This is a genomic window from Microcystis aeruginosa LEGE 91341 (genome assembly GCF_015206885.1).
GTDB lineage: Bacteria > Cyanobacteriota > Cyanobacteriia > Cyanobacteriales > Microcystaceae > Microcystis > Microcystis aeruginosa_H.
On record NZ_JADEXY010000019.1, the window covers coordinates 1 to 40,997 of the forward strand.

The 40,997-nt window shown below is 42.2% G+C and carries 40 protein-coding genes and 1 pseudogene; 30 read left to right on the plus strand and 11 right to left on the minus strand.

Annotated features, from left to right (window positions below; all coding sequences use genetic code 11):
• Positions 1-142: 142 nt before the first annotated feature.
• On the minus strand, positions 143-1,081 hold the full coding sequence (locus IQ234_RS04880) for an SGNH/GDSL hydrolase family protein (protein ID WP_193956245.1): 939 nt from the start codon (positions 1,079-1,081) through the stop codon (positions 143-145).
• A gap of 82 nt (positions 1,082-1,163) precedes the next feature.
• On the opposite strand from IQ234_RS04880, the gene IQ234_RS21535 reads away from it, so the two are divergent.
• From IQ234_RS21535 to IQ234_RS04945, 14 genes are all read left to right on the plus strand, one after another.
• Positions 1,164-1,298, plus strand: coding sequence for a hypothetical protein (locus IQ234_RS21535; RefSeq protein WP_002736350.1), 135 nt, complete (start codon positions 1,164-1,166; stop codon positions 1,296-1,298).
• Between the two features lie 166 nt (positions 1,299-1,464).
• Positions 1,465-3,456 carry a DICT sensory domain-containing protein gene (locus tag IQ234_RS04885; RefSeq protein ID WP_193956246.1) on the plus strand — a complete coding sequence of 664 codons (1,992 nt, stop codon included), beginning with the start codon at positions 1,465-1,467 and terminating at the stop codon, positions 3,454-3,456.
• Between the two features lie 162 nt (positions 3,457-3,618).
• Positions 3,619-4,824 (plus strand): argininosuccinate synthase, encoded by a 1,206-nt coding sequence (locus tag IQ234_RS04890; protein ID WP_046663067.1) that lies wholly within the window; start codon positions 3,619-3,621, stop codon positions 4,822-4,824.
• A 186-nt stretch (positions 4,825-5,010) separates the two neighbouring features.
• The gene (locus tag IQ234_RS04895) at positions 5,011-5,292 is read left to right on the plus strand and encodes an element excision factor XisH family protein (RefSeq protein ID WP_416209670.1); all 282 of its coding nucleotides are present in this window, start codon (positions 5,011-5,013) and stop codon (positions 5,290-5,292) included.
• Positions 5,280-5,621, plus strand: coding sequence for a XisI protein (locus IQ234_RS04900; RefSeq protein WP_193956247.1), 342 nt, complete (start codon positions 5,280-5,282; stop codon positions 5,619-5,621). Before IQ234_RS04895 ends, IQ234_RS04900 begins: the two co-directional genes overlap by 13 nt.
• A 310-nt stretch (positions 5,622-5,931) precedes the next feature.
• A complete protein-coding gene (locus IQ234_RS04905) occupies positions 5,932-6,318 on the plus strand; it encodes a hypothetical protein (RefSeq protein WP_193956248.1) in 387 nt (128 codons plus the stop codon).
• Between the two features lie 471 nt (positions 6,319-6,789).
• Positions 6,790-7,494 carry a PEP-CTERM sorting domain-containing protein gene (locus IQ234_RS04910; protein WP_193956249.1) on the plus strand — a complete coding sequence of 235 codons (705 nt, stop codon included), beginning with the start codon at positions 6,790-6,792 and terminating at the stop codon, positions 7,492-7,494.
• Between the two features lie 85 nt (positions 7,495-7,579).
• A complete protein-coding gene (locus tag IQ234_RS04915) occupies positions 7,580-7,801 on the plus strand; it encodes a DUF433 domain-containing protein (RefSeq protein ID WP_002786910.1) in 222 nt (73 codons plus the stop codon).
• Entirely contained in the window at positions 7,801-8,133 is a 333-nt protein-coding gene (locus IQ234_RS04920) for a DUF5615 family PIN-like protein (protein WP_002786907.1), read from the plus strand. Before IQ234_RS04915 ends, IQ234_RS04920 begins: the two co-directional genes overlap by 1 nt.
• Positions 8,134-8,427: 294 nt before the next feature.
• Positions 8,428-9,237: an ATP-dependent sacrificial sulfur transferase LarE gene (gene larE, locus IQ234_RS04925; RefSeq protein ID WP_193956273.1), complete on the plus strand. Its 810-nt coding sequence runs from the start codon at positions 8,428-8,430 to the stop codon at positions 9,235-9,237.
• A 238-nt stretch (positions 9,238-9,475) separates the two neighbouring features.
• Positions 9,476-10,486: a permease gene (locus IQ234_RS04930; protein ID WP_193956250.1), complete on the plus strand. Its 1,011-nt coding sequence runs from the start codon at positions 9,476-9,478 to the stop codon at positions 10,484-10,486.
• A 24-nt stretch (positions 10,487-10,510) separates the two neighbouring features.
• The gene (locus tag IQ234_RS04935) at positions 10,511-11,302 is read left to right on the plus strand and encodes a TIGR03943 family putative permease subunit (RefSeq protein WP_193956251.1); all 792 of its coding nucleotides are present in this window, start codon (positions 10,511-10,513) and stop codon (positions 11,300-11,302) included.
• A 39-nt stretch (positions 11,303-11,341) separates the two neighbouring features.
• Positions 11,342-12,820 (plus strand): Ig-like domain-containing protein, encoded by a 1,479-nt coding sequence (locus tag IQ234_RS04940; RefSeq protein ID WP_193956252.1) that lies wholly within the window; start codon positions 11,342-11,344, stop codon positions 12,818-12,820.
• Between the two features lie 30 nt (positions 12,821-12,850).
• Entirely contained in the window at positions 12,851-14,227 is a 1,377-nt protein-coding gene (locus IQ234_RS04945; RefSeq protein WP_193956253.1) for an aldehyde dehydrogenase, read from the plus strand.
• A gap of 11 nt (positions 14,228-14,238) precedes the next feature.
• Here the strand turns inward: IQ234_RS04945 and IQ234_RS04950 are convergent, their stop codons facing one another.
• Positions 14,239-15,648 (minus strand): isochorismate synthase, encoded by a 1,410-nt coding sequence (locus IQ234_RS04950; protein ID WP_193956254.1) that lies wholly within the window; start codon positions 15,646-15,648, stop codon positions 14,239-14,241.
• A 236-nt stretch (positions 15,649-15,884) separates the two neighbouring features.
• Positions 15,885-16,289, minus strand: coding sequence for an NIL domain-containing protein (locus tag IQ234_RS04955; RefSeq protein WP_002739790.1), 405 nt, complete (start codon positions 16,287-16,289; stop codon positions 15,885-15,887).
• 36 nt (positions 16,290-16,325) lie between these two features.
• On the opposite strand from IQ234_RS04955, the gene IQ234_RS04960 reads away from it, so the two are divergent.
• From IQ234_RS04960 to IQ234_RS04970, 3 genes are all read left to right on the plus strand, one after another.
• Positions 16,326-16,877 (plus strand): thioredoxin family protein, encoded by a 552-nt coding sequence (locus IQ234_RS04960; RefSeq protein WP_193956255.1) that lies wholly within the window; start codon positions 16,326-16,328, stop codon positions 16,875-16,877.
• 103 nt (positions 16,878-16,980) lie between these two features.
• Positions 16,981-17,334, plus strand: coding sequence for a hypothetical protein (locus IQ234_RS04965; protein WP_002772182.1), 354 nt, complete (start codon positions 16,981-16,983; stop codon positions 17,332-17,334).
• The gene (locus IQ234_RS04970; RefSeq protein WP_193956256.1) at positions 17,303-19,219 is read left to right on the plus strand and encodes a hypothetical protein; all 1,917 of its coding nucleotides are present in this window, start codon (positions 17,303-17,305) and stop codon (positions 19,217-19,219) included. The genes IQ234_RS04965 and IQ234_RS04970 overlap by 32 nt, the downstream gene beginning before the upstream one ends.
• A gap of 160 nt (positions 19,220-19,379) precedes the next feature.
• On the opposite strand, the gene ftsH is transcribed toward IQ234_RS04970, so the two are convergent.
• Positions 19,380-21,344 carry an ATP-dependent zinc metalloprotease FtsH gene (ftsH, locus tag IQ234_RS04975; protein WP_193956257.1) on the minus strand — a complete coding sequence of 655 codons (1,965 nt, stop codon included), beginning with the start codon at positions 21,342-21,344 and terminating at the stop codon, positions 19,380-19,382.
• A gap of 132 nt (positions 21,345-21,476) precedes the next feature.
• Here ftsH and ccsB point away from each other — a divergent pair, with 132 nt between their 5' ends.
• The 5 genes from ccsB to IQ234_RS05000 all read left to right on the plus strand — a co-directional run bounded on the left by ccsB (position 21,477) and on the right by IQ234_RS05000 (position 27,084).
• Positions 21,477-22,463, plus strand: coding sequence for a c-type cytochrome biogenesis protein CcsB (gene ccsB, locus IQ234_RS04980; protein WP_193956258.1), 987 nt, complete (start codon positions 21,477-21,479; stop codon positions 22,461-22,463).
• Positions 22,464-22,591: 128 nt separating this feature from the next.
• On the plus strand, positions 22,592-23,485 hold the full coding sequence (locus IQ234_RS04985; protein ID WP_193956259.1) for an aspartoacylase: 894 nt from the start codon (positions 22,592-22,594) through the stop codon (positions 23,483-23,485).
• 158 nt (positions 23,486-23,643) lie between these two features.
• Positions 23,644-24,966, plus strand: coding sequence for a serine/threonine protein kinase (locus IQ234_RS04990; RefSeq protein WP_193956260.1), 1,323 nt, complete (start codon positions 23,644-23,646; stop codon positions 24,964-24,966).
• 242 nt (positions 24,967-25,208) lie between these two features.
• The gene (locus IQ234_RS04995) at positions 25,209-26,453 is read left to right on the plus strand and encodes an ATP-binding protein (RefSeq protein ID WP_193956261.1); all 1,245 of its coding nucleotides are present in this window, start codon (positions 25,209-25,211) and stop codon (positions 26,451-26,453) included.
• 46 nt (positions 26,454-26,499) lie between these two features.
• Complete coding sequence (locus tag IQ234_RS05000; RefSeq protein WP_193956262.1) at positions 26,500-27,084, plus strand: Uma2 family endonuclease; 585 nt, start codon at positions 26,500-26,502, stop codon at positions 27,082-27,084.
• A gap of 13 nt (positions 27,085-27,097) precedes the next feature.
• Here IQ234_RS05000 and IQ234_RS05005 read toward each other — a convergent pair whose 3' ends face one another.
• A complete protein-coding gene (locus IQ234_RS05005) occupies positions 27,098-28,585 on the minus strand; it encodes a DUF3084 domain-containing protein (protein WP_193956263.1) in 1,488 nt (495 codons plus the stop codon).
• A 7-nt stretch (positions 28,586-28,592) separates the two neighbouring features.
• A complete protein-coding gene (ntcA, locus tag IQ234_RS05010) occupies positions 28,593-29,270 on the minus strand; it encodes a global nitrogen regulator NtcA (RefSeq protein WP_002793163.1) in 678 nt (225 codons plus the stop codon).
• 214 nt (positions 29,271-29,484) lie between these two features.
• Here ntcA and fabI point away from each other — a divergent pair, with 214 nt between their 5' ends.
• Entirely contained in the window at positions 29,485-30,261 is a 777-nt protein-coding gene (fabI, locus tag IQ234_RS05015; protein WP_002760333.1) for an enoyl-ACP reductase FabI, read from the plus strand.
• 178 nt (positions 30,262-30,439) lie between these two features.
• Here the strand turns inward: fabI and IQ234_RS20980 are convergent.
• Positions 30,440-30,721 (minus strand): annotated as a pseudogene (locus IQ234_RS20980) (transposase family protein); the annotation flags it as partial.
• A gap of 2 nt (positions 30,722-30,723) precedes the next feature.
• Positions 30,724-31,017: a helix-turn-helix domain-containing protein gene (locus IQ234_RS20985; protein ID WP_228008378.1), complete on the minus strand. Its 294-nt coding sequence runs from the start codon at positions 31,015-31,017 to the stop codon at positions 30,724-30,726.
• A gap of 584 nt (positions 31,018-31,601) precedes the next feature.
• Here IQ234_RS20985 and IQ234_RS05025 point away from each other — a divergent pair.
• Both IQ234_RS05025 and murJ read left to right on the plus strand, forming a co-directional pair.
• Positions 31,602-32,138, plus strand: coding sequence for a hypothetical protein (locus tag IQ234_RS05025; protein WP_193956264.1), 537 nt, complete (start codon positions 31,602-31,604; stop codon positions 32,136-32,138).
• Positions 32,083-33,810, plus strand: a complete 1,728-nt coding sequence (gene murJ / locus IQ234_RS05030) for a murein biosynthesis integral membrane protein MurJ (protein WP_193956265.1) — start codon at positions 32,083-32,085, stop codon at positions 33,808-33,810. Before IQ234_RS05025 ends, murJ begins: the two co-directional genes overlap by 56 nt.
• Before the next feature lie 41 nt (positions 33,811-33,851).
• Here the strand turns inward: murJ and IQ234_RS05035 are convergent, their stop codons facing one another.
• Genes IQ234_RS05035 through IQ234_RS05045 form a run of 3 tightly spaced genes read right to left on the minus strand, consistent with a single transcriptional unit; the run spans position 33,852 to position 37,755 of the window.
• Entirely contained in the window at positions 33,852-34,502 is a 651-nt protein-coding gene (locus tag IQ234_RS05035) for a hypothetical protein (protein ID WP_193956266.1), read from the minus strand.
• A 41-nt stretch (positions 34,503-34,543) separates the two neighbouring features.
• Positions 34,544-35,824, minus strand: coding sequence for a histidine--tRNA ligase (hisS, locus tag IQ234_RS05040; RefSeq protein ID WP_193956267.1), 1,281 nt, complete (start codon positions 35,822-35,824; stop codon positions 34,544-34,546).
• Positions 35,825-35,844: 20 nt separating this feature from the next.
• The gene (locus tag IQ234_RS05045; protein ID WP_193956268.1) at positions 35,845-37,755 is read right to left on the minus strand and encodes a heavy metal translocating P-type ATPase; all 1,911 of its coding nucleotides are present in this window, start codon (positions 37,753-37,755) and stop codon (positions 35,845-35,847) included.
• Between the two features lie 6 nt (positions 37,756-37,761).
• On the opposite strand from IQ234_RS05045, the gene IQ234_RS05050 reads away from it, so the two are divergent.
• The 5 genes from IQ234_RS05050 to IQ234_RS05065 all read left to right on the plus strand — a co-directional run bounded on the left by IQ234_RS05050 (position 37,762) and on the right by IQ234_RS05065 (position 40,835).
• Positions 37,762-38,070 carry a hypothetical protein gene (locus IQ234_RS05050; RefSeq protein ID WP_193956269.1) on the plus strand — a complete coding sequence of 103 codons (309 nt, stop codon included), beginning with the start codon at positions 37,762-37,764 and terminating at the stop codon, positions 38,068-38,070.
• Between the two features lie 29 nt (positions 38,071-38,099).
• A complete protein-coding gene (locus IQ234_RS21540) occupies positions 38,100-38,225 on the plus strand; it encodes a hypothetical protein (protein ID WP_265578464.1) in 126 nt (41 codons plus the stop codon).
• Between the two features lie 9 nt (positions 38,226-38,234).
• Complete coding sequence (locus IQ234_RS05055) at positions 38,235-39,035, plus strand: Rpn family recombination-promoting nuclease/putative transposase (RefSeq protein ID WP_193956270.1); 801 nt, start codon at positions 38,235-38,237, stop codon at positions 39,033-39,035.
• A gap of 136 nt (positions 39,036-39,171) precedes the next feature.
• Complete coding sequence (locus IQ234_RS05060) at positions 39,172-40,056, plus strand: Rpn family recombination-promoting nuclease/putative transposase (protein ID WP_193956271.1); 885 nt, start codon at positions 39,172-39,174, stop codon at positions 40,054-40,056.
• A 116-nt stretch (positions 40,057-40,172) separates the two neighbouring features.
• Entirely contained in the window at positions 40,173-40,835 is a 663-nt protein-coding gene (locus tag IQ234_RS05065) for a tetratricopeptide repeat protein (protein ID WP_416209669.1), read from the plus strand.
• Positions 40,836-40,997 lie beyond the last annotated feature (162 nt).

The following is a 40,997-nucleotide window of genomic DNA, read 5'->3' on the forward strand; positions in this document are numbered from 1 at the left end:
GGGTGATGGGGAAGTGGGGTGATCGGGAAGTGGAGCATTTGGCTGAAATTTCCCTAAACCCCTAAACCCCTAAATCCCTATCACCCTGACTCCTAAATCCTGAATTATGTCCCCAGCAACAAACTTTTTCAGTAAATCCTAATTAAAAAACCTTTTTGATTGCCTCGGTCAGTTTTTGACTGATTAACTCGTTACCGTCTCGACTGAGATGAATATTATCGATATAGAGGGAATCAGGATTAGGATGAGCTTGAAAAATGGGCAGAAAATCTAGATAAAAAATCTGCTGGTTGCTGGTGAAATCCGCTAGTCTTTGACGGGCTTTTAATTCATAATCTCGCCCCTGTTTTTGAGCTTCGCGAATGAGGGGGGTAATAGCGATAATTAAACGGGCTTGATTAGTCTGAGCAAGGGCTTGAATTTGGGCAAGAGCGGTTAAATTATTGCCCACTCGATCGCCTCCTTCTTGCACTGGTGGTAGGGGAGGATAACGCTTAAAATATCGATCGTAAAATTCGATTAAAGCTAAAGCTGGCCGACGAGCGGGATAATTAATTTCTCGTCCCACCACCGCCGAACTAGGAGCTAAAGCGAACAGATCATCGGTGTTCATTAATAACACAATCACCTGAGATTGAAAGGTGCCGAAACGTCGCAGATAGGCCGATTGATTGCGCGGTCCCCACGAATTAGCCGAAGCATTGAGAACTTCCACTGAACCCGTCAGATTCTGGCCTAAATTTTTGGTGATTAAAGCAGCAATGGTCTCTTTTTGATCTGTCCACCAGGAGCCATTAGCGATCGAATCACCGATTAACATTATTCTCGTCGTCTCTGGAGGCCGTTGGGGTGTAATCGGATCGCTGCGCATCGAATACTGATTAACGGCGATAAAATTGGAAAATCGGCGCGTTTGTTGATTAGGAGCCAAAAGATAGCCAATTTCGGCATCAGCTTTGTAAATAAGCGGATTACCGAACCCGAAGACAATTCTTAAAATAGCCTCAAGGAGAAGGCCAAGAGCGAAAAGAACGCCTAGAATGATTAAAGACAGCCGAATGATACCAATTTCTAATAACACGGATAGATGAGAGTTCGCTAATTTATGATCCTAAAGTGTCTCATACTTTCCACATCCATCTCATGAAAAGGAGTTAAGAGCAATGTCAGACTTAAATCGTGGCATCATGAAATTCGAGGGAGCCGATAAACCGGCAGTAGTGGCGATATCGTCGATTATCGTTATCGGTAGTATTATTGCTCTGATTCTTTGGGCAATGAAAGTCGCCTACATCTAGTTAACTAGAATAATTTCCCTCACTTTTTGCCATCACTCGGTTTAAATTTCTGGCCATCACGATCTCACCTCTTGTCCCCTTGAGCCTGTAGGATAGGGTCAAGGGAGAAATTGCTAGTTCCCTCTATTGCGCTTGCTAGTCACACTCGACTCGAAACAGATCATCGATGAGCAGATCAACTTCTGTTTTAACAGAACTGTTGCAGTTACTCCCCCAATGGCGATCGCAGATGTACTTCAAAGCATCCCTGACCGCGTTATCCCACGCCATGGAGGATCAGGTTTTAGCGGAAGACGATCAACCATTAGTGATTGCCAGTTTTCAGCGTGAGCGCTTTTATCGTCAAGAGGCCCATCGCTACCGACGCATTGCCCACAAAAGTGGGCAAGTTTACGTTTTGTCCGCCCCAGAAACCGATTTTAAGCATAGTTCCGACGTTTACGAGACGATCGCTTTTCAACCGGACGACAGTTTAGCCCAAGAATGGCATCTAGTGGTTATCAGTCGCCATTATGCTAGTTGTTTAATCTGTCGGGAACGAACCCATCTGGTAGCCGAAGGGGAAAATAGGGCAGCTATGGATAATAATCGCCGTTTTGAGGGGATTTGGACGAGCGATCGCCATGTGAGTCAACAGGCGGCCCAAATTCTTTTAAATCATATTCTCGATTATCGTCCCGAACTGGCGGACAAAATTAGGCGCGCTCAAGAAGAATACCTGATCTGTGAACTGACGGACAGGGATCATCAAGAGGAACCGGATCCCTTTGTCCAGCGATTGGTCACTTATTTGCAAGCGGGACAGTATAAACTGCTGAAAGCCAATCGTTCCCTGGCATCGAAAGAACATAAGGAAAGACTGATCAACTCGGTGACAGCGGCGATCCGTCGTTCCCTCGATCCGGAAGATATCCTCCAGGTGGCAGTGCGGAAATTGGGCGAGGGATTAGGGGTCTGTCGCTGCGTGGTCTATCGTTGTAAGGAAGCCGACATTAACGCCACCATCGAACACGAATTTTTAAACTCCGGCATTAGTTCCATCAAAGGACAAAAATGGCCCCTGAAAAATAATCCTCTGTTTCAGGAAGTGCTGGAATTGAGAGAATCCCTGAAAATCGAAGACGCTATTCACGATCCCCGTCTCCCCGGGGATTCCATTCAAAATCTGGTGCGGGAATGTTCCATCTATTCTTGGTTATTAGTGCCGATTTTTTACCAAAGTCGTCTCTTGGGAATGTTGGAACTGCATCACTGTGGACCCTATACCACCACTTGGAAAAGCGAGGATGTCGCCCTGGTGGACGCGGTGGCCACTCAAATCGGAGTCGCCCTCATTCAAGCCGAAGCCTACGCTAATTTACAGGATTTAAATGAACAATTAGCCGCTCTCGATCGCACTCGTTCTAATTTAGTCGCCATTACCGGCCATGAATTACGCACCCCCCTGTCCACCATTCAAGTCTGTCTAGAAAGTTTGGCCTCGGAACCGGATATGCCGGCGGAAATGCGCCAAATTATGCTTGATACTGCCCTGAAAGATGCGGAACGAATGCGTAAATTAATCCAAGATTTTTTAACTCTTTCTAGGTTAGAAAGTGGCCGGGTTAATTGGAATCCTGAAGCTTTATCCTTATCGGAATGTGTGGAATTAGCCATCAGTCATGTTCACGCCCGCAATCTCGACAACGACACCCCAAAAATTAGCAATCTTGTCCCCCCTAATCTGCCCTTTGTTTTAGCCGATGGCGAGTGGTTAGTGGAATTACTCTCCAAACTTCTCGATAATGCCTGTAAGTTTACCGGACGGGAGGGAAATGTCTCGATCGAAGTCGCTTCGGGAAAACCAAAAACTCTAGAAGTAACTATTTCTGACACCGGACGCGGGATCGAACCCAATCGTTTAGAACAGGTTTTTGATCGCTTTTACCAAGAGGAAGGAGCCCTGCGACGCAGTGCCGGGGGAACCGGTTTAGGACTGGCTATCTGTCGTCAGATCGTTAATGGTTGGGGCGGCGAAATTTGGGCAGAATCCCTAGGCAAAAATCACGGCAGTCAGTTTCATTTTACTATTCCAATATTTAAAGATAAAACTAACGATAATCCCCAAAATACCGCTCCGAAAAAATCCTCCCGTCGTCCTGCTAGTAAACGTAAATAGGGGATGGTTGCCCGTTTAGTTTTGGCTCTTTACTCGTGACTTCCTATTCCTTTTCTTCATCAAAAACTAAACAAAAAAGCATTAAAAAAGAAGCATCCAATCCCCAGCATATATAATAAACTTAAAAGAGTAATCAATTAGTCGTTTTTAGGTGAAAAAATTATGGGACGTGCCAAGAGAGTGGTTTTAGCTTATTCCGGAGGAGTCGATACTTCCGTCTGTATTCCCTATCTCAAACAAGAATGGGGAGTAGAAGAAGTGATTACCCTAGCCGCCGATTTAGGACAGGGAGACGAATTAGGACCGATTCAAGAAAAGGCTCTGCGCTGCGGAGCGATCGAATCCTTAGTGGTCAATGCTCAGGAAGAATTCGTCAAAGAATACGCTTTTCCCTCAATTCAAGCTAATGCTCTCTACGAAAATCGTTATCCCCTTTCTACCGCCCTGGCTCGTCCTTTAATCGCTAAATTATTAGTAGAGGCCGCCGAGAAATACGGGGCCGATGCCGTCGCTCACGGTTGCACCGGCAAAGGGAATGATCAAGTGCGTTTTGATGTGGGCATTATGGCCCTTAATCCTAGTTTAAAAGTTCTCGCTCCCGCCAGGGAATGGGGCATGAGTCGGGAAGAAACCATCGCCTACGGGGAAAAATTCGGGATCGAGTCTCCTGTGAAAAAATCCTCGCCTTTTAGTATCGATCGTAACCTGTTGGGGCGCAGCATTGAAGCAGGTCCCTTGGAAGATCCGATGACGGAACCCCCGGAAGAAATCTATTTAATGACCAAAGCGATCGCCGATACTCCCAACGAGCCGGAATACGTCGATATCGGTTTTAATCAGGGGATTCCTGTCAGTTTAAACGGAGAAAATCTCGATTCTGTCACGCTAATTAGTCAATTAAATGACCTAGTGGGTAAACACGGTGTTGGTCGGTTAGATATGATCGAAAACCGGGTAGTGGGAATTAAATCCCGAGAAATTTACGAGGCCCCGGCTTTATTAGTTTTAATTGATGCTCACCGGGATTTAGAAAGTTTGACTTTAACTGGAGATGTTACCCAATATAAACGGGGAATTGAAGAGACCTACGGACAGTTGATTTATAAAGGATTGTGGTACAGTCCCTTAAAGGAAGCGATCGATGCTTTTATCCTCAAAACCCAAGAACAGGTAACGGGATCGGTGCGAGTGAAACTGTTTAAAGGTAACGCTAAAGTGGTCGGTCGTCAGTCAGTCAATTCTATCTATTCTCCCGATTTAGCTACCTACGGGGCCGAGGATCAATTTGATCATAAAGCTGCTGAAGGTTTCATCTATGTTTGGGGATTACCCAGCAAAGTTTGGGCCGAAAAAACTAGAGGGAAGTAATCAACAATCCTCCCCTAAGTAAGTGGGTGTTAATTCAGATTCCCCCAGCGATCAACACCCCCCTTATCAAGGGGGGAAGGGGGGATCAGTACCCCCCTTATCAAGGGGGGAAGGGGGGATCAGTACCCTTATAAAATTAAATATAAAGATGCTGAATTATTTGCTGATTTAGCAGCAGAAAAACCTCTGGCTGCTGAAAGAAATGGACGTAAAATTGTTGTAGAAATCAAAAGCTTTTTAAGTCCCTCACCTATGAGAGATTTTGAAATAGCGTTAGGACAGTATATTTTATATCGAAATTTAATCAGTCTTACCGAACCAGAATATCAAATTTATCTAGCCATTAAAGACAGCATTTATGAAAATTTTTTCCAACGAGAATCAATTCAGGCTATTGTGAAAATAAATCAATTACTTTTGCTGGTTGTTGAGATGGAAAAGGAGAAAATTTTACAATGGATAGACTAAAAAAATATCGCAATGCCATTAAAAAAGTATTAACAGAATATCACGAATGGGTTTCTGGTTCTGCTAATTTAGATCAAGAAAGTTGTCTGGTTTTTGACGAGATACATGATCAGTATTTTTGGCTTTTTATGGGTTGGGAAGGCAAGAAAAAAATCAGGAATATTCAAGTCCATATTAGGATTAAACATGAGAAGATTTATATTGAGGAGGATTGGACAGAGGAAGGTATCGCTACGGAATTATTAAGGGAGGGTATTTCTAAAGAAGATATAGTTTTAGCTTTTTACGATCTGGAAACTCGTAAGTTAACTGGGTTTGCTGTGAGTTAAGTTATCGGTAAATCTTGCCTGGAAATCTGAGGTTGATAAAAGAAGCTTAAAGGAGCTATTTTGTTACTTTTGAACCAGTTTATCCCTATGGGTAACAAAAATTTGAGTTATAAGTAGTTGGACAAAAGTAAAGTTAACTGTGGGGTAAGGAGTCAGGAGTCAGGAGTCAGTACCGATGAAAAAATTTTCACCACCAGAGATGAAAGAGGTTTCAAGAATTGCGGCAATTTACATTTCTTAAGATAGACAACAGAATTTATGTCCGACTACTTAATTATAATATCTCTATAAACCAGCATAAAAAAAGCTTATGGCTATTTCAATTACTTTAACTTTACCTGATGAGATTTTTACTCTAGCTCAATCCTTAGCCCATTCAATTAACCGTGATCTTAATGATATATTAGTAGAAGCGATCGCTTTTTCTATTAGTCCCAATTATCAAGGCGAAAAAATCTCATCCCTAAATTCATTATCAGATGAAGAAATTATCAAATTAACTCAATTACAAATGGCATCAGAACAGGATCAAAGATTAAGCGAGTTGCTCAATCAACAACAAGAGAGGGATTTATCAACCTTTGAAAATACGGAACTTTGGTCATTAATGCAAATTTATCAAATCAACTTGTTAAAGAAGTCTCAAGGATTAAATGAAGCGGTTAAAAGAGGATTAATTTCACCCTTAGAAGCATGAATCCTAACCCTATTCCGGACTATATTAAAGATAAAATTCGCCAACAAGCTAATACTAAATCTGGTTATTAAAAACTGATTATTTATTCCCCCTTTTGCATGAGTGCCTCTCCTTTATAAGTAGCCTATACTCAACGGATTTAGTATAATTGCTGATTGTCGGTATTCCTGCAAATGTGAGATGCAACAGGTCAATTTATTGCGGGGGAACCTAGGAGCGAAGGTGATAATTTCGGTCAAAGAAATAAGTAGAGGTAGAACCTCGCTTATCTGCGTTGCAAGCTATAACCTTACAACGAGTCAAAAATATTTATATAACCTAAAACTATCTTAAATATAAAAAACCATAATAAATGATGATTAAATAACCCTTGACTTCCCCCCCCCTTGTGATAGCTTCGGTTGTAGGATATTGGCGCAAAACTAGCGTTAAATATGATCATAATTCTGTCCTATTACTGTCATCAAATCCATGAAAAAATTACTGACAATTTTAACCCCTTTGACTCTGATGGGGTTAGCCGGGGTTGCTCCTGCTCAAGCGGCAATAGTAGCTGGTTGGAATTCATTTAATGCCGCTACTGCAACCTATCCCAAAGCGGCGGATACTATAGGTGCGAATATAACCAGCACGGGGTTAAACACTGCTGGGATAGATCGCCAGGTTCAGTCAGATTTCGTCTTGGGTTCTAATGTTAGTACATCGCCGGGTCGGTGGAATGGAAATAGTACTGTTAATACCAGCCAATACGTCGAATTTGCCGTACAACCTGGTGCAGGTTTTCAAGTCGATTTTACTGACTTGCAACTCAATGCGCAGCATGATGAGACGCAGCTAGATTTAGTCTTGCGCTCTAGTGTTGATGGGTTCACCAATAATTTAGGGACAACAGTTAGCCTAACAAATAGCTTTAATACCTACAGCTTTGACCTAAGCAGTTTAGCACCCCAAACCGGCCCGGTGCAGTTCCGTCTCTATGGACTGAATGCTAATTCATCTGTTGTCTTCTTCCTTGGTGCAAACTCTGCTAATGTTGCCGGGGGTGGGTTTGTGGCTCTTAATGGGGATATCACTCCTACTGGTGGCGGTCCTGTATCAACCCCGGAACCTAGTGGTATAGTGAGTGTAATCGCTGTTGGTGCGTTGGGTGCCGCTTCCCTTCGTCGTCGGGGATAAATTATCCTTGGCAGGGGCAACTACAGAGGGATTGCCCCGATATCCTATCATCAATTTTAGATTTGATCACCAGTTAGTCAACATTATGTCATACAAAGATATTATTACCATAGAACCGGGAAAAAGGAGCGGAAAACCTTGTATTAGAGGAATGAGAATTACTGTTTATGATGTTCTCTCCTATCTGGCTTCGGGAATGACTTATGAAGAAATTTTAGAAGATTTTCCTTACTTAACCAAGACGGATATTTTAGCCTGTTTGAGTTATGCCGCCGAGCGTGAACGTCAAACCATTTTAGTTAACTAATGAAGTTACTTTTTGATCACAATTTATCACCTCGCTTAGTTAGTCTATTAGTTGATATTTATCCCGATTCAAATCATCTTTACTTGCTGGGATTAGACCAAGAATCTGATTATTATGTCTGGGAAATCGCTAAAATACAAGACTATATTATTGTCACTAAAGATTCGGATTTTAATGAATTACTAATTCTCAAAGGTTTTCCGCCTAAAGTAATTTGGATTCGTTTGGGAAATTGCTCTACTAAAACTATAGAATCATTGTTAAGAGATAACTACGAAGCTATTTTATCTTTTGAGGGAGATCAAAATCTTGGTATCATCGCTTTATCCTAATCCTTTGAGATTCGGAGCAAGTGTTCGCTTGTTTACATGGCTCTTCTCGACCTTGTGTGATAAGTTTAAATTATATAAGAGTGATCGATCTTTGTGTCCTTTGTGTCTTTGTGGTTCGTTTCACTCGGTCTTGCGTAGCGAGCGCGTTGCGACCGCCCGCAGGACTGTATCTTAGAATACATTTTACCCACCAAACCCAAGAGAGCCCAAATTCTTGGGACAAGTGACTGAAGCTACTTGTCTATACCCAATATAAAAAACGGTCTCCCTAAACCAGTTGCCAAAATCGCCGCCATGGACAGTCAATTACTTGATAAACTCGGACAATTACAAAACCTCTTACAAACCAGTGAAAAGGCTCTGATTGCCTATTCTGGGGGCGTGGATAGTACCCTAGTGGCCAAAGTGGCCTATGATCTGCTAGGGAGTCAAGCATTGGCAATTACGGCGGTTTCCCCTTCCCTACTGCCGGAAGAATTGCAAGAAGCGATCGCTCAGGCCGATTATATCGGTATTCGGCATGAATTGGTGGAAACCGAGGAAATGAATAACCCCAATTACACCAGTAATCCCGTTAATCGCTGTTATTTCTGCAAAAGTGAGCTACACGACACCCTTAAACCCCTTGCTCTCGCTCGTGGTTATTCCTACGTCATCGATGGCGTTAATGCGGATGATTTAAGGGATTATCGTCCCGGAATCCAAGCAGCTAGGGAGCGCGGCGCTCGTTCACCTTTGGCAGAAATTGGTATCACAAAAAGCGAAGTTCGTCAACTATCTCGTTACTTAAATTTACCTTGGTGGGATAAACCGGCGCAACCCTGTTTAAGTTCCCGTTTTCCCTACGGGGAGGAAATTAGCCTGGAGAAATTGCAAAGGGTCGGACGGGCGGAGATTTATCTGCGAAAATTAGGTTATCGTCAATTACGGGTGCGATCGAGCGGCGATACGGCACGGATTGAATTACCGGTAGCAGAAATTCCCGACTTTATTAATCGGACAAATTTAAGCGAATTAGTCGCTGATCTGCAAAAATTAGGCTTTATCTATGTCACCCTCGATCTAGAAGGTTATCAAAGCGGCAAGCTTAATCGAGTCCTCTAGGAGGGAGGTGATGGTAGAGTGGGAATTATGAATTAGGAAGTGGGGAAGTGGGGGAATTTCAACTAAAACCCTAACACCCCAAAACCCCAAAACCTAAAACCTGTCCCCTGACAACACAGAAGTCACTCGATCGGATATATTAAAAAAATGTTAAAAAGCCGGGGAGCGGACTGATGAACCTTTTTCTAGGGTTCCTAAGTCTTTACCCTTAAACCTCTAATTGCCAAGGCGAGGATAGATGAGTCAACTACAAAATGCCTTTACCCTATTCCTGAGCCTGTTGGTGGAAGCGATGCCTTTCTTACTGCTAGGGGTGATTCTCTCTAGTATTCTTTTAATATTTGTCGATGAACGTCGCCTAGTTGCCTTGATGCCTCGCAATGCTGTTTTAGGAGCATTTGTGGGGGGATGTATTGGTTTTTTGTTTCCCGTCTGCGAGTGTGGCAATGTGCCGGTGGCGCGACGTTTACTTGTGCAAGGAATGCCGAATGCAGTAGCGGTTAGTTTTCTCTTAGCAGCGCCGACAATTAACCCGATTGTTATCTGGTCCACTTGGGTAGCTTTTCGCGATCAACCGGAAATTGTTTTCTATCGAGTTATCTTTTCTTTGTTCATCGCTACGGTTATCGGTATTATCTTTAGTATCCAAAAAGATCCGCGACCGCTCCTACAAACCTCTTTGGCAAAAAGTCTCAATTGGCAACCGCAAACACCAGAAAAAGAATCTATCCCACTACTACTACAATCCGGTTCTTTTCTGATCGGTAATTCTGGGCAAACTTTGCGCTTAGACGAAAGTTTTGCCGCTACTGCTGTCCTCCCGGCAGTGCAAGCTATCCCGATGAAAAGGCGCTGGTTAACTTTTCTGGAAAACGTGGTGATGGAATTACAGGAATTAGGAGGAGTGTTAATCTTAGGAAGTGCTATAGCGGCCGGTTTACAGGTGTTTGTTCCCCGGGAATTTATTCTTAATTTGGGTCAGGATCCGATTACTTCGATCTTGGCAATGATGCTGTTAGCGGTAATTGTTTCGATTTGTTCCACAGTTGATTCTTTTTTTGCTCTTTCCTTTGCCTCTAGTTTTACCAGTAGTTCCCTGCTGGCTTTTCTAGTGTTTGGTCCAATGATTGACCTGAAAGGCATTGGTTTAATGTTGTCTATTTTTAAACCGAGAATGTTAATTTATCTCTTTGCTTTAGCAGCGCAAATGACTTTTTTACTCACCTTGGCTCACAGTTATTTATTTTAGGTCAGTCCCTAGATAGTTTTTCCCATGAATTCATCACGTCTGAAAATAATCGCCCCCCAATTTATCGATATTATTGCCCTCATCGGTTGGGGTTCGTTACTATTTAAATACTGGATAACTGGACAATTAAATTTACTTATCCATCCTAATTATTTTATCCTGGTTCTCATCACCAGTATTGCTTTATTTGCCCTAGGATTAGTCAAGCTTTGGACATTATTAAAACAGTGGCAAAAAAAGATTAATTTAGATAGTAATGATAATCGATCGCATATTACTATTCTTCCCCAACATTTTGGCTCAAGTTTATTAGTAATAACTGCCCTTTTAGGCCTATTTATCGCTCCGCAGCCCCTCAGTAGTCAAATCGCATTACAGAGGGGAATTAGTGAATCTTTACCCCTAACTCGCGTGCAAACTCAATCCTTTGGTACTACCGTTAAACCGGAGGAAAAAAGTTTAATTGAATGGGTAAGAACTTTGAATGCTTATCCTGAACCTGATGCTTACACAGGACAACCGGTAAAAGTCACAGGTTTTGTGGTACAATTACCCCAACTACCCGATAATTACTTATTAATTAGTCGCTTTATTCTTACCTGTTGTGCCGTGGATGCTTATCCCGTCGGTTTACCGGTGAAACTATCAGGAAGTCGCGGTCAATATTCCAATGATACTTGGTTAGAAATCACCGGAGAAATGGCCACGGAATCTTTACCCGTAGAGGTGGGAAAATCAACCACCAGAAGACAATTAGTAATTAAGGCCAAATCCGTGAAACCTATACCCACTCCTGCGGATCCCTACGGATATTAACAGTTATCAGTTATCAGTTGTTTCTAACCATCTACTATAATGATCAAGACCTTACAACTACAACCGATTGATAAATTAGCAATAACATTAATTCTATCGCTAACCTTAGTAATTGGTGGCTTAATTTGGTTGGGTAATAGCTGTGGTAATCAATGTCTTTTACAAACCGGACCAAGGGTCAAGGAATTTAGCTGGGAAAATCGAGAAATTGGCGCGGAAGATCAAGCATTTATTATCACTTTTGATCGCCCCATGGATCATGCTAGTGTAGAAAAAAATCTAGTTATCGATCCTGCGCTGCCGGGGAAGTTTAGTTGGGCCGGAAGACGATTAGCTTATACTCTCACTTCTCCCATTCCCTACGGAGAAAAATATCATCTGCAAATTGAAGGTGCGCGGGAACAATTTCGCAGCGGTAATCGATTAGGACAAACCCTAGCAATCTTTGAAAGAGAATTTAAAAGTCGGGATCGTGCTTTTGCCTATATTGGCACTAATGGGGAAGAACAGGGAAGATTAATTTTTTATAACTTGACCGAGGAGAAGAAAACCCTCTTAACCCCGGCAAATTTGACCGTTATGGCTTTTGAATTTTACCCTGATGGTAAAAAAATACTCTTTTCGGCCGTGGCGAAAAATCAGGGGATAGAGGGAATTCGTGAACTGCAGCTTTACCAAGTTGATTTTGGCAAATCTTCCCCAAAAATTGAGTTAGTGCTAGACAATAAAGATTATCAAAATAATCATTTTGATTTAGCTAAAGATGGGGAAACCATTGTCGTGCAGAGAATTGAGCGCCGCAATCCGATTAACTTCGATTTATGGGCAGTTAAATCGGGGGAAAAACCAAAACAATTAAACATCCAAGGTGGAGAATTTTTGATTGCACCTGATAGTAAAACTTTGGCTGTCACCCAGGGGGAAGGAATCGCCCTTTTGCCTTTAAAAACCGAAACAAAACCCCTAGATTTTTTACCAAAATTTGGGCGAATTTTGAATTTTTCTGCTGATGGTACGGCTGCGGCAATGGTAAATTTTAATACTGATAATGCTAAAATGCGTTATATTCGATCGCTTTTTTATGTCAATAATCAAGGATTACAAAAACGCTTACTCAATCTACAAGGTTCGATTATAGATTGTCAATTTAATGCCACTGGTAGTGATTTATATTGTTTGTTAACTGAGTTAGTTACTAACAGTCAAGAGTACAAAGAAAAACCCTATTTTGCTAAAATAGATGTGAAGACTGGTCAGGTGACTCCCTTACTGGAATTAGCCGATTATCGTGATATTCACATTAGTTTATCTCCCGATAGTTTAGCGATTATTTTTGATCAACTTCGCACCAGTTATGATACTAATCCGACTAATCCCTTGACTACCGATTCAGGAGAAACAATTATCGGTGGTCGTTTGTGGATGTTAATTCCTCCCCTACAAGATGGAGTGAAAGCAAGTAAATCTGATTTAATTGAATTACCTCTAGCGGGAATTCGTCCCCAGTGGATGCCATAGAATTTTATTATTAACTTGGGAATTATTTCGATGCTGTTAAACTCAGAAAAATTAGCCAAATTGCGTCAGTATTTTGTTAGTGGTGCCACTCGTTCCTATCAATTCCGTCGTCAGCAGTTAGAGAAGTTAAAAGAGGCAATCATTAAATATGAAGCAGAGATATATGAAGCTTTATATAGTGATTTAAAGAAAAGTCCCGAAGATTGTTGGATTACTGAAAATGGGTTCCTTTTGGGGGAAATTAATAACGCTTTAAAAAATTTGCGCTCATGGATGCAACCCAAAACTGTTAAAACTAATCTCTTAAATTTTCCTTCCTCCAGTCAAATTATTCGGGAACCTTTGGGGGTGGTTTTAATTATTGGTGCGTGGAATTATCCCCTCCAATTGTTATTAGTGCCTTTAGTTGGTGCTATTGCTGCCGGTAACTGTGCGGTATTAAAACCGAGTGAATTTGCCTCAGCGACGGAAAAATTAGTAATTAAAATAATTCAAGAAATATTCCCCGAAGAATATGTGTTAATTGTACCCGGAGATGGTGCGGAAGTAATTCCGAATATGTCAGACAGTTTTACCTTTGATCATATATTTTTTACTGGCAGTACCAGGGTAGGAAAAATTATTTATCAACTGGCAGCAGAAAAGTTAATTCCTGTTACTCTAGAATTGGGGGGAAAAAGTCCCTGTGTTATCGAAGCTGATGCTAATATTTCCGTGGCAACCCGTCGCATTGCCGTGACAAAATTCTCTAATTGTGGTCAAATGTGTATCGCAGCTGATTATGTTTTGGTACATCAATCCCAGCAGGAGAATTTGATCAGAGAATTAGCTAATACTATTGTTAATTTTTTCGGTGAAGATGCCAGATTAAGTGCTGATTATGGTAAGATAATTAACGAAAAACAATTTGACCGCCTGATTGACTTGCTCAAAGATGGTGAGATTGTTTTTGGCGGCAAAACCGATCGAGAAAATTTATATATTCAACCAACTTTATTAACTAATGTTTCCCTCGATGCTCCTATTATGCAAGGGGAAATATTCGGTCCAATTTTACCGATCATTGCCTTTAGCACTTTTGAGGAAGCTTTAGCAATTATTGCTAAAAACCCTAACCCTCTAGCTTTTTATCTGTTTACTACTAAGGCAAATACCGAAAAGAAATGGTTAGAATCAGTCCAGTTTGGGGGAGGTTGTATTAACAACAATAGTTTTCATTTTACTAATCCTAGTTTACCCTTTGGTGGTCGGGGAAATAGCGGTATCGGTAGCTACCATGGTCGTTTTTCTTTTGAGAATTTTAGTCACCAAAAAGCGATTATGAAAACACCTCTTTGGTTCAATCCCGCTTTAAAATATCCGCCTTTTAAGGGGAAGTTAGGCTTATTTAAGTTATTGGTTCGCTAAAAAGCTATAGTTTAAGTTAAAGCTTTTAAGAGAGCTTGAAATTTCAGCTGAATTTCTGCTAGTTCTTTTTCCGGATCGGAACCGGCAACAATACCCGCACCAGCGTATAATCGCGCTCGATCGCCTTTAATTAATGCCGAACGAATACCAACAATAAACTCACTATTATTTTGACAATCAATCCAACCCAAAGGAGCGGCATAAAGAGAGCGATCAAAGGTTTCATAATGACGAATTTGTGCTAAAGCGATCTCGGTGGGAACCCCAGCAACAGCAGGAGTGGGGTGTAGTTGGGCAACAATTTCGAGGGGATGGATGGGGGGTTTGAGTTTGGCATGAATAGGAGTCCAGAGATGTTGAATATTGGAGAGTTTTAACAATCTAGAGGGAGAATTTTGCGGATTTAAGCCAATTTGTCGCAGTTTTTGGTTAATAAAGTCACTAACAGCCCGATGTTCCCGTTGTTCTTTTTCACTAGCGAGGAGTTTATTGGCAAAGAGAGCATCTTCGATCGCATTTTCTCCCCGGGGGGCAGATCCCGCTAAAGCATCGGTGATTAATTGCCCCTGATGGACGGTTAACAAGCGTTCGGGACTAGCGCCAATAAAATGATCTCCCCGTCCATTGCCGAGGCAAAAAGTGTAGCAATCGGGATGACGCTGACGCAAATTATCGAGACAGTTTATCAGATGAAAAGGACGGGGAGAAATCACGTCAAGAGCGTGAGCGAGGACAATTTTGCTAAAATTTTGAGCCTGGATAGATTGGAGTGCATGGGCAACAGCCGCTTGAAAATTATAGGTAGGATGAATATAATAACTACAGGGATCCTGGTGGGGATTCTGTCGGCAATTGCTGGAGTTATTTTGGATGATTTTGAGGTTATTAATAGTTTCTTCGAGAGAGTTTTCTATTTCTTTTTCGCCGGTGATTAAGAGATTGGTCAGGAAAAAATATTCCGACTTTTTTTTGATAATTTGAAACTTAGGCAGGGTTAGGGTAGCTGAGGGAAAGGGGGTAGCTGTTGCCGAGTCAAAAAAAGTGAAACTGCAAAAGATGCGAGGGGTAATCTCGCTATAGTTATCAATTTTAATAATTCTTTGTTGACAGTTTTCGATAAATTTTTGAGCTTTTAAAAAACGTTGTTTACCGTGGAAATTGGCAGTAAAGGCGATGCCGTAGCCGAGAAGAGCGGTTTCTCGTTCGGGATTTTCCCAATAACAATGGGTGGGATAGCTAGGGGCAATCCGAGAGAGAATTTCTAGGGGATCAAGGGGGGAAATTTTTTGACAAAAACTGACGATCGACCGATTTCCCTTTTCTGCGGCTAACAGTTGCGGGTTGAGGATAAAGTCATAGAGGCCGCGAAGATCAGCAATCGGACTATCAGGATAGGAAAGGCGAGGAACGGCAGAAGTCATGTCAAGTTTTTTGTATTTTTTGCAAAAAAAACCATGATTAATGGTATGTAATCCCCACAGGTGTGGCCAGAGTCAACGATCTCTTTTTAACTATGGTATCGGAGAAAGGGTCTTTAGGCAGAAAGGGAGCGGGATATTTGTGACGATTAACCGCTTTGGCAACAAATCAAGGCTTAAAATCTCCAGAGATGGCTATTATTTAAATGGGTAAAAGAATTAATTTAATAACTTCTATTTTACAAGTTTGTGGAAATTGCCACCACGGGACAAGTGGGAATACATTGTTCACAAACCACACAACGGGAACGCAAAAACTTAAGACGAAAACTCTCCGGATCAAGGGTTAAAGCTTCCGTGGGACAAACCCCCGTACATAAGCCACAATCGACGCATTTTTCTTCATCAATGACGATTTCACGACTAACTTGGGAAACACCAATATTTTGTAATTGTAACCATTCGATCGCCGCTTCTAACTCATCGATATCTCCCGATAATTCTAATACTAATGTTCCCACTTGATTGGGAGCAACTTGGGCGCGGATAATATTAGCGGCGACGTTAAAATCCTTCGCCAGTCGATAAGTAACGGGCATATGGACGGCTTTTTTGGGAAAAGTGAGAGTAACGCGTTTTTTCATTAGGATAGGATAGGAATAATTTTTGAGAGACTATCCATGACAGCCACCACACCCACCAACAAAACCAGAAATCTGCTGCTGGCAGTAACGGCAGTTATCCTTAGTGTAGCGATTTTCTTGGGGTTTCAAACCACCGCTAGTTCTGTATCTTTGGAAGCGCAAGCGGAAAAAGCGACACCTTTCGATCTTGCCCTCAGCAATGGCAAACCCACCCTGACAGAATTTTATGCTAATTGGTGTACCAGTTGTCAGGCGATGGCCCCTGAAATTGCCGAAATTAAAAAACAATACGGTAATGCCATTAATTTTGTCATGCTCAACGTTGATAATAATAAATGGTTGCCAGAAATTCTCCGTTATCGTGTGGATGGGATTCCCCATTTTGTCTTTTTAAATAACCAAGGACAACCGGTTGCACAAGCGATCGGAGAACAACCAAAATCAATTTTAACTGCTAATTTAGAAGCACTTTTAACTAATTCCACCCTACCCTATGCTACCACTACGGGAGAGACTTCTGATTTTAATATCCTTGTGGGTGCTAGTCAAACCGATCCCCGCAGTCACGGCAGTCAAGTTAAGCACTAATCAGTAATCAGTTATCAGTTATCAGTGGAAAGCTTAGGGCTGAAAGCTATCATTCAAGAGTCAACTATCAACTAAGTACATTTCATTGACTGAATTTTTAACTATGGCAATTATTGTTCAACATTTGACCACGGGTAACGAATATATATTCTTAGGAGTTAGTGGGGGTGAAAGTAAGAACATTTTACCCACCAAAATGTTAGGAGATTTCTTCGCAACGGAGGCTCCAGATAAATCGCGATCGGTGACGGTTTGTGATGATCAAGGCCGGATACTTTGGTTTCCCGTCACAGAAATAATTGTGGTGGAGGTAGATGGTCAAAAACCCGAAGAATTATTACCAGAAATTATCGCTCCTGAACCAGTTCCTTTACAATTAGATAAAGAGAATCAACCTCAGTCCCCAGAAAATCAAGGAAACATCGATGAATTTGCCGAAGATGACGATTGGATATAGAATTAAATATCTAATTTTAGCGGGAATAATTGCCCTATTTACTATTGGCTTTAATTCCCTCTATTCTGTTTCTCAAAACTCGATCGCTTCCTTCCCTATTGCCGAAGTTAAAACCCAATATCTTAACGATTGGACACCAGAATTAGAGGTAGAATTTCAACAAAGGGCAAAGCAAGTTATTAACCATTTTGCTAGGGCAGAAAGTTATGGCAATTTGTGGGGAGAAAACGAGAAAAAATCCTATCCTATGGCCATGTTTGATTTCTTGGCAGGAAACCAGCAAAAAGCCCTAGATTTCCTGCAGCAGGATGACCCACAAACACAAGAACAGTCCCACACCGATTATATAGATTATTATTTTTCTTTTACCCTGAAAGGACAAATTAGAAAGTATTTTCTGCTCGGAAAATATCTCGATCCTGTTTATCGTCAGAGAATGTATAATGCGGCGAAAATTTGGACAGAAACTGACCCTTTACAACGACCCCATCCTATTCATGGTAAGGGCAAAGGAACGGGTAATGATTGGAGTATAGAAAGACGGGGTTTATGGGTAGATAATCGCAATACTGATAACCTGCGGGCGATGCGCGAAACATCGGTTTATCTGATGGCCGAAGAAACAGGAAATGAAGCAACTCGTCAACTCTATAAAAGCAAAATTAAGCGCTACGTTTCAGCTTTATATAACATCGGTATGGGAGAATGGGATTCAGAAGTTTATCACGGTCATACCTTTGCTCCCTATCTCAATCTCTACGATTTCGCTCAAGATACGGAAGTTAAACAATGGGCAAAAATGGCCTTAGATTGGTTATCCATGGCCGCTAGTGTTAAATATTATCGCGGTGGTTGGGGTGGTCCTGTAAAACGCGATTATGGTGATGGCCATGGCGTAATGCGATCGCACGCAGGACGCACTTTTTGGTTATATTTTGGTGATACTCCCGTCGCCAATAATCGTCCGGAATTGGACTCTCTTTATCTAATTACCAGTCGTTATCGTCCTCCTTTAGCAGTGATGGAATTAGCCCGAAAAAACTTTAATAAACCGGTAGAAATTCTCGCCAGTAAACCCCTGTATGAAAACTGGAAACCGGGCAATAATCAAAGTCCGGGTTATTGGGAAACTCAATTTATTGGGGCTAGTTATCAAATGGGTAGTCTGGCGGGAACTTTCCCCGATGGTGATGTGGCCCCGTTTAAATTAATGGCTTTTAATCAACACAAAGGTGTGGATTTTTTTGTGGCTAACACTGGCAAAAATGGCGTAAAACCGGGCAAAAATCCTGGGGATGAAATCGGACAATATCGCAATCTTTTAATCTGGTTACGACCGGCAGATCAGGCTTTTTTCTGGCAATTACCGAAAACTGCTAAGGTAGAAAAAGATGATAATATCTGGTTTATTCAATTAGAAAAAACTTGGTTAGCCCTAAGATTAATTAATCTTTCTTCTCCTGAAATGATCGAGATTCCTAATTCCCCTTATCCCGATGATCATACCTACCAAGCTTTACCCACAGGTAACAATTATGCCGGTTTTGCTCTGGAAGTGGGAGAGGCGGCAACCCAGGGCAGTTATGAGAATTTTAAGAGCATATTGAAGCAAAAAAGTCAAGTAAATTTAACTCAAATTAACCAAGGCAGCCTCTTATTTAAAGGCAGTCAGGGACAGAGTTTACAATTTACCTATAATCAAATCAATCTACTGCCGATGTTAATTCGTAACGGTCAAAAGCACGATTGGTCAAAAAATTTCGCTCTTTATAACAGTTTAAGTCGAGATAACTCTCCCGTTTCTTTGGGATGGAAAAAGGGCAAATTAACCGTCAAAGCAGGGAAATATCAGTTTTCCAATGCTTTGATTCTGTCTTCTCCTTAAGTTAGATATTCTCGACTATTTATTCAGCAGACCCTAGTTATGAGGAGAGGCAAAAGGCGCTCATGCAAAAGGCAGCTTTGTTCTCCCCACTTCCCCACTTCCCCACTTCCCCACTTCCCCACGAAAAACTTTTTCAGCAGACCCTATTTATGAGGATTGATCAGACCATTTGCGCTTGATTTAATACCTCTTGCAATTCTTCTCCTTCGATTACTTCCGTGGTCAAAAGATTAGTGGCAATCGACTCTAATAAATTGCGGTTGTGACTGAGAATTGCTAGGGCTTTTTGGTAACTAGCGTCGATAATTTGTTTAACTTCTTCATCGATCGCTTTGGCCGTATTTTCCCCGATCGAACGCCGGGGACTACCCTGATTATTACCTAAAAAATTAGCCTGTCCCGTTTTATCGTAGGCTAGGGGACCCAAGGATTTACTCATACCATAAATTGTCACCATTCTTTCCGCAATATCCGTCGCCCTTTGTAAATCATCGGAAGCGCCATTAGTGACACTGCCAAAAATTAATTCTTCGGCTGCCCGACCGCCCAATAACATAGTAATTTGTTCTTTAAATTCGGTTTCTGTCATCAAAAAACGGTCTTCCGTGGGAATTTTCAGGGTATAACCCAAAGCAGATAAACCCCGGGGAACGATGGAAATTTTCTCGACGCGACCACCTCCCGGCATGACAGCGCCAACTAAAGCATGGCCGACTTCGTGATAAGCGACGATTTTCTTTTCTTTTTCCGATAAAACCCGACTTTTCTTTTCTAAGCCAGCGATGACTCTTTCTATCGCCTCTTTAAAGTCGATTTGACTGACTTTTTCCCGATTATTACGGGCAGCCAAGAGAGCAGCCTCATTGACGAGGTTGGCTAAATCGGCACCGGCAAAACCGGGGGTTTGGGTGGCGATCGCTTTGAGGTTAACATCTTCACCCATCTGGACTCTTTGGGCGTATATTTCCAAAATTGCCAATCTTCCCGCTAAATCGGGACGATCCACCAAAACTTGACGATCAAAGCGCCCCGGACGTAATAAAGCGGCATCAAGAGTCTCTGGGCGATTGGTGGCAGCTAAAACGATGACGACAGCTTCTTTAGGGCTAAAACCGTCCATTTCTGTCAAAAGTTGGTTTAAAGTCTGCTCGCGCTCATCATTACTGCCGCTAGTTCCCGATCCCGAACTTCTCGATTTACCGATCGCGTCCAATTCATCAATAAAAATGATGCTAGGGGCATTTTTCTTCGCTTGGGCAAACAGATCCCGCACCCGGGCTGCCCCAGTTCCGACAAATAATTCCACAAATTCCGAGGCCGAAATGCTAAAAAAAGTCACTCCCGCTTCCCCCGCGACTGCTTTTGCTAAGAGAGTTTTCCCCGTCCCCGGCGGTCCGACTAAGAGAACACCTTTAGGAATACGCGCCCCGATTTTATTAAAGCGCTCGGCATCCTTGAGAAATTCGACAATTTCCTTTAACTCGGTTTTTGCTTCCTCGGCCCCGGCCACATCACTGAAGGTAATCGGATATTTTTCGCCGTCTCCGTAAACTTTAGCGAGATTTTTGTTAAAAAGCAGCGATTTACGCGTGTCATCGTTGCGATAGAACAGAAACTGCATGGCGGCGACTAAAATTAAGGGAGGAACCACCCAAGCGAGGAGAGTGCTGATCCAACTGTTTTCGGCCACAGGAATCGCCTCGAAGATTACGCCTTTTTGCTGTAATAGTTGGGGTAATTGGGGGTTATCGACTGGAATCGTGGCAAAAACTCGTCTGGGGGCTAGATTACTGCTCGGTTTGCCCGCCAGAGAACTAGAATCACCATGAAGGGGATTACTTGATTCTGGGGGATTAACGCGGGGATTACCCGGAATAGGCAGGGATTCTAAAGGATTTTTTAATTGATAAAAGATAACTTGATTGCCAATTCTGACCCTACTGATGTCGCCCCGTTCCACTTTACTGATAAATTCGCTGTAGGGTTCGAGGGGAATATTGGACAATTCTGAGGGACGAGGGATAAGAAAATAGCCTAAAGCGGCAACACCAGAACAAATGATCAGGATTTTGCCTAACCGAGGCAAACGCGACCAGGAAAATTTATTATCTTCTTGATTAGCCATAATTTTTAGGGTGGGTGAGAGTGAAAATGCAAAGTTTATACTAACAATTCCCTGTCTCGATCGCCTTACCGATGGGATAGGATAGAGGATGGAATACTTGGTAGCGAGCGAGCGACAAACGAGAGAAATCCCATGAATTTAGTTAGCTTAGAGAACTTTCTCGATAACACTTCTTTTTTAGTCCTGTTTTTAACTATGCTGGTTTATTGGGCTGGGGCAGCCTTTCCTAGCATACCTTTGTTGTCTGGCTTAGGCAGCACGGGAGTGGCCATCGCTAACCTCTGTATCGCCGCTTTATTGGGGGCGCGTTGGTTAGAAGCGGGTTATTTCCCCATTAGCAATCTTTACGAATCTTTATTCTTTCTCGCTTGGGGTGTAACTGCGGTTCATTTAATTGCTGAGTACACTAGCCGCAGTCGCCTGGTGGGGGTGGTGACGACTCCTGTAGCCATGGGGATTACCGCTTTTGCCACTTTGTCTTTACCCGGGGAAATGCAAACTTCGGCGCCCTTGGTTCCGGCTTTAAAATCGAATTGGTTGATGATGCACGTTAGCGTCATGATGTTAAGTTATGCTGCTTTGATGGTGGGTTCCCTAATGGCGATCGCTTTTCTGATCGTCACGAGAGGTCAAAATATCGAGTTAAAAGGCAGTTCCGTGGGTACGGGCGCCTATCGTCTCCAAAATAAGTTATCTACCACTCTTTCCGCGCCAGTTTTCATGGAAACGGCTAACGGTGGCACAACCGCCCTTTTAACTCCCACCCTAACAGCGATGGCGACTCTTTCGCCCCAACGTCTTAGCTTGGCGGAAACCCTCGATAATATCAGTTATCGGGTCATTGGCCTCGGTTTTCCCCTTCTCACTATCGGTATCATCGCCGGAGCGGTTTGGGCCAATGAAGCTTGGGGTTCCTATTGGAGTTGGGATCCGAAAGAAACTTGGGCGCTAATCACTTGGCTAGTGTTTGCCGCTTATCTCCATGCCCGCATTACCCGGGGATGGCAGGGAAGAAAACCAGCTATTCTAGCAGCGAGTGGTTTTGTTGTGGTTTGGGTATGTTATTTAGGGGTGAATCTTTTAGGTAAAGGTCTTCATTCCTACGGCTGGTTTTTCTAAATCAGTTATAGGGGTGGGTTGTCAAACCTGCCCCTCTAGACTACCCTTTTTTAAGGCTTATAATTGTTATTTAATTACGGCAATTTTGCCCTAGATAAATAATTACAACTTCTCAAAACTTATAAAAAATGATCGATCAGAAAACTACTATTAAAAATCTGGCTTTAATTGCCGGTGTGCATGGCAATGAACTAACTCCCGCTTATTTGGTTAAATACCTACAAAAGTCACCTAATCTTATTGCTCGCAGCAGTTTTCAATCCCACAGTCTCATCGCTAATCCCTTAGCCCTAAAGCAACGGGTTAGATATATCGATACGGATTTAAATCGTTGTTTTAACCAAAAAGATTTAGTAAATCCCGATTGTCAGCAATACGAACAAAAACGAGCAAAAAAAATAGTCAAAGAAATCCGAGAAAAATCCATTGATTTATTAATCGATATTCACAGCACCACATCTAACATGATGCTGGCAATTATTTATTCTAATCCCCATCCTTGGCTATTAAAACTCTTTACCTATCTGACTAAAATTAATCCTGATGTGCGCTTAATTTATCATCCCGTCAGCGAGGAAGAAAATCATTTTCTGAAAGGAATTTGTCCCCTAGCTTTTACCCTCGAAATCGGTCCAATTAACCATGGTCTCATCTGTCCCTATCTTTTTCGTCAAACCGAAACACTCATTTATCAAATCCTAGACTATATCGAACAGGAAAATTATCTCGCTGCCCATCTCGATACTTTCAGCGAATCTCTAACAGTTTACCAACGTTTAGGCTCGATCGATTATCCTAGGGATGAACAGGGTGAAATTAAAGCCATGTTACATCCTCAGATTCTCCAACGAGATTATCAGGCAATTCAACCCAATCAACCGATTTTTCTAGGATTTGATGGTCAGGAAATTATCTATCGTGGTGAATCTGAATTATATCCTATCTTTGTCGGAGAATCTTCCTATAAAGAAAAAGGAATCGCCCTTTGTTGGACAGCAAAAAAACAAATCGATATTAATTAGGGTTTGCGACAAAAAGTTTGTTGCTGGGGTTAGGAGTCAGTTATCAGTTATCAGTTATCAGTTCACTGAGAAAACTCCCCACACCCCACATCCCACACCCCACACCCTGTCCCCAGGAAAAACTTTTTCAGCAGACCCTAAATAAGGGAAAAGCCACTATGACCTTTACTTCTCATTCTCTTTTAGCTGAACGTTACCAACTACAACAACGCCTGGGAAATACCGCTATCGGTCGTCAAACTTGGTTAGCTACCGATGTATTATCCCAAGAATCGGTAATTATTAAACTCCTCGCTTTTAGTCCCCAGATGGAGTGGGAAGAATTAAAATTATTTGAACGGGAGGCCGCCGTTTTAGCTTCTCTCTATCATCCCCGTATTCCCCGCTATCGCGATTATTTTTCCCTCGATAAAAATCAAGGTGACGGGATTCCTTGGTTTGTACTTGTACAAGATTATATACCGGGAGAATCCTTAAGCGATCACTTAGAAAGGGGGCAACGTTTCACCGCTACGGTAATTCGGAATATTGCCCAAGAAGTTCTCGAAATTCTCATTTATTTGCATGAATTATCGCCCCCAGTATTACATCGAGATATTAAACCTAGTAATTTAATTATTAACTCGGAAAATAACGTTTATTTAGTAGATTTTGGCGCAGTCCAGTCCAGGGGTGCAGTGACGGGAGTTACTTTTACTGTGGTGGGAACGAGTGGTTATGCACCCCTAGAACAATTTTGGGGCCGGGCGGTTCCCAGTTCTGATTTATATGCTTTAGGTATGACTTTAATTCATTTATTGACGGGAATTGTGCCGATAGAACTGCCCCATCGCGAGTCTAAAATTCAATTTCGCCAACTGGTGACAATCGATGATGATTTAATCGATTGGTTAGAAACTATGACCGATATGGCAGTAGAAAAGCGGTTTAAAAGTGCCAGAGAAGCCCTGAAATTTCTCCAACATCCCTCCTATCGTCAAGCCTCAAGTTTAATCGATCCTAAGAAATTACCAAAGCCTCCCCACAGTTCCATCCGCATCGCTAAACATAGGGATAATTTAGAGATTAATTTACCCCCAAAAATTAAGCTACCTTCTGATGGGCCTACTCTCTGGTCTTTGGCGATTGTCCTTACTGTCAGTATCTTTATCTCGCGAATTCTTACCTTTATTATAGCTCTAATTGGTTTTATTTGTTTGCGGGAGATGCAATTAATTCTTACCCCTCAAGAAGTTTTAATTAAATATAAACTCTTCAATTTTATCTACAAAAAATTCGCTTTTAGAACTCAAGATTTATGGGGTATTTTTCTTCATAGTAATGTCATAGAAGGTAACTATCAGATTCGTCTGCGGACGGCTAAAAATTATTATCTTATCGGCCAGAATCTCCGCGAGGATGAATGTCTCTGGTTAGGACAGGAAATCCAAGATTGGTTAAATTTTATCAAATATAACGTTTCTCATCAAGAGGAAGTGTAACCTGACAGGGTATTATCAACCGTCTCCCCAAAACGAAAACCTTGTACCTCATCTCAAGAAATCTTGGGAATTAGTCGGTAGGCATTTTCCCTTTTTTAACCTTAATCTTGCAGAGATTACCCTATCTTGATAAAATAATAACTGATTTACATTCCCTTAGCTACAGGACGGCAATTATTAAATCGAATTAGGAATCACAAAAAATCAGCCATGAAATGTTAGTTATTAGTGGAGAATAAAAAATGATATCTGAAATTTACCAAAAAGTCAGCTTGTTAGTTTTGTATCAAGGGGTTTTTAATAATGCTATTGGCCAGGCATTTATTACCCTATTATCTACGGATAATATCGCCGATTTTCTTAAAGCATATGGTCAATGGTTTCAAGCTTTAGCATCTAAAAATATTAGTTGGAATGATTTTCTAGTCGAACAAATTTTATTAGATGACAATCCCTTTAGTCAACAGGTACAGAAAAAAAGTGTTTGGGAGTTACCCGAATCTTTAATTAATGGCGTGAAACAGGATTTATCTATCCTCCAATCTCTCTATAATTCTAGCATTTATAGCCTCAGCAATTCGACAATTTTTGAGCGAATTAAATTTCTCAGTTTCCCTGCTTGGGAAGTGGACAATAAATTAGAAAGTTTTCTACATTCGGGTTTAGATTGGACGGAATTAGTGGAAGATCTAGCCGATTATTATCGCGAATGTGGTACAGGAATTTTTGCCCGTTATCAAGCTTTAAGGTGGCAAGAAGGCCGATTACAAGGGATTACTCATCCCGATCCCGTGCAGATTCAAGAAATAGTCGGTTATGAAATGCCCAAGGAAACCTTGATTAAAAACACTGAGTTTTTATTAGCAGGTTATCCCGCTTTAAATGTCCTACTCTATGGCAGTCGTGGTTCGGGAAAATCCTCTCTAGTCAAGGGATTATTGCAAAAATACCATAGTCAAGGATTGCGATTAATTGAAGTGGCAAAATCCCAATTAAAAGACCTACCATTAATTATTGAAATTCTGCGAGATTTACCGCAGAAATTTATTATCTTTGTCGATGATTTATCCTTTGAAGAAGACGATGAAGCTTTTAAATCTTTAAAGGTTGTTTTAGAGGGAAGTGTCACCGCTAGACCGAAAAATGTCGTAGTTTATGCCACTTCTAATCGCCGACATTTAGTCAGAGAATTTTTCGCCGATCGACCACAACCAAAAGATGGGGATGAAGTGCATAATTGGGACACAGTACAAGAAAAATTATCCTTTAGTGATCGCTTTGGTTTAACCCTAACTTTTGAACCAGCTAATCAAGAAAAGTATTTGAAAATAGTGCGTCATTTAGCCAGTGTAGCTAAATTAAAAATTAGCTTAGAAGACCTAGAATTTCGTGCCAAACAATGGGCAACCCAAAATAATGGGCGATCGGGAAGAACTGCTAGACAATTTGTTGATTTTCTTCAAGGGGAATTAGAATTAAATAGGTAGCATTAATTGTGTTATGATTAAATAAAAGAATATCTAATCTAGAAAAATGTTGACTTCATCTCCTCCCAAAACCCTCAGCTTAGAAGCATATCGCAACCAAGAAACTAGAGCGGAAACTAAACACGAATATCACGACGGGGAAATTATCGAGATGACAGGGGGAAGCATCAATCATAATAGTATTCTCATTAATCTGATTGTTTTGCTAAAATTAGCTTTAAGAGGAACTAATTGTCGTCTTCAATCTAGCGATCTACGTCTATGGATACCCCAGTATAATCGCGGTTTATACCCAGATTTAATGATCATTGCTGGGGAACCATTATTTAGTGATAATCGCAACGATGAAATTTTAAATCCCTGTGTAATTATCGAAGTTTTATCCCCTTCCACCTCTAGTTATGATCGGGGTGATAAATTTCGTTATTATCGTTCTATACCCCAATTAAACCAATATCTTCTCGTCAGTCAATCGGAGATACTAATAGAATCCTATAGCAAAACCTCAGAAAATAATTGGTTACTGCAAGAATATACCCCAGCAAGGGGAATTATATCCCTAGATTCTTTAGGAATTAGCTTAAATCTTGTCGATATTTACGAAGGAGTTGGTTTTAGTCTCAACTCCTAACTTTAGCTATCTTTTAAGAAGACGTACTAAAAATGATTTTACCATCTTTTACCGCCACTAAACGCAAAGTTAAAGGTCCAGATGTATTGGTTTTACTAGCAGCAACTGCCTCAAGTGTCTCGATAGCATTACCAGACTTTTTCACTTGACCAATAAAGTTAACTACCGTAGTTAATAAACCATCTTCCACTTGAATTGATCCTAAAACTCCCGCACTTCTAGCGCGAAATTGAGCCGAAGCTAAAAGTAAATCTAAGCGCTTTTGTAGGTCCTCTTCTGTCATATTTTGGGGATCAATGGAAACGGCAGCGATTACCTGTTTCTCCTCAAAAACTCTTTGATTGGGAACCACATCAGCAAAGACACGAATCTCGGTTTCTCCTAAGACATAATTACCTGCGGAAAGGATTCTCACCACATATTCTTTACCGTCCTGTAATTGTTGACTTAACTGTTCTACCTGTGCTTTTGTGATCTTAATTAAACGCTGGTCAAAATTAGGCTGATTTGGTTGGGTGGCACGGATAGCATTCATATTTGCTTCCCGCAATAACTTATCGATAACGGTGACAATAGCTTGGGGATCAACAATACGAAAAGCTCCAAAAGATAACACCTGTCCCCGGAAAATAGCGATTTGTTTTTCCCGCAATTCTTGATAGGTTTGATAGTATTGTTCTAAAACTTCTACTTCCCGCTTAAGAAAAGCCATTTGGGTTTCTAAATCCTTTAATTTTCCCTCGCGCTGTTCCAAAGCAAAATTTTTATCCACAATCGATCGATCGAGTTCTCCAATACGTTGATCCCGGCGATCAATTTCTAGCTGTAGGGTTTTTTGTTGAGTTTCCAACTGTTGAAGTCGCGCTTGTCTGGTTGTTAATAACTTTTGTTGATTAGCTAACTCTTTATCTCTAACTTGAAGGGTGGTTTGTAGTTGATTTATCTGACTAGAAAGAATTGATTTTTGTTGGGACAATTGATCCCGTTGACTGATTAACTGCGCTTTTTGATTAGTTAAAATAACTCGTTCATTATTTAAATTAGCCACTTCCTTGCGAAACTTTTCCAACTGTCCCGAAACTAATCGCAAACGTTGACGAGAAGCTTGATAATTTTTATTAAGAACCTCTAGACGTTTCTGCACAGCTATCTGTTCACTTTTAGCCGTTTTTAAAGCCTTTTCCACCTGATTTTTTTGTTCGGTGGTTTCTCTTACCTGACTTTCCAAATCCTTAATAGCAGCACGACGTTCATTTAAAAGGCGATCCAGTTCAAAAACCCCTTGACGCAGGGATTTACTAGAAGCAAACAAGACAATTAAAGTCGAGCCGGCGATAAAAATTCCCGTTACAATCGTCATCAAAGTGGCGGTTTGTTTCGGACGCAGATTAAATAAACGCATCCTTTTCTTACCGATACGGCTACCTATGCGATCGCCAATCGCTGCTATCAGACCACCTAAAACCACGATGGCCAAAACTAAAATATAAGCGCTAGTCATCCAGAATTTAAGTAAATTGTTGACTGAGAGCGACGGGATTATGGACGGTAATTTTCTTCTTGTAAATTGAGACCATTTCCTGATCCCGCAGCTCTCCCAATAAACGAGTGACAGTGACGCGGGTAGAACCGATCGCTTCTGCGATCGCTTGGTGAGACAATTTTAGATCCACCCGGATGCCATCGGTGGTGGGAACCCCAAAATCACGACAGAGAATTAATAAAAAACTGACCAAACGTGAACCCATATCCCGGTGAGCTAAGGTTTCGATCATCATTTCCGTTTGTAGAATCCGCGAGGACAAACCCTGCAGCATCAACATTGATAAATCGGGATTATTGCGAAGGGATCTTTCTACCTGATCGATCGGGGCCGAGAGTAATTCTACCGGAGTAAAAGCCACAGCATGATAAAAACGATCCGATCGCTGACCAGTCAGTAAGGATAACACACCAAAGACGCTATTTTCCCGCAGTAGAGCCACGGTAATTTCTTCTCCCGCTTCATAGACTCGCGACAACTTAACGGCTCCTTTCAGCAAAAAATAGACTCTTTCGGCGGGATCTCCAGGGAAAAAGATCGTTTTGCCACGCTCGAACAACTCCACCACCGGGGGGAAATTGCCGCTGCCGATTCGACGGAACACATCTGCTAGGGGTTTATCTTGTATTAATGATAAGTCCATCTCACATCCAAAAAAGGGGAAAATTGTTTTTATTATCCAACGAGTGTCACCTCTATTAAACACAACCGCTGCCTAAACTGGGAAAAGTTTTAGGCGCTTTTTGCCAGACAATGGGGAAGGGGTGATCATTGCTGCCCCTTTATCTGTATCCCTATTATACCGAATCTCGCTGGGGTCGGCTATTGGGGAGATTTTTGTAAGAGAAACGAGAACTATGTTAGATTTAACGGGAAAAAACGCCCTAGTGACAGGAATTGCCAATAATCGCTCGATCGCTTGGGGAATTGCCCAACAACTCCATCAAGCTGGTGCAAATATCGGTGTCACCTATCTCCCCGACGAAAAAGGCCGTTTTGAGAAAAAAGTGCGAGAATTGGCCGATGAACTTAATCCCGCTTTTTATGTCCCCTGCGATGTCCAAAATGACCAACAGGTAGAAGATACTTTCGCTACAGTGGCGGAAAAATGGGGTAAACTGGATATTTTGATTCACTGTCTCGCTTTTGCCGATAAAGAGGGTTTAACGGGCGATTTTACCGCCATTCCCCGGGAAGCTTTCACTAAGTCCCTAGATATTAGCACTTTTTCCCTAACTCGTCTAGCGCGATCGGCTAAACCTTTGATGACGGAAGGGGGAAGTATTATCACTCTTACCTATCTCGGTGGTGTCAAGGTAATTCCTAACTATAATTTAATGGGGGTGGCAAAAGCTGGTTTAGAAATGAGTGTTCGCTATTTAGCCGCGGAATTAGGGGGCCAAAAGATCCGAGTTAATGGTATTTCTGCCGGTCCAATTCGCACCTTAGCATCTTCGGCCGTGGGGGGAATTCTTGATATGATCCATCATGTGGAAGAAATCGCTCCTTTACATCGCACGGTGACACAAATTGAGGTGGGAAATACGGCCGCTTTTTTAGCCAGTGATCTTGCTAGTGGTATTACTGGTCAGATTATTTATGTAGATTCCGGTTACGAAATTATGGGAATGTAGTTTTATTCAGTTATTAGTTATTAGTTATTAGTGTCACGGGGTTCTGAAGGGGGATTTTTGACTTCTTTGGGGTTAATTGCGATCGGTCTGAAGGTTCGTTTAGTTTTTTAACAATAGACCTCTTGCAAAAGTCTTAAGTCGATCCTTGTACAGCAACATTTTTGAAGATTATCAACTACTAATAAATAATTAACTGCAAGTCCCTCCCATTATTGTTTCTATCGTTTGTTTTCGGATTTATGCAAGAAGTCTTTAGTTTTTCTTTTTTCTTTTTTTTATGAGGAATTTGACTGTTTTGATGGATTTTCTGAATTCCTTGATAGCCTTTATCCCCTAATATTTCTATTTCCTTATTTAACCTTATTTTGCTCTCTTTCCACAGTCGAAAATCATGGACTCTTCCTTTCTCACAACGGACACAGATTACCTGCTCGCTTTTTTGATCAGCAACGACTTGCGACTTTAATGTGTGGTATCTCTGCTTGCCACTATAGCATGATTTCTGTTTTTTTTTGGTCTTTCTATCTCCTGTTCTGACACATCCACCACTATTACTTCTATTTCACTATTACTTTCTAATAGGGCTTTTTTTCCAGGTAGATTAAACAGACCTGATTTGATGAGAATATTCTCTACTTTCCTAACAATTCTATACGCCGTTGATTCGTTAATCCCCCAACTATTTCCCAGATGAAAATAGGTGCGATATTCTCGCCAATATTCTAATGTTATTAGTAGTTGGTCTTCCGTACTCAATTTGCTAGGTCTACCTGTCTTTTTTTGTCAAACTTTTTCTGCCTTTAGGACTGTTACCATATCCTTAAATGTATCTGGATACACGCCACACAAGCGTTTGAACTCTGTTGGCTTTAAAGTTTTTACTTGTTCGTAAGTCATCTTTCAATCTTAACTCTTGGACTATTTTATCCTATTTTGTCTAGACTTATGTAAGAGATCTATTGTAACATCAATCCCTCGCATCCTTAAACCTTTGGCGATCGCATTAGAACCCCTTTCATCCAGTGCGATCGCTTTAGCTTTGTCAACTGCGATCGCTGGTCGGCATTGTTAAGTTTTCTTGAACGGGCGATTTTTGTGATCAAGAGTAGAACCATCAATATTTATGGTTCGGTTGACTCTTGGTATGATACGAATGTCTGTGGAGAAATGGGTGTTATACACTCCTGTCAAATTAAATTTGACAACTAGAGATCGCTTTTCGGTGGGAACAGAGAATTAGATAAAAAATACTAATATTTTGTCGCCATCAGGTTCTAGCCGCGATTCAATTGAGTATAAAATAATCTCAGAAAAAGCCGCCAGCAAATGTCAAATCAACCATGAAAAAAATTATTTTGATTTCTAGTCTATCTTTAACAATGATAGTCGGTGCTTCCTGGGCAAAACCCAATATAGTTTTGGCTCAAACTTGTAATTACTTTGCCGGAACTGCTGTGACGGGAAAAAGCATTAACATCGATTTATGTTCGATTGTTCCGGCTAGTTCGCGTAGTGTTGACTTTGTTTATTATTTAGGAAATCAACGACTGGTTAGCCAAGCTAATTGTGATAACGGAACTTGGACGACTTTTCCCGAAAGACAAATTCATCGTCCCCGCTCTCAGGCGACTCAAACAATGCTAGAGGTGGTGTGTAGTTACAGATTAGATAGTTCTCAATCCACATCAAGAATCGCTACAGCAATAGTGTTTTCTCCACCATCAAATGTGAGAACATCCCCCAATGGCAATATCATCTGTTCAGTCAGAGAACGTAGAACCATCAATATTTATGGTTCGGTTGGCTCTTGGTATTATACGAATGTCTGTGGGGAAATGGGTGTTATACATTCCAGTCAAATTAAATTTGCCAACTAGAGAGCGCTTTTCTACGGGAACACAGAAACGGGTAGAATCGATCAATGCAGTTGTTTTCTTTCGAGGTGTCGTCATTAATAAGAAAGCTACCCGTTCCTTAGCCGGTATTGCCGGAATTGTCGCCGTTGCCACCTTAATCAGTAAGGTTTTTGGTTTAGTCCGCGAACAGGTAATCGCCGCTGCCTACGGTGTCGGGCCAGTGGTGAACGCCTACGCTTTTGCCTACGTTATCCCCGGTTTTCTGTTAATTCTCCTTGGTGGTATTAACGGCCCCTTTCATAGTGCTTTGGTCAGTGTTTTGGCCAAAAGAGATAAATCCGAGTCCGCGCCGATTGTCGAGACTATTACCACCCTAGTCAGTGCGATTTTATTAGCTGTCACCGTCTTTTTAATCGTTTTTGCCAATATTTTTATCGATGTTCTCGCTCCCGGTTTAGATGCCGCCACCCGCAGCATGGCCATTCAACAACTGCAAATTATGGCCCCCATGGCGGTTTTAGCCGGTTTAATCGGCATCGGTTTCGGTACTCTCAACGCAGCCGACCAATACTGGCTACCGAGTCTCAGTCCGCTTTTTTCCAGTGTGGCGGTGATTATCGGGGTGGGTTTGCTGGCCTGGTTTGTTGGCGATCGCATTGATGAGCCGCAATATGTGCAACTGGGGGGTTTTGTCCTCGCCGGCGGTACTCTCGTTGGGGCGCTCTGGCAATGGTTAGCACAAGTGGGCGCACAAGTCAAGGCAGGTTTAGGAAAATTAACATTTCGTTGGGATTGGCGGATACCGGGGGTGTCGGAGGTGTTGCGGGTGATGATTCCGGCGACCTTATCTTCGGGAATGTTGCATATTAACGTTTATACTGACCTCTTTTTCGCTTCTTTTATCGAAAATGCCGCCGCTTCCATGCGTTACGCCAGTTTTATCGTTCTCACGCCCTTGGGCATCATGTCTAACATGATTCTCGTGCCGTTTATGCCGATATTTTCTCGACTGACGGAACCGGAAAATAGGGGAGAATTGAAGCAAAGAATCCGTCAGGGTTTATTATTGACGGCTTTAACCATGTTACCCTTCACCGCTATCTTTATCGCCCTCGCTTTCCCAGTAGTGCGAGTTATCTATCAACGGGGTGCCTTTAATCTGGCTGCCTCGGAACAGGTGGTTCCCGTATTAATGGCCTACGGTTTCGGGATGTTTTTCTATCTCGGTCGCGACGTTTTAGTACGAGTGTTCTATGCTTTGGGTGATGGCGAAACTCCTTTTAAGGTGAGTATGGTAAATATTTTTCTCAATGGTGCGCTGGATTTCCTCTTGTATAGACCTTTTGGTACTCCGGGGATTGTTTTAGCAACCGTGGGGGTTAATATCCTTTCTATGGGCATTTTTACGGTGATTTTAAATCGTCGTTTAGGAGGTTTACCCTTAGGAGAATGGGGTTTATCCTTATTGGGATTAACGGTAATTACAATGCTTTCTGGTGTTGCTAGTTGGGGCGCTAGTTGGGGTTGGGAAAAGGTTTTCGGTGCTGGTAATATTTTCCTACAATTATTACAGTTAGGTTTGGCTTCGACTGTAGCAGTGGGTTTATTCCTCCTCGGTGCGATGTTATTGAAGTTACCTGAATTAGACCTATTAATCTCGCGAGTTCGTCAGAAGTTCTTGAAAAAATCTTAGGTTTAAGTTGCTGCCTCACCTCATCATTACATACTATCAGGTTATTTATTTTTAGGAATTGGGGGAAGTTGCGGTGATTTTCGGCGAGAATTAGAACCGGATATTTTCGGAGGTAGGGGTGCAGAATTGCGATTAGATAAACTTTGAAGGCTCTTTTTCATATTAGCAGGTTCCGGCAGTTCTAGAGTTACCCCTTCCCTAGCAGTCATTGTTTCCTCTGGTAGGCATAAATCAAAAACAAAGGCAGAATTATTGGTTAAGTCAGCGAATTCTAATTTGATAATCTCTGGAGAGGATGCTAGTGCTAATAAAGGTTCAATTTCGGTTTTAATTAACTGTTCTAATTGAGCCAGATAATTGCTCTTAACAGGAGTAACAATTAAAGTTAAGGTTTCTTGCCAACCTTGCCCCTCTAATTCTGCCAGAATATCCCCATAACAGCGAATTTGCCAGCTACCTATTCCTAAATCTCGATAGGAAAAAATTTCCAGCCAACCCCCGGCATCCGATCGATAATAATGGGTATATCGTTCACTACTTTCGGGAGATTCGTAATCGATACGCACTTCAATATGAGCAAAAGGAGAATCCAGACGGGCCAAGAGACGATAGTTTCCCGATACAATTTCTAGGGAATTAGTAGAAATTGTGCATCCGTGATTCTCCCCTTGTTTTTGCAGTATAAATTCCATAATCTTAGCCTAGGCCTAATGTTTCCCCTTGACGCTAAAACTTAGGATTTGTGCCGGGAGATTTGCGCTTTTAATTCCCCTGCTTGTGTCAATAAATCCGCTTGAGTTAGACTAATTTGCTCTTGGGTGGCCATCCATTTTAGTTGTACCGTGCCATTTTCAGCCTCAGCATCCCCCAAAATTATACAGCCCACGGCCTTGGCTCGATCGGCCCGTTTAAATTGTTTCCCGAAAGCGCTGCCACTCAAGTCTAACTCGACGCTAAACCCCAATCCGCGTAATTGCTGCGCTAGTACCACACTGCGGGCCTCAGCTTTTTCTCCTTTGGAGACGAGATAAAAATCGGGAACCAAAAAAGATAAAGACTGCTTTTGTTGTAATAATATAATCAGACGTTCTAAACCGATCGCCCAACCCACTGCTGGTGTGTCTGGACCGCCTAATTGAGCTATTAAACCATCATAACGACCACCACCGCAAACCGTGGCTTGAGCACCTAAATCATCGGACTGAATTTCAAAGGCCGTATGGGTGTAATAGTCCAATCCTCGCACTAAACAGGGATTAAGATTATAGATAACTCCCAAATCAGTTAGTAAAGATTGTACCCGTTCAAAATGCTTTTGAGAATCACTACCGAGGTGTTCAAGAATACTGGGGGCATTCTTACAGATAATCTTGGTTTTTTCGTCCTTACTATCTAAAATTCGCAGGGGATTTTTTTCTAATCTCTGTTGAGAATCTGCGTCTAAATCAGCTTTGTAGGGAGTCAAATAATCTAGCAAGGCCTGACGATAATTTTGCCTATCTTGGGCATTTCCCAGGGAATTAAGGTCTAATTTTAGGTTTTCTAGCCCCACAGCTTTTAATATCTCGCTGGCAAGGGTAATTACTTCCACATCCGCCCTAGGGTCATCACTTCCCAACAATTCGACCCCGATTTGATGAAACTGTCGCTGCCTACCCGCTTGCGGACGTTCATAACGAAACATCGGCCCCTTATACCAGAGTCTTTGTACTCCTCCGGCGGCCTGTAATTTGTGTTCAATGTAGGCGCGAACGACCCCAGCCGTTCCTTCCGGTCGCAAAGTCAGGGAACGTTGACCGCGATCGAGGAAACTGTACATTTCTTTACCTACCACGTCCGTCGCTTCCCCGATACCCCGTTCAAAAAGTTGCGTCTGTTCAAAAATGGGAGTTCGTATCTCTTGATACAGCGCAGTCCCTAAAATTCTGCTGGCAGTTTCCTCTAACCACTGCCAGTAACCGACCTCCGCCGGTAAAATATCTTTTGTGCCTCGGATTGCCTGGATTTCGCCCATAGTTCTCTGTATTTTTATCCTTATTTCAACAATCTTAAACCGCTGAGAGTCACTAATACCGTCGATCCTTCATGACCGATGACACCTAGAGGTAAAGTTATATCACCGGCAAAATTGGCTATTAGCAATATGCCGATAAACGCGAGGGCGAAAGTGATATTCTGTTTAACAGTGCGATTGGCACGACGACCAAGGTTAATAGCATTGGGAATTTTGGCTAAATTATCGGACATAAGGATAATATCGGCCGTTTCCAAGGCCACATCACTACCAGCTTTTCCCATGGCAATCCCCACATTAGCCATAGCTAAAGCGGGCGCGTCATTAATGCCATCTCCCACCATAGCGACAGTGTGATATTTTTCTTGCAAATTTTTGATCACAGTTAACTTATCTTCGGGCAGTAAATCAGCGTAAACCTCCTCAATACCGAGTTTTTTAGCGACTTTATCGGCACTTTGTTGATTATCACCCGTAATTAAAACGATATGTTCGATACCGAGCTTTTTTAGCTGCTCCACCAGATTAACTGCCGAGTCACGAAGGGTATCGGCCACAGCGATCGCACCGAGCATTTGATTCTCTTGTACTACCCAAACGAGGGTTTTACCTTCTTTTTGTAAACGCTCGTGGGTAGCTAAAATATTCTGGTCAAGATCAGCAATATGGTCACGAATATAGGCAAAATTGCCCACAGATACCGACTTATCGGCAATTTTTCCCGTGATACCTCGTCCCGATACCGCTTGTACCTGATTAGCACTGAAGAAATTTATACCACGTTCGATCGCTGTGGCGGTAATAGCAGCCCCAATGGGATGTTCGGAACAGGATTCTAGAGATGCAGCCACCGCTAACACCTCATTTTCGCTGACTGCATGGATAGGGATAATTTCCACCACTTGCAACTTACCAAGGGTGAGAGTGCCGGTTTTATCAAAAGCGATCGCTCGTATGCGGCCGATCATCTCCAATCTTGCGCCATTTTTGAATAAAATCCCCTGTTTTGCCCCGTTAGCGATACCCGATAACAAAGCTGGCATAATTGAGGCCATTAAAGCACAGGGAGAAGCCACCACGAGAAAAATTAAGGCCCGATAGATAGTGGTTTCCCAGGTCCAACCCCAGAAAAAAGGCGGTAAAATCCCGAAAATTAAGCCCAAAATCACGATAATTTTCGCATAACCCCGCTCGAAACCTTCGATAAACTGTTGGGAGGGAGGGGATTCATTTTGTGCTTTTTCTACCAAACGAATCACCCTCTCAATTAAGCGACTTTCGGGGGGAGTTTCCACCTTTAAACGTAGCACTCCCGCACCGTTGAGAGTTCCCGCAAAGACCTCTTCACCGATGGTTTTATCCACGGGAAGGGATTCCCCAGTAATTGGCGCTTGATTAATGGGACTGTTTCCCTCCATAATAATGCCATCAATGGGGATTAATTCACCCGGTTTGACTAAAACTGTATCACCGATGTGTAATTGCTTGATAGGAACCTCTTTTTCGCTGTCTCCCGTGATTAATCTAGCAGTATCGGGAGTCATGGCCATGAGAGAACGAATATTGCGATCGGTTTTTGCCAGGGCAATCTGTTCTAATGCGCCACTAATGGCGAAAATTAGGATTAAAATGGCTCCATCGATGATGAGATAGTAATTACTGTCCCAGAGTCCCAAAATCGCCGCCCCCAACGCCGCTACAATCATTAACAAGTCCACATCCAGTTCTTTTTCCTCGAATAAAGTCGTTAATCCTGCCTGGGTACTCTCGTATCCTCCCACCACATAGGCGATCGGTAGTAGGATTAAAGCTAGGCCGATCAGATTAAGGTGTAGGCATAACCAACCAAAAAAGACTAAAATAGCGCAAATTCCTGCGGCAACTGCCGAGGAATACTCAGATAACCAAGAGGACGAGATACTCTGAATCATGGAGCGATGGCAATTAATTCTCTCCCCATTCTAGAAAAAATTGGATCGATGCAGAAAACCCCTAGGACGTTATCCCCCGCAGCTAACCTAACCGATGATAATTGGAATTTTGCCGAGGTTTGGATCGATCCGCTGCTATCTCCCCCCTATATCTTGCTTTTACTCGCTGAATCTTCAGGAAACTATCGCGTGTACGATCCTTCTGAGGGTTATCAGGTAGTATTCACCGGTGCGAGTTACGAGGAAGCGGAAAATTGGCTATTAGAGGACGAATTTGAACCGGTAGAGGGACGACTTTCGGCAGTAGAGATATAATTTTCTTATCTTCTTGACGCTTTTCTTCGATGCTATCCTTACTAAAAAAGCGATGGAATTGGCTAAAATCGCTCTTTATTGGCATTCTGAAGGCAATTAACCCCAAAAAAGTCAAAAATACTCCTCCAGAACCCAGCGACGCACCAGAGGGATAGATTGAACTCATGAAAACCGACACCATTTTCTACCGACTTTTTCAAACCTTTCCAGGTCTTCTGTTTGAGTTAATCGACTTTCCCAGGGAATTAGCCAATTTCTATCGATTTTCCTCCGTAGAGGTGAAACAACTATCTTTTCGCATCGATGGAGTCTTTCTACCAGAACGGGAAGATTTACCGATTTATTTTACCGAAGTTCAGTTTCAGAATGATCCGGAGTTTTATGCGCGTTTTTTCGCCGAAATTTTTCTCTATCTCAAACAGACGCAGTTAAAAAACAATTGGCGCGGGGTGGTGATCTATCCGAATCGAAGGGTGGAAAGGGAGAATATAGAGCGATATAGAGAGCTATTACAAGAAACAAGAGTACAAAGGATTTATCTCGAGGAATTAGCTGATAGTCCACCAGATTCGCTCGGATTAGCGACGCTAGAGTTAGTAAGCTTACCCAAAGCGCAAGTGATCAACCGGGGAAGGGAGTTAATCGTGCGAGTAAGGGAAACGGGGGTAGAAAATCGCCAACAGGAACTTTTAGAATTGATAGAGACGATTTTGATTTACAAGTTGCCGCGGATTACTCGAAAGGAGATAGAAGCTATGTTTAGTTTAAGCGAGTTAAGACAGACGCGTGTGTTTCAGGAGGCCCTAGAGGAAGGTCGTCAAGAAGGGGAAATCATCGGAAAATTGGCTTCTGTTCCCTTATTATTGCGAGCGGGGGTTAATCCCCAAGAAATCGCCGCTTCTCTGGGATTATCTCTCGAACAGGTCTTAGAAGTGGCTCGATCGCTGGAAGATAGCGATCGCTAGGGTATTTTCAGAACTAAAAAAGCGATGGAATTGGCTAAAATCGCTCTTTATTGGCATTCTGAAGGCAATTAACCCCAAAAAAGTCAAAAATACTCCTCCAGAACCCAGCGACGCACCAGAGGGATAGATTGAACTCATGAAAACCGACACCATTTTCTACCGACTTTTTCAAACCTTTCCAGGTCTTCTGTTTGAGTTAATCGACTTTCCCAGGGAATTAGCCAATTTCTATCGATTTTCCTCCGTAGAGGTGAAACAACTATCTTTTCGCATCGATGGAGTCTTTCTACCAGAACGGGAAGATTTACCGATTTATTTTACCGAAGTTCAGTTTCAGAATGATCCGGAGTTTTATGCGCGTTTTTTCGCCGAAATTTTTCTCTATCTCAAACAGACGCAGTTAAAAAACAATTGGCGCGGGGTGGTGATCTATCCGAATCGAAGGGTGGAAAGGGAGAATATAGAGCGATATAGAGAGCTATTACAAGAAACAAGAGTACAAAGGATTTATCTCGAGGAATTAGCTGATAGTCCACCAGATTCGCTCGGATTAGCGACGCTAGAGTTAGTAAGCTTACCCGAAGCGCAAGTGATCAACCGGGGAAGGGAGTTAATCGTGCGAGTAAGGGAAACGGGGGTAGAAAATCGCCCACAGGAACTTTTAGAATTAATAGAGACGATTTTGATTTACAAGTTGCCGCGGATTACTCGAAAGGAGATAGAAGCTATGTTTAGTTTAAGCGAGTTAAGACAGACGCGTGTGTTTCAGGAGGCCCTAGAGGAAGGTCGCCAAGAAGGTCGCCAAGAAGGTCGTCAAGAAGGTCGCCAGGAAGGTCGCCAAGAAGGTCGCCAAGAAGGTCGCCAAGAAGGTCGTCAAGAAGGGGAAATCATCGGAAAATTAGCTTCTGTTCCCTTATTATTGCGAGCGGGGGTTAATCCCCAAGAAATCGCCGCTTCTCTGGGATTATCTCTCGAACAGGTCTTAGAAGTGGCTCGATCGCTGGGAGAGAGCGATCGCTAGGATATTTTCAGAAGTTCGATTGCCGATTTCCCCTTTCAGGACGAGTTTGAACCCCGAAAGGGACGACTTTCGGCAGTAGAGATATAATTTCCTTATCTTCTTTCCCCCTTTCTTCGATGCTATCCCTACTAAAAAAGCTCTGGAATTGGCTAAAATCGCTCTTTATTGCCAGTCCGAAGGCAATTAACCCCAAAGAAGTCAAAAATACTCCTCCAGAACCCAGCGATGGGGAATATGAAGGGATATTGATGGGGTTATTCGAGCAGGTGGCGGCGGGAAATACTACCGGCGGGTTACGGGGATGGCTATACAGTCGCCATTGTGACGATAAAAAGCTGGCGCGGTGGTTAGGGGTCAAAAGCGAGGAATGGCTACAGTATCCGGAAGATTATCAAACTTTAGGGCGGTATCTGGCGGCTTTAGGGAAGGTGATGACGGGAAATCTGGGGGAAGTATCCCAACGGATTAGCCTCCAGTTACGCGACGCGGTGAGGGATGTTTCTGGTGTGGAGGAGGAAAATCTAGGCTCAAAGGAGACGGATTTAACGGAAGTGGTTCAGGATGCCGAATTCTGGTTTGAGCAAGGATACCAGAAAGTAATCAATGGGGATTTTATCGGCACGATCGCATCCTACGACAAAGCTTTAGGAATTAAACCCGATGACCATGAAGCTTGGTACAACCGGGGGGGTGCGTTATATAATTTGGGCAGATTGGAACAAGCGATCGCATCCTGGAACCAAGCGGTAGCCATTAAATCCGATGACCATCAAGCTTAGTCTGACCGAGGGTGGGCGATTTGTTCTCTGGGTACAATAGACCTCTTGCAAAAGTCTTAAGTCGATCCTTGTACAGCAACATTTTTGAAGATTATCAACTACTAATAAATAATTAACTGAAAGTCCCTCCCATTATTGTTTCTATCGTTTGTTTTCGGATTT

What these genes read in the sequence shown, in the direction of transcription:
- IQ234_RS21535 (WP_002736350.1), top strand. Translation starts at nt 1,164, where the DNA reads ATGTCAGACTTAAATCGTGGCATCATGAAATTCGAGGGAGCCGATAAA.
- IQ234_RS04885 (WP_193956246.1), top strand. Translation starts at nt 1,465, where the DNA reads ATGAGCAGATCAACTTCTGTTTTAACAGAACTGTTGCAGTTACTCCCC.
- IQ234_RS04890 (WP_046663067.1), top strand. Translation starts at nt 3,619, where the DNA reads ATGGGACGTGCCAAGAGAGTGGTTTTAGCTTATTCCGGAGGAGTCGAT.
- IQ234_RS04900 (WP_193956247.1), top strand. Translation starts at nt 5,280, where the DNA reads ATGGATAGACTAAAAAAATATCGCAATGCCATTAAAAAAGTATTAACA.
- IQ234_RS04905 (WP_193956248.1), top strand. Translation starts at nt 5,932, where the DNA reads ATGGCTATTTCAATTACTTTAACTTTACCTGATGAGATTTTTACTCTA.
- IQ234_RS04910 (WP_193956249.1), top strand. Translation starts at nt 6,790, where the DNA reads ATGAAAAAATTACTGACAATTTTAACCCCTTTGACTCTGATGGGGTTA.
- IQ234_RS04915 (WP_002786910.1), top strand. Translation starts at nt 7,580, where the DNA reads ATGTCATACAAAGATATTATTACCATAGAACCGGGAAAAAGGAGCGGA.
- IQ234_RS04920 (WP_002786907.1), top strand. Translation starts at nt 7,801, where the DNA reads ATGAAGTTACTTTTTGATCACAATTTATCACCTCGCTTAGTTAGTCTA.
- larE (WP_193956273.1), top strand. Translation starts at nt 8,428, where the DNA reads ATGGACAGTCAATTACTTGATAAACTCGGACAATTACAAAACCTCTTA.
- IQ234_RS04930 (WP_193956250.1), top strand. Translation starts at nt 9,476, where the DNA reads ATGAGTCAACTACAAAATGCCTTTACCCTATTCCTGAGCCTGTTGGTG.
- IQ234_RS04935 (WP_193956251.1), top strand. Translation starts at nt 10,511, where the DNA reads ATGAATTCATCACGTCTGAAAATAATCGCCCCCCAATTTATCGATATT.
- IQ234_RS04940 (WP_193956252.1), top strand. Translation starts at nt 11,342, where the DNA reads ATGATCAAGACCTTACAACTACAACCGATTGATAAATTAGCAATAACA.
- IQ234_RS04945 (WP_193956253.1), top strand. Translation starts at nt 12,851, where the DNA reads ATGCTGTTAAACTCAGAAAAATTAGCCAAATTGCGTCAGTATTTTGTT.
- IQ234_RS04950 (WP_193956254.1), bottom strand. Translation starts at nt 15,648, where the DNA reads ATGACTTCTGCCGTTCCTCGCCTTTCCTATCCTGATAGTCCGATTGCT.
- IQ234_RS04955 (WP_002739790.1), bottom strand. Translation starts at nt 16,289, where the DNA reads ATGAAAAAACGCGTTACTCTCACTTTTCCCAAAAAAGCCGTCCATATG.
- IQ234_RS04960 (WP_193956255.1), top strand. Translation starts at nt 16,326, where the DNA reads ATGACAGCCACCACACCCACCAACAAAACCAGAAATCTGCTGCTGGCA.
- IQ234_RS04965 (WP_002772182.1), top strand. Translation starts at nt 16,981, where the DNA reads ATGGCAATTATTGTTCAACATTTGACCACGGGTAACGAATATATATTC.
- IQ234_RS04970 (WP_193956256.1), top strand. Translation starts at nt 17,303, where the DNA reads ATGAATTTGCCGAAGATGACGATTGGATATAGAATTAAATATCTAATT.
- ftsH (WP_193956257.1), bottom strand. Translation starts at nt 21,344, where the DNA reads ATGGCTAATCAAGAAGATAATAAATTTTCCTGGTCGCGTTTGCCTCGG.
- ccsB (WP_193956258.1), top strand. Translation starts at nt 21,477, where the DNA reads ATGAATTTAGTTAGCTTAGAGAACTTTCTCGATAACACTTCTTTTTTA.
- IQ234_RS04985 (WP_193956259.1), top strand. Translation starts at nt 22,592, where the DNA reads ATGATCGATCAGAAAACTACTATTAAAAATCTGGCTTTAATTGCCGGT.
- IQ234_RS04990 (WP_193956260.1), top strand. Translation starts at nt 23,644, where the DNA reads ATGACCTTTACTTCTCATTCTCTTTTAGCTGAACGTTACCAACTACAA.
- IQ234_RS04995 (WP_193956261.1), top strand. Translation starts at nt 25,209, where the DNA reads ATGATATCTGAAATTTACCAAAAAGTCAGCTTGTTAGTTTTGTATCAA.
- IQ234_RS05000 (WP_193956262.1), top strand. Translation starts at nt 26,500, where the DNA reads ATGTTGACTTCATCTCCTCCCAAAACCCTCAGCTTAGAAGCATATCGC.
- IQ234_RS05005 (WP_193956263.1), bottom strand. Translation starts at nt 28,585, where the DNA reads ATGACTAGCGCTTATATTTTAGTTTTGGCCATCGTGGTTTTAGGTGGT.
- ntcA (WP_002793163.1), bottom strand. Translation starts at nt 29,270, where the DNA reads ATGGACTTATCATTAATACAAGATAAACCCCTAGCAGATGTGTTCCGT.
- fabI (WP_002760333.1), top strand. Translation starts at nt 29,485, where the DNA reads ATGTTAGATTTAACGGGAAAAAACGCCCTAGTGACAGGAATTGCCAAT.
- IQ234_RS05025 (WP_193956264.1), top strand. Translation starts at nt 31,602, where the DNA reads ATGAAAAAAATTATTTTGATTTCTAGTCTATCTTTAACAATGATAGTC.
- murJ (WP_193956265.1), top strand. Translation starts at nt 32,083, where the DNA reads ATGTCTGTGGGGAAATGGGTGTTATACATTCCAGTCAAATTAAATTTG.
- IQ234_RS05035 (WP_193956266.1), bottom strand. Translation starts at nt 34,502, where the DNA reads ATGGAATTTATACTGCAAAAACAAGGGGAGAATCACGGATGCACAATT.
- hisS (WP_193956267.1), bottom strand. Translation starts at nt 35,824, where the DNA reads ATGGGCGAAATCCAGGCAATCCGAGGCACAAAAGATATTTTACCGGCG.
- IQ234_RS05045 (WP_193956268.1), bottom strand. Translation starts at nt 37,755, where the DNA reads ATGATTCAGAGTATCTCGTCCTCTTGGTTATCTGAGTATTCCTCGGCA.
- IQ234_RS05050 (WP_193956269.1), top strand. Translation starts at nt 37,762, where the DNA reads ATGGCAATTAATTCTCTCCCCATTCTAGAAAAAATTGGATCGATGCAG.
- IQ234_RS21540 (WP_265578464.1), top strand. Translation starts at nt 38,100, where the DNA reads ATGCTATCCTTACTAAAAAAGCGATGGAATTGGCTAAAATCGCTCTTT.
- IQ234_RS05055 (WP_193956270.1), top strand. Translation starts at nt 38,235, where the DNA reads ATGAAAACCGACACCATTTTCTACCGACTTTTTCAAACCTTTCCAGGT.
- IQ234_RS05060 (WP_193956271.1), top strand. Translation starts at nt 39,172, where the DNA reads ATGAAAACCGACACCATTTTCTACCGACTTTTTCAAACCTTTCCAGGT.
- IQ234_RS05065 (WP_416209669.1), top strand. Translation starts at nt 40,173, where the DNA reads ATGCTATCCCTACTAAAAAAGCTCTGGAATTGGCTAAAATCGCTCTTT.